Origin of the sequence: Corynebacterium hansenii, from assembly GCF_030408795.1 — a bacterium.
Lineage (GTDB): Bacteria > Actinomycetota > Actinomycetes > Mycobacteriales > Mycobacteriaceae > Corynebacterium > Corynebacterium hansenii.
Genome location: NZ_CP047211.1, coordinates 1,549,214 through 1,606,884, shown reverse-complemented (window position 1 = coordinate 1,606,884; position 57,671 = coordinate 1,549,214). Strand labels below are relative to the sequence as shown.

Sequence of the window (57,671 nt, the reverse complement as noted above, 5' to 3'; positions counted from 1 at the left end):
AAATGGCACGCGTCAGTGCAGGTCGGATCGATAAAGTGATGGGAATAACCAGACCTCATCGTATTCATCGATGGGGGCGATGAGAGTCGCTTCGGTCATGGGTTGCCGCTTCCCCATCGAAAAAACGAACGGGGCCCGGCGCCTCCGAAGTCGGGGCGCCGGGCCCCGTCGGGCCCGATTGCGGGTGTCAGATTCGCGCGATGCGGATGTCGGAGGCGAGGATCGCCTCGGCGCCGAGGCCCGCGAGCTGGTCCATGATGGGGTTCGCGCGGTCGCGCGGGACCATGGCGCGCACGGCGACCCAATCCTCGTGGGCCAGCGGCGACACCGTGGGGCCGGACAGGCCCGGGGTGATGCGGGAGGCCTCGTCGACCTTGTCGGCGGTGATGTTGTAGTCCAGCATCATGTAGTTCTTCGCGTGGAGGATGCCGGTCAGGCGGCGCAGGAAGACGTTCTGCGCCTCGGTGACCTCGTTGTCGCGGCGGCCGACGACGACGGCCTCGGAGTCGCACAGCGAGTCACCGAAGACCGCCAGGCCCTGCTTGCGCAGCGTGCGGCCGGTGGACACGACGTCGGCGATGGCGTCGGCGACGCCCAGGCGGATGGAGATCTCCACTGCGCCGTCGAGGCGGATGACCTCGGCCTCGATGCCGCGGGCCTTGAGGTCCTCGCGCACCAGGTTCGGGTAGGACGTGGCGATGCGCTTGCCCGCCAGGCCCTCCACCGTCCACTCCTCGTCCGCCGGAGCGGCGTAGCGGAAGGTCGACGCGCCGAAGCCGAGGGTGAGCACCTCGGCGACCGGGGCGAGCGAGTCGGCGGCCAGGTCACGGCCCGTGATGCCCAGATCCAGATGGCCGTTGCCCACGTACACCGGGATGTCCTTGGGGCGGAGGAAGTAGAACTCGATCTGGTTGGCCTCGTCGGCCACCGACAGGCTCTTCGATTCCCCGCGGCCCGGGTATCCGGCTTCCCGGAGGATTTCCAGGGCGGCCTCGGAGAGGGAACCCTTGTTGGGCACTGCGACTCGCAGGATGGTCACGATGTTGCTCCTCGTTGTTCGGTGCGGCGGTGGCGCTTACAGGTACTTGTAGACGTCTTCCGGCGTCAGCCCGCGCTGCACCATGACGACCTGGGTCCAGTACATGAGCTGCGAGATCTCCTCGGCGAGCTCGTCGTCGGACTGGTACTCCGCGGCCATCCAGACTTCGGCGGCCTCTTCCACGATCTTCTTGCCCTGGAAATGCACGCCGGCGTCGAGCGCCTTGACGGTGCCCGAACCCTCGGGGCGGGTGGCCGCCTTGTCCTTCAGTTCCGCGAAGAGGTCATCGAAGTTTTTCACGCGCACCATCATTCCACGCGGCTCTTTGCGTTGCGACGGGAGGGTGCGCCACATGGGCGTCGTAAAGCGGGAAGACGGCGCGGATCATGGGCACCCCAGGCGGCGACGGTGACGCGGATGAGGGCCCCGGACAGTGAGTGCGTCGCCGGATGAGGGGCTACCCCGACAGCCGCGCGTGGACGGCGCGGAGGTCGTCGATGGTCCAGCCGTCGAGGTCGCCGTCGAGATGTTCGGCGGGCGGCGCGAACTCGGCGATCGCCTCGGATGGAGGAGCGGCCTGCGGCATCGGCGCCCACAGCACGCGGCAGCCGGCACCGAGGGCGGAGCGCACGCCGGTGACCGAGTCCTCCAGGGCCAGGCACTCGGCCGGGTCGACGCCGGCGATTTCGGCGCCGCGCAGGTACGGGTCCGGGGCGGGTTTGCCGGCGGGGACCTCGTCGCCGCAGACGGTGTCGGTGAAGGCGTCGCGGCCCATCGCGTCGATGCAGTAGTCGGCGACGCGGCGGCGGGTGTTGGTCACCAGCACCACCGGGATATCGGCGTCGTGGGCCTGCTCGATCAGGGAGCGCACGCCGGGGCGCCACTCGATGCCGCGCTCGGCGATGAGCTGCGCCACTCGCGACTCCATGAACGCCGACTCGCGGGCGATGACCTCATCGGTGACCTCCACCCCGGCGTGGTTCGCGCAGATGGTGATGGTGTCCGGCAGCGTGTTGCCGATGCACTTCGCCCGCAGCTCCGGCGTCAGGCGCCTGCCCAGCCGCTCGGAGCAGTCGTAGGTAGCCACCTCCCACAGGGGCTCGGTGTCGATGAGGCTGCCGTCCATGTCCCAGAGAATCGCTCGCACCCCCGCCACGGTAGTTGCCCTGGGCGGAAAGCGCCGGGAAGATGGTTTGCCATGGGGAACCGAAGGGCGGCGGCAACCGGCGTGTCCAGGGCGTGGAACTGGCTGGCCACGCGTTATCGCCGCCAACCGTATGAATTCTGGATGGCCGTCGGCATCGTGCTGGTCAGCATCCCCATCGGGTGGGGCGTGCTGCACGTCGACGACCAACTTGCGTTCGTCATGCTCATCCTGCAGATGCTGATGGGGACGCTGAGCTTCCGGCTCGCGATGCCCGCCGAACCGGGGGCCGCGCTGCGGTTGCCGGTGTTCTTGTTTCTGGCCGTGCCGGTGACCGTGTTGGTCGGCTTTTGGTGGATCGGCCCCGGCCTGGCCGACGAAGAGTCCGGGCCGATCGAATCGCTGTTCCTGTGGGCGCTCATTTCCTACGCCAGCCTGCTCGTGTCTTTCCTGTTGGCGATTTTCGTCGCGATTCCTCTGGAACTGGTCGGCCGGGGCCTCTGGGATTTCGTCGGCGGCCGCCCCGGTGATGGCATCGGGCTCATTTCCATTGCCGTGTTCATCTTCCAGGTGCCGCTGATCGGCGTCGTGGGGGCCATGGCGGTTGACGTGCACACCGTCGCCCGCCCGGCGCAGTACGCGGTGTTGATGGCCCTGTTTGGTTTTCGGGGCGAGTACACGGTGATCAACCCCTCGATGCTGTCGTTGGCGCGCGTGCTGTTCGGGATCTTCATCGCGTCGCTCTTCGTGATCGTCGGCCTGGCGCAGCAGAAGGACGATGAGGAGAAGGGCGTCGTGGAGAAATCCGACACCAAAAAGGTTGTCGAGGAGAAGGGCGCCGAGAAGACGGCCGGCGGGGAGAAAGCCGACGAGGAGATAGCCGGCGAGGAAAAGAAGGGTTAGGCAAGCGGTGGCCGTCGAAAAGCAAAAACGGGAAAATGCGGGGCCGGGAGCTGCGCTTTCGGTTGCCGCTCCCCCGCAGGTGCCCCCGGGAGTGTGTCGCCGGTCACGTTAAGCGTGATTAACGGTTAGGGTTTCGGCATGGGAACTCAGAACACCGCCACCGCCCGCCCGCCGAAGGCCAAGGCCCTCGGCGACCCCACCAAGGCCGACCGCATCACGCAGATGGGCCTCGACCCCGCCACGGAGATCGACGCCTACTTCGAGCACCTCGGCCAGGCCGACCCGGAGGAAATGGGGCTGCCCGCCGGCGAGGTCATCGAACGCTACCGCCCGACCCTGCACACCTGGGGCCCGTGGGGCGCGTTCCAGCACGGCGCTCCCCCGGCGGCGATCCTGACCCACGCCCTCCAGCACTGCCCCGGCCTGCCCGACGGCATGCGCACCACCCGCGTCGCCGTCGACCTGCTCGGCGCCGTGCCCTACACCGAAGTGCGCACCCGCGCGCGGATCTCCCGGCCGGGCAAGCAGATCCTCAAGGTGGAGGCCGAACTGCTCGCCGAGGACCGCAACGGCAACTGGCGCCCCGTCGCCTCCGCCTCCGCATGGCGCATGGCCGTGCTGGAGACCAACGAAGTGGAGAAGTCCTTCGCCCGCGCCATCCCCGGCCCCGACGCGGCCGACGATGGCGGGCCGCTGTACGAGGACTGGGACTGCGGCTACATCGACTCCATCGACATCGTCAGCATGGCCGACCCCGACGAACCCGAGGGCCACCACCGCATCCACTGGGTGCGCACCGACAAGCCCATCGTCGACGGCGTGGACACCGACGGCGTCGAGTACCTGATGAGCATGGCGGACGTCGCCAACGGCGTGGGCGCCTCCCTCGACCCGCGCGACTGGATGTTCATGAACACCGACCTCGTCGTCCACCTGCACCGCGAGCCCGAGGGCGAATGGATCGGCATCTCCGCCAAGGCGTCCATCGGCCCCGACGGCATCGGCATGACCGCCGCCTACCTCTACGACCAGCGCGGCCCCGTCGGCCGTTCCATGCAGACCCTGCTGGTCAGGCCGCAGACGAAGTAGCGGGGCGGTACCCTCATCCCCATGGCCCTCTCCGACGTCGCGCGCAAGATGGAACGAATGATCAACCGGGTGGGGAGGCAGCGCAAGACCGCCAAGGGATGGAAGCCCGCCATCAAGGGCTTCTCCGGTTACGGCTCGGCGGATCGCGTGCATGTCCTCGGCCGCGTGCTCATGGAGGACCCGTATTCGGAGCCGGAGACGCAGATCCAGCGCGGGTGGCGGCAGTTCATCACCACGCAGGTCGGCGGTCACCCGGTGACCGTGCGCGTCGGCGACAAGGTGGTCCACTCGCGGACCGACGACAACGGCTACATCGACGTCCTCGTCCTCGACCACGGTCTGCGCCCGGGGTGGAACGACGTCGTCATCGAGGCCCGCGACGCCCGCCCCATCACGGCACGGGTCCTCATCGTGGAGCCATCCGCGCGCATTGGGCTGGTCTCCGACATCGACGACACCGTCATGGTCACGTGGCTGCCCCGCGCCGCGCTGGCCGCCTGGAATTCGTGGGTGCGCCACACCAACACCCGCAAACCCGTGCCCGGCATGGCCGAGTTCTACCGCGAGCTGCTGGCCGAGCATCCCGGCGCCCCGGTCATCTACCTGTCCACGGGTGCCTGGAACACCTTCGAGACGCTGCAGACGTTCCTCGACGTCAACGGGCTTCCCGACGGGCCGATGTTGCTCACCGATTGGGGGCCAACTCCGACCGGCCTGTTCCGGTCCGGGCAGGAGCACAAGAAGGTCCAGTTGAGGAACCTCTTCATCGACTTCCCCGACATCAACTGGATCCTCGTCGGCGACGACGGCCAGCATGATCCGCTGATCTACGGCGAGGCGGTGTTCGAGCATCCCGACCGCGTCGCCGGCGTCGCCATCCGGCAGCTGTCCGCCAGCGAGCACGTGCTGTCGCACGGCACGGCGAACCCGCTGGAGAAGATCGCCACCGACGACGGCCACGGTGCGCCGGTGATCCAGGGCGCCGACGGCCACGAGCTGCTGCGCGAGTTCCGCGCCAAGCCGTTCCCGCAGGTGTCGGGCCGGGCCGGCCAGGGAGAGGCCGAGGGATAGCCCGGCGATAGCGGGGGCTGCCGGAAAGCTCTTTGCGTCTTGGTCGTCGCTCCGCGTTCCGCCGGCTTGGTGCTCTCCCGGAAAGTGAGTGTGCCCCTCCGGTTGCCCCGACTCAAAGTCGGAAATCGAGGCTAGAGCTCGGCGCCGTTACTCAACTGCGGAGCTTGATGCTGCGATTCACCGCGAGAATTCAACACCGGCGATTTCGCGCGCCGAATTGCCACGCGAAAGCTGCCTAGTTGAACTTTTCGGGCCCCGATCCTTCAACTTCGGCGGTCTGGTGACCGCTGCCGACCGCGCGAAAACGCCGGTATTGAATAGATGGGCGCTTATCCGCGAATCCAAGCCGGCCCCTCGCCAAAGAACAGCGACGGCCACGCCCTGACCTGGGGAAACGGGACTCCTCGCTATAAGTCCCTGAGAGTGCTTGAGCGGCTGCCGCGCCCGGTGCAGGTGCCGCGGGCCCTTTTACGGCCCTACGGCCGATGCAGTTTTCGCCGGCGTTCCGGGCTCCGCGTGCAGGTGCCCATCACGCGCCACCGGCCGGTGCAGGTGCCGCGGGCGATTAAGCGGCCCTACTTCCGGTCGAAGTCGCTCAATCCCCCGCGCACCATCGCCACGCGCGCGGCATTGGCGATGGCCACGATGTCGATGATCTCCTGCGCCACCGCTCCCATGATCGGCGTGAGCAGGCCGAACACCGCCAGGATCATGCCCAGGATCGACAGGCCCATGCCGCCGATCACCGACTGCAGCGCGATCCGCCGCATCCGCGCGCCGATGTGGAGCAGATCATCGAGCCGCTCGAGCGAAGAGTCCAGCACCACCGCATCCGCGGCCTCGGCGGTGACGTCCGACGTCGCGCCGAACGCCACGCCGGCCGACGCCGCAGTCATCGCCGGCGCGTCATTGATGCCGTCGCCGAGGAACAGCGTCGGCCCCAACTTGGTGCGCTCACGCACGATCTCCAGCTTGCCTTCGGGGCTCACGCCGCCGTGGACTTCCTCGATGCCGACCTGTTCCGCCAGGCGGCGGACCTCGGCCTCTCGGTCGCCGGAGATGATCATCATCTTCCGCACCCCGTGGTGGCGCGGCAGGTGCGCCACGAATTCCGACGCGGACCCCCTCGGCTCATCCCGGAAGGTGACGGTTGCGGCGTAGGCGTCGTCAAGCAGGACGATCGTCTCCATGCCCAGGGCGCGCTCGGGCAGCAGCGGCACCGAACCGGGGTCGATGTCCGCGAGGCCCTTGCGGTTGGTCAGGCGCAGCTCGCGGCCGCCGACGACGCCTACCAGGCCCTGACCGGGTTTTTCCGACACCGACTCCACCGGCGGCAGCTCCAAGCCGCGCGCGTCGGCATCGTCGACGATTGCGGTGGCCAGCGGGTGCTTCGAGTACTTTTCGACGGCCGCCGCGGCCGCCATCACGTCGTCCCGGTCGAGTCCGGGCGCCGTCGACACCTCCGTCACCACCGGCCGGCCGTAGGTCAGCGTGCCGGTCTTGTCGAACATGACGGTCTGCACGCGGCCGACGTCCTCGAGCATCGCGGGGTTCTTGATGATGATGCCCCGCTTCGCGGACAACGAAATCGCGCCGATGATGGCCACCGGCACGCCGATGAGCAGCGGGCACGGCGTTGCGATGACCACGACGGCCAGGAAACGCGTCGGATCGCCCGAAATGATCCAGCCGATGGCGCCGAGCACCAGGGCCACCAGCGTGTACCAGCCGCCCAGGCGATCGGCCATGCGGCGCATCGGCGGCCGGTTCTGTTCCGCCTCGCGCAGCACGCCGACGATTTTCGCGTATCGGGAATCGCCGGCGACCTTATCGGCCCGCACGGTCAGCGCGGTTTCGCCGTTGACCGCGCCGGAAATGACCGCCGAACCCTTCGACTTCTTCACCACGTAGGGCTCGCCCGTCAGGTACGACTCGTCCATGGAGCCGTCGCCGTCGACGACCTCGCCGTCGACCGGGCACAGCTCATGCGGCAGGACCATGAGCAGGTCGCCGACCTCGGCGTCATCGGCGTGGATGTCCTCGACTCCGTCGGCGATGGTCGCGCCGCGCAACCTGTGCGCCACCGAGGGGCTGCGCTTGGCCAGCGCGTCGAGGGTGGCCGAGGCGCGCTTGGACGCCGCCTCCTCCAGCGCCTCGCCGCCGGAGAGCATGAGCACGATGATCGCCGCGACCAGCCACTCCCCCAGCAACACCGCGGAAATGATGGAGACCGCGGCGAGCATGTCCGCGCCGCCGCGGGCCTCGATGGCCCCCTTGATCACGTCGATGGTCAACGGGATGCCGCCGATGACCACCATCACCACCAACGGCCAGTCCGCCGCCCAGCTCTCCAGCCCGACGGCGAACTTCAGCACCAGGTGAATGGCGATGGCCGCCAGCGTGCCCAGCGCCAGCGCCCCGTCCCGCGAGGAAGCGAAACCGCGCAACGCCTGCCCCGCCGTCGGTGATCCGGCCGGGGCGCCGTCGACCGGCGCCAATGTCCCCGATTTTGTGCCCATGTCCCCCATTGTGGACGAAAGAACCGGCCGTGACCAGGAAGTACGGGCTGCCCACCGAGCCGCAACCGTGGCTTACCTCATGGTTCGGCGGGCCGTCGCAAAGCAGGTGCGCGGGCTGCACGGGCCGGAGGGCCGTCGCAAAGCGGGTGCGCGAAGCAGGCGCACGCCCCGGGTGCGCGAAGCACCCGCGCGCAGCCCGCGGGCACGGCACCTACACGTTGAAGTACTTCGCCTCCGGGTGGTAGAGCACGAACGCGTCGGTGGACTGCTCGGGGTGCAGCTGCAGCTCCTCCGACAGCTCCACGCCGATGCGCTCCGGCTGCAGCAGCTCGACCAGGCCGCGGCGCGACTCCAGGTCCGGGCACGAGCCGTAACCGAACGAGTAGCGGGCGCCGCGGTACTTCAGGTCGAAGAAGTCGCGGGTGTCGTCCGAGTCGTCGCTGGCGGCGGTGGTGCCGTCCGAGAACGCCAGCTCCGAACGGATGCGCTGGTGCCAGAACTCCGCCAGCGCCTCGGTCAGCTGCACGCCGATGCCGTGGACCTCCAGGTAATCGCGGTACTCGTTGGCCGCGTAGATCTCGTTGGCGAAGTCCGCGATCGGCTGGCCCATGGTCACCAGCTGGAACGGCATGACGTCGACCTGCCCGGCCTCGATCGCCCGCTCCCGCGAGCGGATGAAGTCCGGGATCGACAGGAAGCGGCCGCGCTGCTGGCGCGGGAACTCGAACGTCACCACCGGCTCGGCGGTCGGGTCCGGCTCCTCGCCGTCGGCCGGCAGGGGCAGGATGTGCACCTTCTCCCCCTCCGACACCGCCGGGAAGTAGCCGTAGACCACGGCCGCGTGCTGGAGGATGTGGTCGGCGCGCAGGCGCTGCAGCCACGCGCGCAGGCGCGGCCGGCCCTCGGACTCGACCAGGTCCTCGTACGACGGGCCGTCCTCGCCGCGGGTGCCGCGCAGGCCCCACTGCCCCATGAACAGGGCGCGCTCGTCGAGCGTGGTCAGGTAATCGTCGAGCGCCACGCCCTTGACGATGCGCGTGCCCCAGAACGGCGGCGTCGCCACCGGCACGTCCTCCGCGACGTCGGAACGCTCCGGCACCTCGATGGCCTCGGCCGCGGCCTTCGCGGCGCGCTCGGCGGCGATGCGCTTCGACCGCTCGTGGCGCTCCTTGCGCTTCGCCTTGGCCTCCGCCGCGGCGATGGCCTCCGGGGAATCGGGCGCCGGGCCGGTGCCGCGCTTGATGGCCATGATCTCGTCCATCAGACGCAGGCCCTCGAACGCGTCGCGGGCGTAGTGGACGTCGCCCTGGTAGATCTCGTCCAGGTCGTTTTCGACGTACGTGCGGGTCAGCGCCGCGCCGCCGAGCAGCACCGGGAAGCGCTCCGCGACGCCGGAGGCGTTGAGCTCCTCCAGGTTGTCCTTCATAACGACGGTCGACTTCACCAGCAGGCCGGACATGCCGATGACGTCGGCTTCCGACTCCTGGGCGGCGGACAGGAAGTTCGCGATCGGCTGCTTGATGCCGATGTTCACCACGTTGTAGCCATTGTTGGACAGGATGATTTCGACCAGGTTCTTGCCGATGTCGTGGACGTCGCCCTTGACCGTGCCGATGACCATCGTGCCCTTCGACCCGGTGGAATCCTCGGCGTCCATGAATCCCTCGAGGTACGCCACGGCGGCCTTCATCGTCTCCGCGGACTGGAGCACGAAGGGCAGCTGCATCTGTCCGGAGCCGAACAGCTCGCCGACGGTCTGCATGCCGCGCAGCAGGTCCTCGTTGACGATCGCCAGCGGGTCCTTCTCCTTCATGCCCTCGTCGAGATCGGTCTCGATCCCGGTGCGCTCGCCGTCGATGATGCGCTGCGCCAGGCGGTCGAACAGCGGCATGGCGGCGAGCTTCTCGGCGCGCGCGTCCTTCGCGTCGGCGGCGGAGACGCCCTCGAACAGCTCCATGAACGTCTGCAGCGGGTCGTAGGAGCCGTCCGGGTGGTCGTCGCCGCGGCGGCGGTCGTAGACCATGTCCAGGGCGACCTCGCGCTGGCGCTCGTCGATGCGGTTCATGGGCAGGATCTTCGAGCTGTGCGCGATCGCCGAGTCCAGGCCGGCCTCGATGCACTCGTTGAGGAACACCGAGTTGAGCACCTGGCGGGCGGCCGGGTTGAGGCCGAAGGAGATGTTCGACAGGCCCAGCGTCGTGTGGACCCGCGGGTGGCGCTTCTTCAGCTCGCGGATCGCCTCGATGGTCTCGATGCCGTCGCGGCGGGTCTCTTCCTGGCCGGTCGAGATGGGGAAGGTCAGGCAGTCGACGATGATGTCCTGTTCGCGCAGCCCCCACGTGCCGGTGATGTCGGCGATGAGGCGCTCGGCGATCTCGACCTTCTTCTCCTTGGTGCGTGCCTGCCCCTCCTCGTCGATGGCCAGGGCGACGACCGTGGCGCCGTGCTCGACGGCGAGCTCCATGATGCGGTGGTAGCGCGACCCGGGGCCGTCGCCGTCCTCGAAGTTCACCGAGTTCAGGGCGCTGCGGCCACCGAGGTGCTCCAAGCCGACGCGCAGCACGTCGGGCTCGGTGGAGTCGAGCATGACCGGCAGGGTCACGGAGGTGGCCACCTGCGACGCCAGGGTGGCCATGTCCTCCCGGCCGTCGCGGCCGACGTAGTCGACGCACAGGTCGATCATGTGGGCGCCGTCGGTGACCTGGCCGCGGGCGATGTTCAGGCACTTCTCCCAGTCGGCGGCGAGCATCGCCTCGCGGAAGGCCTTGGAGCCGTTCGCGTTGGTGCGTTCGCCGACCATGGTGATGCCTGTGTCCTGCGTCAGCGGCATGGTGGAGTACAGCGATGCGACGTCGTCGCCGGGGTTGGGGTCGCGGTCGGCGCGCACGGCGGCGCCGCGGTCGGCCCAGTCGCCGGCGCCGATGACGGCGTCGCGGACCTCGGAGATGTGCTCGGGGGTGGTGCCGCAGCAGCCGCCGACCATGGACAGGCCGTAGTCCTCGACGAATCCGCGCAGCGCGGTGGCCAGCTCGGGGGCGGTCAGCGGGTAGGTCGCGCCGTTCTTGCCCAGCACGGGCAGGCCGGCGTTGGGCATGACGGACACGGGGATCGACGAGTTCTTGGACAGGTAGCGCAGGTGCTCGCTCATCTCGTCCGGGCCGGTGGCGCAGTTCAGGCCGATCATGTCGATGCCCAGCGGCTCGAGCGCGGTCAGCGCCGCGCCGATTTCGGAGCCCATCAGCATGGTGCCGGTGGTTTCGACGGTGACGTGGACGATGATCGGGATGCGCTTGCCCAGCTGCCGCATGGCTTCCTTGACGCCGTTGACGGCGGCGCGGGTCTGCAGCAGGTCCTGGCAGGTCTCGATGAGGAAGACGTCGGCGCCGCCGTCGAGCATGCCCAGGCCGCATTCGACGTAGGCGTCGCGCAGCGTGGCGTAGGGCGCGTGGCCGAGCGACGGCAGTTTGGTGCCGGGGCCGATCGAGCCGGCGACGAAGCGGGGCATGCCGTCGCGGCCGGGGCCCATTTCATCGGCGACGCGGCGGGCGATGGCGGTGCCCTTCTCGGCGAGTTCGCGGATGCGGTCCTCGATGTCGTAGTCCGCCAGGTTCGGCAGGTTGCAGCCGAAGGTGTTGGTTTCGACGAGGTCGGCGCCGGCTTCGAAGTAGCGGCGGTGGATCGTCTCGAGGATGTCCGGGCGGGTGTCGTTGAGGATCTCGTTGCACCCCTCGAGGCCGAGGAAGTCCTCGTCGACGTCGAGATCGAAGGACTGCAGCTGGGTGCCCATCGCGCCGTCGCCGATGAGGACGCGCTCGCGCAGCGCGGTGAGGAACGGGGAATCCACGTGATCGACCATGAGTAGACACCTTAGTCTGTTGTGCCCGTCAACCAGGTCTCGGGTGGTGCCCATGCTTGACGACGGCTCGCCTCACCGCGGTCCGTCGTCGGGCAAAGAAGGTGCCGCGGGCTAGAACTCGCGGTTCGGGAGGTCGTAGTGCTCCTCGTCGAGACCGGCCGCGTGCGCCGCGTTCATGAGCAGCGGGACGAGGGACTCTCGCTCCTCGGTTTCCAGCACCGCGTAGTCGTGCCGTTCGTTGATGGCGTTGAGGTCGGCGGTGACCCGCTCGGTGGCTTCCAGCAGCGCCTCCTGCGACGCCGGCTCGCTCTGGGAGGACAGCGCGTCGAGGGCGTCGAAGTAGCGCTCGGCGGCGTCGCGGACCTCGGTGACCGCGGAAGCGTCGTAGGGCTCGATCCAGTCCGCGCGTTCCCCGTCCGTGAGGTAGGAACCGGTGGCGTAGGACTCGAGGTCGCCGATGATCTCGTCGAGCTGCGGCTGGAAGGTGTCGCGAATCATGCGCCAATCATGCCCGCGCGCCGACGGTTCCGCTCGCCGCGCGATGCGGCGGGGGCACTCGCGCCGGTGCGATCAGAGCTTCACGCCGAGCAGGGCGTCGAGGGCCGCGGCCACATCGGCGCCCGCGCCGGAGAACCGGGTGGCGGTGCCTGAGTCGCCGCTCTCGCCCTCGCGCCCGTCCGAGTCATCGCGGCCCTCGAGCACGCCATCGGCCCACTCGTCGACCGCGGCCAGCGCGCGCGGGGTGTCGAGGTCGTCGGACAGCGCCTCGCGGATCGCGGCGATGACCTGCACGGTCGCATCCTGCGCGGCGCCGGCCCCGGAATCGGCCGACGCCGCAAAAGCCGCCCGGCGCCAGCGCGCCAGCCGCTCGTTCGCCTCGGCGAGCACCTCGTCCGACCAATCCCGGTCGGAGCGGTAGTGGCCCGCGAAGACGCCCAGGCGGATCGCCGAAGGATCGGTGCCGGCGGCGACGAGCTTGGACACGAAGACGAGGTTGCCCAGGGACTTGGACATCTTCACGCCGTCCAGCGCGATCATCCCGGAGTGGACGTAATGGCCGGCCATGCGGGCGCAGCCGGTCGCGGCCTCCGCGTGGGCGGCCGAGAACTCATGGTGCGGGAACGCCAGGTCGCTGCCGCCGCCCTGGATGTCGAAGCCGGTGCCCAGGCGGTTGACGGCGATGGCCGAGCACTCGATGTGCCAGCCCGGGCGGCCCCGGCCGAACGGCGCGTCCCACGCCGGCTCGCCCTCCCGCTCGGCGCGCCACAGCAGCGCGTCCATGGGGTCGCGCTTGCCCGGGCGATCGGGGTCCCCGCCTCGCTCGGCGAAGAGCTCGGCCATGGTCGCCTCGTCGTAGTTGGACTCGTACCCGAACGTCGCCGTGGCGGTGCGGTCGAAGTAGATGTCGGGGTATTCGTCGTCAAGCTGGTACGCCGCGCCGGCCTCCAGCAGGCGGCCGACCATCTCGACCACCTCGCCGACGCTCTCGATCGCGCCGACGTAGTCGCGCGGCGGGATCACCGACAGGTTCTCCATGTCGGAGCGGAACAGGTCGATCTGCGACTGCCCCAGCTCGCGCCAATCCACGCCGTCGCGCTCGGCGCGCTCGAACAGCGGGTCGTCGACGTCGGTGATGTTCTGGACATAGTGGACCTCGTGGCCGTTGTCCAGCAGCACCCGGTGGATCAGGTCGAACGTCAGATACGTCGCCGCGTGCCCCAGGTGCGTGGCGTCGTACGGCGTGATGCCGCAGACGTACATCGTGGCGACCCGCCCCGGGGTCACCGGCTTCGGCTCGCCATCCGCGGTGTCGTGCAACGCCAACGGAACGGCGTCGCCGGGGACGGTCGGAACGGACGGGATGGGCCACGAGTGCATGCCGGAAACCTTACATCGGCTGCATGACGCCGACGCCCAGGAGGATCATCACCAGGATGCCCACCGGGATGCGGTACGCCGCGAACCAGGCGAAGGAGTGGTTGGCCACGAACTTCAGCAGCCACGCGATGGCGGCGTAGCCGATGACGAACGCGATCGCCGTGCCCACCAGCAGCTGGGCGCCGGACGCGGCCTGCCCGGAGGAGGGGGCGAAGGCGTCGGGAAGCGAGAACAGGCCCGACGCCAGCACCGCCGGGATGGCCAGCAGGAAGCTGAAGCGGGTGGCGACCTCGCGGTCGAGGTTCAGGAACAGGCCCGCGGAAATCGTGCCGCCGGAGCGGGAGACGCCGGGGATCAGCGCCAGGCACTGGGCGAAACCCATGATGATCGCGTCGCGCATGGTCAGCTCGTCGTAGGAGCGGTCGCGCCGCGAGAAGCGCTCCGCCGCGATGAACACGAAGGAGAACAGCACCAGCACGGCGGCGGTGATCCACAGGTTGCGCAGGCCCTCGCGGATGAGGTCCTTGCCCAGGTAGCCGATGATCGCGATCGGCAGCGTGCCGACGATGACCATCCAGCCCATGCGGTAGTCGAACCCGCGGGCCTCCTTGTCGAACAGCCCGCGGAACCAGCCGGTGAGGATGGTCCAGATGTCCTTGGCGAAGAACACCAGCACCGCCGCCTCGGTGCCCAGCTGGATCACGGCGGTGAAGGACGCGCCGGCGTCGGCTCCCCAGAACAGCTGCGAGACGATGCGCAGGTGGCCGGAGGAGCTCACGGGCAGGAACTCGGTGAGCCCCTGGACGATCGCCAGGACGATGGTCTGGGCCCACGTCATGTCGGACGTGCCGGCGGCGTCGGCGGCCGCGAGGAAGAGGGGGGAAGAAGTCACGGCGGACAGGCTACTCCCCCGCCGGGCCGATCGGGCAAGCATGCTTTGCGACGCCCGCGCCCGCCCCGTTCGGGGTGCGGGATCGGGTGCGGCCGCCACGTAGACTGGTGGCGTGCGACGACGACTTTTGGGAGCGAGTGGGCTGAGGGTGTCGACCCTCGGGCTGGGCACCGCCACGTGGGGTGCGGGGACGGGCCGGGATGAGGCGGCGAAGATCCTCGGCGACTTCGTCGACGCCGGGGGCACGCTGGTCGACGCCACGCCAGTGACCGGTTCGGGGTCGCCGGAGGACATGCTCGGTTCCGTGCTGCGGCGGCGGGGATTGCGCGGCGAGGTCGTGCTGTCGGCGGCGTCGGGCGTGGACCCCGGCCGGCCCGTGGGGCGCCGCGTGGACTGCTCGCGGCGGGCGCTGCAAGCGGATCTGGATGCGCTGCTGGAACGCCTCGGCGTCGACCACGTGGACATCTGGTCGGCCGGGTACTGGGACGCGTCGACGCCGCCGGAGGAAGTCGCCGACGCGATGGAGTTCGCCGTGCGCTCCGGCCGCGTCCGCTACGCCGGGGTGCGCGGATACACCGGCTGGCAGTTGGCGGTGACGCATGCGGCCGCCGGGCGCATCCGGCCCGTCGTCGCCCAGCACGAGTTCAGCCTCCTGCAGCGCGGACCGGAGCACGAACTGCTGCCCGCCGCCGAGCACCTGGGCGTCGGCTTCATCGCCGGGGCGCCGCTGGCGCAGGGCGTGCTCACCGGCAAGTACCGCGACTCGATCCCGGAGGATTCCCGCGGCGCCTCCGAGCACGCCGACGCCGAGGTGCAGGACTACCTCGACCCCCACGGCGTCACCGTCGTCGGCGCGCTGTGCACCGCGGCCGAGGGCCTGGGCGTGTCTCCCCCGGCGGCGGCCCTGGCCTGGACCCGCGACCGGCCGGGGGTGACGTCGGTGCTCATGGGCGCGCGCACGAGGGCCCAGCTGCGCGAGCTGCTCGCCGCGGACGAGCTGGTGTTGCCTGGCGCCATCTGCGACGCGCTCGACGACGTGTCGTTGTAGCCGAAACCCCGGGTGGTACCGTCGGCAAGCGTGAGCAGCAACTCCCGCATCCGCATGTCCGTTGCCATCGCCGGCATCGCCGCCCTCGCCATCCCGCTGGCGGCGTGCGGTTCCGACACCGAGGGCGAGGTGGTCGAGGGCATGGGCAACGCGACGCCGGCGCCCGCGGCCGGAGCTCCCGCCGCGGATCCGGCCGGCACTGTGGCGAAGCTGGACAAGAACGTCACCGGTGCGCTGGTCCTCGGCGACCGCATCCTGCTGCGCGCCGGGTCGGAGATCCTGTCCGGCACCCCCGACAAGCCCGCCATGAAGGTCAGCGAAGTCGACGCGGCCTGCGGCGACCTCGCCCCCGCCGGCAACGTCGCGGTGCTGCCCTGCCCGGACGGCATCCACGTGCTGGCCGCGGACGGGTCGGCCACCGCGGTCATCGGCCGCGGCACCGCGTATTCCGCGGCGGTCGGGCTTTCCGACGGGCGCATCGTCGGTCACAGGAGCGACTCCGACCGGGTCGACGTCTTCGGCGCCGACGGCGAGCACGCCGACGACTTCCCGGTCTCGCGCCACGGTTCCCAGCTGCTGTCCGTGCCGTCGACCCGCGAATCGGCGGTGCTCCTCGAGGTCAACCGCCCGGAGACCTCGGTCCACGAGATCATCCTCGACGAATCCCGCCGCGGCTCCGGCCTGCGCGCGGGCATCGGCGTCGGCCCCGCCGCGGTGGGCGAGGACGGCACCATCGCGGCCGTCGACGTCAAGGGCGGCCAGCTGCTGATCTACACCGCCGGCGACGTCGTCCGCCTGCACAACTCCACCCCGGTGCCGAAGGGCCCGTGGGCCGTGGCCGTCGATTCCGCGCGGAAGCTCGTGTGGGTGACCTCCACCGTCGACGGCGTGCTGACTGCCTACGACATCTCCTCGGGCACGGCCCTCAAGGCGGCGCAACTGCCGCTCATCGCCGACGCCCAAGCGCTCGCCATCACCCGGGACGGCGGTCTCGTGGCGTATTCGGCGACCGGCGCGGGCGCCCAGCATCTCACGGCCGGCGACGTCGGCAAGGCCCTCGAAGAGGGCAAGGCGGACCTGGATGCCGAGCGCAAGCTGATGAAGCCGCGCGAGCCGGAGAACCGCTTGCCCGCGGGTGCCGGCGACGGCGAGTAATCTCCCGTTTGTCGCCAGTAGATCGAGGGCCCGAGGAGCACCCGTGTCTCATCCCATCCGCACCGCCGCGTACCAGGCTTCCCTGAAGGCGATGTTCCAGCTCCCGCCGGAGCGCATCCACGTGATGATGAACGACTGGCTGGCACGGCTCCAGCGCGCCCCGAAGGTGCGCCGGGCGATCGCGCGGCTGCTCGTCGTCGATGACCCCGTGCTGCGGCAGACCGTGTTCGGCGTCGACTTCCCCCGCCCCTTGGGGCTCGCGGCCGGTTTCGACAAGGCCGCCACCGCCGCCGATTGCTGGGCGGACCTGGGCTTCGGCTACGCCGAGCTGGGCACCGTGACCGCGCAGCCGCAGCCGGGCAACCCGGAGCCGCGGCTGTTCCGGCTGAAGGAGGATCGGGCGATCCTCAACCGGATGGGCTTCAACAACCCCGGCGCCGACATGGTCGCCGCGAATCTGCGCGATCGCCGGGGCGACGGCGTCATCGGCGTGAACCTGGGCAAGACCAAGGTCGTCCCGCTGGACGGCGCCGTCGACGATTACCGCGATTCCGCTCGCAAGCTCGGCGATTTGGCCGACTACGTGGTGGTCAACGTGTCCTCGCCCAACACCCCGGGCCTGCGCGACCTGCAGGCGGTGGAGACCCTGCGGCCGATCCTCGCCGCCGTGCAGGCGGAGACCACGTCTCCGGTGCTGGTCAAGATCGCGCCGGATCTTTCCGACGACGACGTCCTCGCCGTCGCCGACCTCGCCGTCGAGCTGGGGCTGGCGGGCATCGTGGCCACGAACACGACCATCTCGCGCGAGGGATTGAAGACGCCGGCGTCGATCGTGAAGAAGATGGGCGCCGGCGGGGTGTCCGGCGCGCCCGTCGCCGCCCGCGCGCTGGAGGTGCTGCGCCTGCTGCACGGGCACGTCGGAGGGAAGCTGACGCTGATCAGCGTCGGCGGCATCGAGACGCCGGAGCAGGCGTGGGAGCGCATCACCGCCGGCGCCACCCTCCTGCAGGGCTACACCCCGCTGATTTACGGCGGCCCCGATTGGATCCGGGACATCCACCTGGGGCTGGCGACGCAGATCCGGCGCCATGGGCTTGATTCGATCGCGGATGCCATCGGCTCGGGACTGCCCTGGCGAGAAGTGTCCGGCGCCTGAACCACGTGCCGCCCCTGTAGGCGTTTGGCGTCTCCCCCGCCCCGCTCGGCACCAACGCCCCACGCCGACGGGCACCGACGATTCGCCTACGCCTCACTCACGCCTCACTCACGCCTCAAAGCCCTGCCCTCAAACGCAGATGCGCCCGTTGCAGGCATATACACCCGTTGCAACGGGCGCATCTGCATGTAACGGGCGCATCTGTGAGGGATGGGCGTCGCAGCGTCCGCAGCAGACGCACGCACCAGCCGGGAGCCGGCGCATCTGCCTGTAACTGGCGCATCTGTGAGGGGTGGGCGCCGCAGCGGCCGCAGCAGACCGGGCCGGCGGCCTACTCCCCCTTGTTCTCCCACCACGGGGTGATGATCGCCCGCGCAATCGAGTGGAAGTACAGGTTGAAGCCCAGCACGGTCGGCGTGGCGCCTTCGGGCACGTCGAGCTTCTCCACGTCAACCGCGTGCACGGCGTACATGTAGCGGTGCGGCGCGTGGTTGGCCGGCGGGGCGGCGCCGAAGTGGGCGCGCTGGCCAGCGTCGTTGTTCAGCTGGATGGTGCCCTCGGGCAGGTCGGAGCCGTCCTCGGTGCTCGCGCCCTGCTTCAGTCCGGTCACGTCGGCGGGGATGTTGAACGCCGCCCAGTGCCAGAAGCCCGCGGCGGTCGGGGCGTCCGGGTCGTAGCAGGTCACGGCGATGGACTTGGTGCCCTCCGGCAGCCCGGACCAGTTCAGCTCGGGCGAAACGCTCTGCGGGGCGCGGAACTTCTCGTCGAGTGCCTCACCGTCGGCGATGTCCGGCGACGTCAGCTCGAACGTCGGCAGATCCTTCAGCGGGGCGTACGGGTCGGGACCGGGGAAATTCGTCGGTGTGCTCATGGCGTCCAGTGTGCCCAATGGCGTGGGCGCGTGCCATGACGGTGGGCGTCGCAAAGCTTCTTACAACCGTGGGATTTGCCGCCTACCTGCGGATTTGGCGGCCCCCGGGCCGTGGGGTAAATTATCGGGAGTCAGCGCGGGACACCGCGTGAACACCACCTTGTCCGGGTGGCGGAATGGCAGACGCGCTAGCTTGAGGTGCTAGTGTCCTATTAACGGACGTGGGGGTTCAAGTCCCCCTCCGGACACCAGAGCAATACGCGAGGCGGGCCCCGACCGAAATGGTCGGGGCCCGCTTTCGTGTCGGGTCCGCTCCGCGTTTGCTTTGCGACGGTCCATCGTCCCGGCAAGTGACCCCGTCATTCCCGGAACGGCTCGTTTACCGCTGCTTCGGCGGCGGGGACTCGTGGCGGCTGGGCCGCTCCATGTACGTCGGGCCATGGGCGACGAAACCGAAGCGGGCGTAGAGCCCGTGGGCATCCGCCGTATGGAGCATCCACCGGAAATCTGCGGCGTCGGGATTGTTCACCGCGTGGGCGATGAGACCACCGCCCACGCCCCGGCCCCGGTGCTCGGGGAAAACGAAGACGTCGGCGATGTACCCGTAGCTGATGCCGTCCGACGAAATCCTGCCCGCCCCGAGCAACTCCCCGGTATTCGCGTCGTGTGCCGCCAACACCTTCCACGCGGATTCGAACTGCGCCCGGATCTGATCCCGCGAACGCCACCTGCCCCAGTAGACGTCGCGCCGCAGCACATCGAGAACCGAGTCCAGTTCGGCCCCGGACAGCTCGCCGTCGAATCGGATGTCCATCGCTCCCTTTCCGCGCCGTCCTGCGCCGGCACCTACACCAGCGCCGACGTCAGGCGGAACACGCTGTCCAGGTACCGCTGGCCCCACGGCCGCTTCTCCCACTGCTCAGGGGTGAGCACCGACGACACGGCGCGGTACTCGTCGGCGATCTCCACCAGGCGCGGCACGATCGACCCGTTGGTGGCGATCATGGAGATCTCGTAGTTGAGGCCGAACGACCGCATGTCCATGTTGGACGACCCGAACACGGCGATGTCGTCGTCGACGACCATGAACTTCGAATGCAGGATCTTCGGCGCCGGGTAGCGGTAGATGATCACGCCGGCGTCGAGAAGCGCCTGATAATAGGACTGCTGGGCGTGCCCGACCATGAACTGGTCGGACTTCTCGTTGACGTAGAGCTCCACGCGCACCCCCGAGTACGCGGCGGAGGTGATGGCCACGAGCATCGACTCGTCGGGCACGAAGTACGGGCTGACCACGATCAGCCGCTCGGTGGCGGCGTAGATCATGTCGTTGAACACGCGCAGGTTCGGCATGGTGGTGTAACCGGGCCCGGACGGGAGGATCTGCACCAGGTTGCCGCGCTCCGACGAACTGTACGGCGCGCGCTCCAGAACCGGCTGCTCGTCCGGCGGGTCGTATTCCTCGCTGGTCCAGTCGATGGCGAAGACGGCGTCGAGGTGCCGCGCGACGTCGCCGGACACCTCGATCATGGTGTCCACCCACTGCCGGCCGATGCGGTGGTGCTTCTTGCGCTGGTATTCGGGCTCGATCATGTTCAGCGAGCCCATGAACGCGACCTGGCCGTCGATGGTCACGATCTTGCGGTGGTTGCGCAGGTCCAGGCGGCGGAAGGTCAGCTTCACCAGGCTGACGGGCAGCATCGGGTGCCAGGGGATGCCGTTGCGGGCGAGGCGCTTCTTCAGTTTCCGGTAGCCGCGGTACTTGTACGAGCCGATGGGGTCGATGAGCACCTTCACGGCCACTCCCCGCTCGTGGGCGCGCTCGAGCGCCCGCACGAACCGCTCGGTGACCGAGTCGAGGGCGAAGATGTACATCTGCACGTGGACGGTGTTGCGGGCCTGGTCGATGACCTCGATCATCCGGTCGATGGTGGCCTGGTAGTCGGTGTGGATGCCGTGGTCGACGGCGGTGACCGACGGGATGCCGGTGAGCCTGCGCGACAGCCGGATGGTCGTGGCGGAATACCCGTCGAGCCGGACGCCGGCGGGCACGTCGGGCAGGTCCTTGGTTCTTTCGACGATGAGTTCGTTGGCCATCGCCTGGATGCGGTTGCGCCGCCCGGTGATCGTCTGCGAGCCGAGCAGCAGGAACAGCGGCAGACCGATGACGGGCAGCAGCATGATCACCAGGAGCCAGGCGGTCGAAGACGACGGGCTGCGGTTCTCGGGGATGACGCCGATGGCGATGAACTTGATCACGTAATCGACGATGAGGATTGACGCCTGCCACCACGAGATGTCGGTGAAGAAGTTCGTGAGCCAATCCATGCGGGAAAGTCTACGTGTCCGGCGGGATCCCGCTTTTCCGAACTCGCTTGCCGACGGCTACGATGCCCCGGTTGGGGCAACACTTCGGAGAGGCGTGGAATGGATCAGGGTGCGCAGGATCGCGGGACCGCGGAGGCGGCGGGCGCCGGGGATCGGATCTCCCCGGAGGATCTGGCGACGTGCCTGCGGGTGCTCGACGCCGGCGGGCGGCTCTATCCGGAGCATCCGGATTCGGTGACGCTGCAGCGCGCCGTGGGCCGGCTGTTCAAGGAGGTCAAGCGCAATCGGCGGCGCGCGGCCCGCGATAAGCGGCTGGCCGCCGATCGGGCGGTCATCGAGGCCACGGCCACCGGCAGCGCCGACCGCATCGACGACGAGACCCTGGGGCTGGACCTCAAGCCCGCGCGGGAGCTGCCCGCCGGTTCGCTGCCGGAGACGGTCGACGGCCGCCCGGTGGATCCTTCCCGTTTCGCGGGCCGGCTGATCAAGTCGCAGAACTGCTACATCTGCAAGAAGCCGTTCACCCTGGTCGATCGTTTCCACCATCAGCTGTGCCCGGAGTGCGCCGACGAGAACCGCCGGTGGCGCGATGCCCGCTGCGACCTCACGGGCCGCCGGGCGCTGTTGACCGGCGGTCGGGCGAAGATCGGCATGCACATCGCTCTGCGGCTGCTTCGCGACGGCGCCCACCTGACCGTCACCACCCGCTTCCCCAAGGACGCCGTGCGCCGTTTCGCCGCGCAGGAGGACTCGGCGGAGTGGCTCCACCGCCTGCGGGTCATCGGCATCGACTTGCGCGATCCGGCGCAGGTCGTGCGTCTCGCGGATGAAGTGGCGGCCGCCGGTCCGCTGGACATCCTCATCAACAACGCAGCCCAGACGGTGCGGCGCTCGGCGGGCGCGTGCTCGGGGCTCGTCGACGGGGAGGCCGCGCCGTTGGACGCGCAGCTGAGCGAGTCCGTCGATTGGGTCAGCCTCGGCTCGACCACCGCCATCCACCCCGGCCAGCTCACCGGGGCCGCCGGCGCCGCGATCTCCGGCGGGCTGCCCGGGGCCGTCTCCCCCGGTTCCACCGGTTCGCCCGATGCCGTGGCCGGCGCGCCGTCCCCCGATCAGTCGGCCGGCGCCCTCTCCCCCGACGATGCCGCGCATTCCATCCGCACCGACTCCGCCGCCGCAGACGCGCTCGTGTCCGCCGCGCTGACCGGCGGTTCGGCGTCGCTGGAGCGGGTCGCCGAAGGGACCGCCGTCGACGCCGGCGGCCTCATCCCCGACCTCGTCGCCCACAATTCGTGGGTGGCCACCGTCGGCCAGGTCGACCCCGTAGAGCTGCTCGAGGTGCAGCTGTGCAACTCCGTCGCGCCGTTCATCCTGGTCAACAGGCTCCGCCCGGCCATGGAGGCGTCGACGTTCCCGCGCAAGTACGTGGTCAACGTCTCCGCCATGGAAGGCGTCTTCGGCCGCGGCTACAAGGGCCCCGGACATCCGCACACCAACATGGCGAAGGCCGCTCTGAACATGTTGACCAGGACGTCGTCAAGCGAACTGCGCGAACACGGGATCCTCATGACCGCCGTGGACACCGGCTGGATCACCGACGAGCGCCCCCACGTGACCAAGGAGCGGCTGGCCAAGGAAGGGTTCCACGCTCCGTTGGACCTCATCGACGGAGCCGCGCGGGTCTACCACCCCATCGTCGCCGGCGAGACCGGCGGCCCGGAGTACTCGGGCGTCTTCCTCAAGGATTACGAACCGTCGAACTGGTAGGCCGCGTCCGCGATCAGCCGGCGCGCGAGCCCGCCGGCCGCGTGGGCGTGGGGTTGTCCCGCCCTCGGCTGCCCCCGCCGTCGACCCCGTGGAAGCCGTTGCCCCACGTGAACACCGCGCCGTCGACGGTCAGGCAGGCCGTGTAGCCGTCGCCGCCGCCCGCATCCGCGACGCGCGCGCCGCCGGGCATGACCACGGGCCGGGGCACCGACGTGAAGCTGCGGTTGGCGCCCGGGAACCCGAGCTGTCCGTGGTTGTTCGAGCCCCAGACGAACAGCGCACCGTCGGCAAGCACCGCGCCCGCGTGACCGTGGCCGGCGAAGATGCGCACGGCCGGCCCCGGCAGCCCGACCCGTCCCGCGCCCGACCGCGTCGCCGGACCGCCGAGGCCCAACTGCCCGCGGTCGTTGCGGCCCCAGGACCACACCCCGCCGTCGGCGTCGAGGGCCAGCGTGATGTCCTTGCCGGCGACGATGCCCGTGAACGCCACCGCAGTGGGCAGCCGCATCGGGTGAAGCGAACCGAGGCCCGGCGTGCCGCTGATCTGCCCGCGGTTGTCGTTGCCCCACCCCCACAGATCGCCGTTTTCGTCGAGGGCCAGGGAGTGGTTGCGCCCGGCCGCCACCCCGACGATGTCGCAGACGGTGTGCGTCACCGGTTGGGGCACCTGCGGGGCGAGGTCCAGTGCGTCCATGTAGCCGAGCCGCCCGCCCATGGGCGCGCCCCACGCCAGCACGTGCCCGTCTTCGGTGACGGCCAGCGAGTGGGACGTCCCGCAGCTGACGGCGGTGACCGGCGCGGGAATGATCGGCCGCACCGGTGCGTCCTTCGGGATCGGGGACCTCTCCACGCCGATCTGGTTCATGTCGCAGGAGCCCCACGCGATCATCCGCCCCCGGGCGTCGACGATGACGGTGAACGACGCGCCCGACGCCCCCGATTGCACGGGGCCGACGACGCCGTGGACCGGTTGCGGGGCGCGTGGCTTGCCCCCGAAATACAGGCGCGGCAGGTCGCCCCACTGCCACATCGTGCCGTCGGCGGCCTCCGCGGCGATGTGCGTCGTGCCCGGCCAGATCTTCGAGAATCGAGCGGGCATCTCGATGGCCCCATACGGCGACGCGGCCCCCGTGCCCCGCACCGGCGGGCGATGGCCCACCGCACCCGCGAAGGGCGAAGCGGGGCGCGGCCGGTCGACTGCGGCGCCCCGGAACACCGGTGCGGCGGGCGGGGCCGTCATCCCGGGCGCCTGCGGCGCCTCCTGCGTCATGGGATGCGCCGGCGGCGGCGTGTCCCGCGGCTCAACGGGCGTGGCCTCGGGCTTTGCGACGGGCCGCCGCGGAACCTCGTCCATCGCCGCGATCTCGGCGAGGACCGCGTCATCTGCGAGGAGCGCTCCATCGGCCGCCGCCGTGAGCGGTTCGTGGGCCAGGGTCAGGCGGCCGACCGGTGCGAGCGCGGCGGGCAGCGTCGGCAGCGATGCACCGCCGCCGATGATGAAGCATCCGATCGACCCATCGGCGGGCAACCCCGCGGCCGTCAGCGTCGCCGACGCCAGGGCGCGGGCCCGTGCCGACCAGTCCGCGAGGATGCGAGTGAGGTCGCCGCGGGTGATGCGCACCGTTCCGTGGCCGGTGAGCGTGGTCACCGCGATGTCGGTTTCCGGGAACCGCGACAGCTCCTCCTTGGCCCGGCGCACCTCCTGGTGCAGCGCCGCGAGCAGCGTGCGGTTGGTTTCCGCGCGCAGGGCCGACGCCAAACCGGGATTCTCCCGCTCCAGGGCCGCGCCCAGCCACGCCATGATCCGCGCGTCGACGTCATCGCCGCCGAGCGAGCGGTCGGAGCGGTCGGCCACGATCTCCGGCGCGCCGGATTCCGTGCCCCGCAGGACGGTGACCTCCATCGAACTGCCGCCCGCGTCGATGACGACGCCCGTGCTCCCCGGCGGCAGCCCCTGCCCGCCCGTGGCGTGCAGCACCGCGGCCACCGGCTCCGGGATCAGAAACGGCTCGGGCAGCCCCAGCGACGTCGCCGCCATGGTCATCGGTTTCCGCAGACGCCCGGACGCGCCCAGCGGCACCACGCACGCGATCTGTTCCGGCGGTTCCGGGTCGATGTCCTGCGCGTGCCCCAAAACCAGCGACAGCACCGGCATGATCAGCTCCGCCGGATCCCGGTCGACTCCCCCGTAGCGCAGCCGGCCGTCCAGCACCGCCGTCAGCGGCGAACCGGCGAAGGAGGTCGGATCCCCCGCCCCCGCCGCCACCGCCGCCCGGCCGGCGCAGGCGCCCTTCCCCTCGAAGCACACCGCCGCGGGAACCGACGGCGAGCCGTCGAAAAGCACCGTCGACCTGCCGCCGTGCGCATTGCGGTGGCGCGCGGTCACCGTCGTCGCGCCGATGTCCAGCGCCAGCCGCCGGGTCATGGCGCGCCTACTTCCCCGCGTCGACGTCGCGCGACGTGCCGGGGCGGCCGCCGTCGAAGGCCTCGATGATCCGCTCCGCGCCCAGCGTCGGGGTGATCTGCCCGTCGCGCAGCTGCGATTCGACCAGGTCCTGCGCCTCGCGCACCGCCTCATCGTCGGCGAGGCGCTGCAGCAGCGTCTCGTGGACCATCGACCACATCCACTTGACCTGCTGGTCGGAGCGGTTGCGCGAGAACAGGCCGGCCTCGATCATCGTCTCGCGGTGCTTCTCGATCGCCGCCCAGAACTTCTCGATGCCGTCGTTCTCCAGCGCCGACATGGTCAGCACCGGCGGGGTCCAGATGGCGTCCTTGGCGCGGACCATCTTCATCGCGGTGGACAGGTCCCGGGCGGCGCGCTTGGCCGGCTTCAGATTCGCCCCGTCGGCCTTGTTGATGGAGATGACGTCCGCCATCTCCAGCACGCCCTTCTTGATGCCCTGCAGCTGATCGCCCGCGCCGGCCAGCGCCAGGAACGCGAAACAGTCGACCATCTGGGCCACCGCGACCTCGGACTGGCCCACGCCGACGGTTTCGACGATGACGACGTCGAAGCCCGCGGCCTCCAGCACCACCATCGACTCGCGGGTCGCCTTGGCCACGCCGCCGAGGGTGCCCGCCGACGGCGATGGCCGGATGAACGCCTCGTCGGCCGCCGACAGCTTGGCCATGCGGGTCTTGTCGCCCAGGATCGACCCGCCCGTCTTCGTCGACGACGGGTCGATGGCCAGCACCGCGACCTTGTGCCCCTTTTCGATGAGGTGCATGCCCAGCGTCTCGATCGTCGTGGACTTGCCCACGCCCGGCACGCCGGTCAGGCCCACGCGCATCGCGTCGCCGGAGAACGGCAGGAGCTTGACCAGCAGTTCCTGCGCCAGCACCCGGTGGGCGGGCGCGGTGGATTCGAGCAGGGTGATGGCCCGCGCGAGGGTGGTCCGGTTTCCGGCGCGCACGCCGTCGAAAAGCTCGTCGACGTCGATGCGGCGCCGCGCCCTGCGCACCTTTTCCGGCGCCACCGCGGTGCGGCCCTCCACCACCGTGCCGGCAGTGGTGTTGAGCGTGCCAAGGTTGTCCTCGAGAAAGCCCGTCATGTCCCCTTCTTAGACCGAAATCGATGCGAAGCTCCGGGCCCTGCCGGGCTCGGGTCATCCACCTGCGACAACGGCCACCGGGTCCCCTCCCACGGGTCGAGGGAGGGTCACCGGTGGCCGGCGTCGCACGCGGACGCGGTGCGCGGGACGGGCCGGGGGCCGCGGGTGCCGTGGCGGCACCCCGGGCCCGGCTCGCGCACGCGCTTTGGCCGCGCGCGGGCGGCGGTCGCTTTCCGACGGCCACCGCCCGGGCGAGCGCCGTCTACTCCTCGGCGTCCTCGACGCCGCCGTAGGCGCCCTCGGCATCGCCGGCGTCGACGTCCTCGGCGGAGCCGGACTTCAGCTCCAGGCCGAGATCGGCGGCCAGCTTGCCGATCATGTCGATTGCCGCGTCGGCGATGACGGTGCCCGGCGGGTAGATCGCCGCGGCGCCGGCGTCGTAGAGCTCCTGGAAGTCGCCCGGCGGGATGACGCCGCCGACGACGACCATGATGTCTTCGCGGCCCAGCTTGGCCAGCTCGGCGCGCAGCTCCGGCACCAGGGTCAGGTGGCCGGCGGCCAGCGAGGACACGCCCACGACGTGGACGTCGGCGTCGACCGCGGACTTGGCGGCCTCCTCCGGCGTCTGGAACAGCGGTCCCACGTCGACGTCCATGCCCAGGTCGGCGTACGCGGAGGCGACGACCTTCTGGCCGCGGTCGTGGCCGTCCTGGCCCATCTTCGCCAGGAAGATGCGCGGGCGGCGGCCTTCCTCGGCCTCGAACTCGTCGGCCATGGCGATGGCCTTCGCGACGTTGGACACGGTGCCCTCCTTGCCCACCTCGTCCTTGTACACGCCGGACAGCGTGCGGATCTCGGCCTGGTGGCGGCCGAAGACCTCCTCCATGGCGTCGGAGATCTCGCCGATGGAGGCCATGGCGCGGGCGCAGTCCACGGCCAGCTTCAGCAGGTTCTTGTCCAGGTCGCCCGGCTCGCCGGGGTTGCGGCACGCCTCGGTGAGGGCGCGCAGCGCGGCCTGGGTCTTCTCCTCGTCGCGCTCGGCGCGCAGGCGCTGGAGCTTCTCGTTCTGCTCCTGGCGGACGCGGGAGTTCTCGACCTTGAGGACCTCGATCTCCTCGTCCTCTTCGACCTGGTACTTGTTGACGCCGATGAGCGCCTGGCGGCCGGAGTCGATGCGGGCCTGGGTGCGGGCCGCGGACTCCTCGATGCGCAGCTTCGGGATGCCCTCGACGGTGGCCTCGGCCATGCCGCCGGCCTCCTCGACCTCCTCGATGTGCTGGCGCGCGCGCTTGACCAGCTCGTTGGTCAGCCACTCGATGTAGTACGAGCCGGCCCACGGGTCGACCGGGCGGACCGTGTTCGACTCCTGCTGCAGCAGCAGCTGGGTGTTTCGGGCGATGCGGGCCGAGAAGTCGGTCGGCAGGGCCAGGGCCTCGTCCAGCGCGTTGGTGTGCAGCGACTGGGTGTGGCCCTGGGTCGCCGCCATCGCCTCGATCGCGGTGCGCGCCACGTTGTTGTAGACGTCCTGGGCGGTCAGCGACCAGCCGGAGGTCTGCGAGTGGGTGCGCAGCGACCGGGACTTCGGGCTCTTCGGGTCGAACTTGTTCACCAGTTCGGCCCACAGGATGCGGCCGGCGCGCAGCTTGGCGATCTCCGTGAAGGTGTTCATGGAGATGCCCCAGAAGAACGACAGGCGCGGGGCGAACTTGTCGATGTCCAGGCCGGCGTCCAGGCCGGCGCGGATGTACTCGACGCCGTCGGCCAGCGTGTACGCCAGCTCCAGGTCGGCCGTCGCGCCGGCTTCCTGGATGTGGTAGCCGGAGATGGAGATCGAGTTGAACTTCGGCATCTTCAGCGAGGTGTACTCGAAGATGGAAGAGATGATCCGCATCGACGGCTTCGGCGGGTAGATGTACGTGTTGCGGACCATGAACTCCTTGAGGATGTCGTTCTGCACGGTGCCGCGCAGCTCCTCCGGGGGCACGCCCTGCTCCTCGGCGGCGACGATGTACATCGCCATCACCGGCAGGATCGCGCCGTTCATGGTCATGGACACGGACACGCCGCCGAGGTCGATGCTGTCGAACAGCTGGCGCATGTCGTAGATCGAGTCGATGGCCACGCCGGCCATGCCGACGTCGCCGGTGACGCGCGGGTTGTCCGAGTCGTAGCCGCGGTGCGTGGCCAGGTCGAACGCGACCGACAGGCCCTTCTGGCCGGCCGCGAGGTTGCGGCGGTAGAACGCGTTGGACTCGGCGGCGGTGGAGAAGCCCGCGTACTGGCGGATCGTCCACGGCTGGTTGGTGTACATGGTCGGGTACGGCCCGCGCATGAACGGGGCCAGGCCCGGGAACGAGTCCACGGGGTGGCCCTCGGCGGCCGCGGCCTCGCGATCGGCGCGGTCGTAGACGCGCTTGACGTCGATGCCCTCGGGGATGGTCCAGGTCTCGGTTGCGGCGCCGGGCTGCCCGTCGGCGGCCGGGGCGGCGTCCTCGCCGGTCCGCGGCACGTCCGCGAAACTGGGGATGGTGGTCATTGGTCCGTTCACGCTCCCAGGGAGTCCAGCAGCCGCGAGAGCTCCGCGACGGCGTCGATGTTCATGGTCAGGTAGCCGTCCGGGCGGGCATCGCCCTCGGCGTCGGCGAAGATCTTCTCCGGACCGGCGACGAGCACCTCGGAGGCGCCGGCCGCGCGGGCGGCCTTCACGGCGTCAGCGCCGGAGGCGGCGTATTCGCCGTCGGCGCCGCACAGCACGACGATCGGGGCGGACTTGGCGGCCTCGTCGAAGGACGCCTCGCCCGGCACGACCTGGCCCGGGTTGAGGGCCTCGATGCCGCCGGAGGCGAGCAGGTTGGCGGTGAAGCCGGTGCGGATGTTGTGCTTGGCCAGTGGGCCCAGCGGCAGCATCGCGATCTGCGGGCGGCGGCCCTGCTCGGCGAGGAAGTCGTCGGAGCGGTTGCGCAGCGCCTCGAAGTCGGCGGCCCAGCGGCGGACGCGCTCGTTGACCGGGCGGGCCTCCGCGGGCAGCGGGGCCTCGGCCAGGTTCGGGAACTCGTTGATCGCGGTGATCTTGGTGCGGCGGTGGGCGATGTCGGCGCGGCGCTGCTCGTACGCGGCGTCGATGTTCTCGCGGACGTGGTCGTAGGCGGTTTCGATGCCGCCGTAGGACTCGACGTCGGTGAAGATCTTCCACGCGCGGTCGGCGATCTCGTCGGTCAGCTCCTCCACGAAGTAGGAGCCGCCGGCGGGGTCGGCGACGAAGCCGAGGTGCGACTCCTCCAGGAGCAGCAGGTTGGTGTTGCGCGCGATGCGGGCGGCGAAGGTGCGGGAGACGCCCGGCTGGCCGCCGTGGATGGCGTTGTCGAAGGGCAGCACCTCGACGGTGGTCGCACCGCCGACGCCGGCGGCGAACGCCGCGACGGTGACGCGGAGCATGTTCACCCACGGGTCGCGCTGCGAGAACATCACCGGCGCGGTGACGGCGTGGTTCGGCGCGGAACCGTGGCCGGGGGCGCCGGCGACCTCCGCGACGCGGGCCCACAGGGTGCGGGCGGCGCGGAACTTCGCGATGGTGTTGAACTGGTCGTCGGTGGCCGAGTACCGGAAGGAGATCTGGTCCAGGGCCTCCTCGGTGCTCAGGCCCGCGCCGGTGAGGGCGCGCAGGTACGCGACGCCGACGGCCAGCGCGTAGCCGATCTCCTGGGCGTCGGTGGCACCCATGTTGGCGAAGGCGACGCCGTCGACCAGCAGGGTGCGGACGCTGCCGGAACGCTTGGCGTTGGCGACGGCCATCTCCACGGCCTTCTCCAGCGAAACCTCGGCGGCGCCGGTGTACTGGCTGGTCAGCGGGGCGGCGGACAGCTCGATGTCGACCGCTTCCGGGTCCTTCAGGTCCGCGGCGTCGACGAGCGCGAGCAGCGCCTCGGCGGCCTCTGCGACGTCGTCCCCGGCCTCGACCGCGATCGGTGCGAGATCCAGGTACACGCCCTTCAGCAGCGCGGGCAGGTCCGCGGCGGACAGCCCGTTGCGCAGATCCAGGCGAACGGCGGACGTGCCGTTGGTCAGGGCGTCGAGAAGCGCCTTGCTGACCTCGGCGGCGGAACCGCTGCCGGTGCGCCCGAAGGTCTCGCGCACACCCCAGCCCGCGTCGTCGGCGCCGCGCAGGCGCGCGCCGCGGGTGAACGGGAACTGGCCGGGGGCCGGGGCCTCCGCCAGATCATCCGCCCGGGTGTACAGCGGGCGGACTTCCACTCCGTCGTACGTGGTGGTGTTGAGCTTCTTCCAGACGTCCAACGGAACGTCGGCGACGTCTTGCTTCCGCACCCGGGCGAATACCCCGGCGACTGCCTTGTGCCACGAGGCTTGCTGTTCCTCGAAGTCGGGCGGAAGCGGGGTCCCTGAGGCATTGGGGGCCGTTCGGTCAGTCACGGCGGACCTTCTCCCTTGCTTGTCATGCGCCCCAAACCCGGCCCCGGCCTCCCCCGGGGCGGCCTCGGAAAAGCCGTGCGGAGTGGTCGGTCGGTCCGGGAATGGACGGCGTTTGCGTGTTCACGTAAACCGGCCGGGACGGATTCCCGGTGCTCTGCAGCACCGTTCACCCGCTCGGAACCGGTCACCGTGTCAATAGTAATTAGGCTCCTGCAACAGCTTCGACCGGGTCTCGGCTCCCACCCCCGGAATGCCGGAAGCCGTGCGGCTTTTCTGCCCGGACCCGACACGAACGGGCTTTGCGACGTCCGTTTCGCCCCGTGTCCGGTGTGCCGGGGTGGGGTGCGCCGCGAACGGGGGTAACCTCATCCGGGTGTCAGGAACCGCTCCCCGCCCCCGCGCGGACCGCCCGCGAACGGCCCGGCCGCTGGTGCTGTTGGCGCTCGCCGCGGCCGCCGTGGCGGTGCTCTTCGTCGTCGACGTGCCGACCATCGACGCCATCCGCGGATGGGCCGACGCGACGGGCGCGTGGTTCCCCGCCGTCTTCTTCCTGGCGTACGTGGGGTTCACGCAGCTTCCGATCCCGCGCACCGTCTTCACGCTGTCGTCGGGCATTCTGTTCGGCGCGCTGCCGGGGATCGCGATGGCGCTGGTCGCGACGGGGACGTCGGCGATCGTGTCGCTGGTCGTCGTCAGGCATTTCGCCCGCGACTGGGCGCGCGGCTTCCTGGTGCGGCACCGCCGGCTCATGGACGTCGACCGCCGCCTGGAGCGGCGGGGCTGGCTGGCCGTCGCCTCGCTGCGCATGATCGCCGCGGTGCCGTTCGCGCCGCTGAACTACGCGTGCGCGCTGTCGTCGATCCGGCCGCTGCCGTTCTTCCTGGCGACCATCATCGGCTCCGCCCCCGGCACCATCGCGACGGTCCTGTTCGGCGACGCGTTGACCGGCGGAATGGACTACCGCATCCTCGGAGTGACCGCGCTGCTGCTCTGCGTGGGTCTGGCCGGATTGGTCCTCGACGCGCGGACGCCGGTCGTCGATTCCGTCAAGTCACGGGGATAGACTCGGGGCATGTTCTCCGTACACGCCCGTTACCGGGGCCGCTCCACCCGCCGTGCCGAGCACGTGCGGGCCTCGGGGGCCGCGCTGTCGCGGCTCGATGGCGTGGGCAAGGTGGTCCCGTCGGGCGTCGAGGAGCTCACGGCCCGGCCGCGCGACGCGGTCGCCACGACGACGCTGACGCTCGCGCTGCTCGCCGCCGGCGACTGGTCGGTCGGCATCGGCGTGTCCCCGGCCGGCGACGCCGATGCCGCGGACGTCGCCGCTGCGGGCGTTCTGGGCAAGGGCGGGCGCGCCGGCACGGTGCGCGTCCGCATCCGCACCGGCGATCCCGGCGGCAAGGAGCTTTCCGACGACATCGCCGCCGCCTTCACCCTGCTCCACCACGTCATCTCCCGCAGATCCCCCGAGGGCCGCGAGGCGACGAACCTCGTGCGCGCGGGGTGGACGCAGGTGGAGGCCGCCGCCGAGCTCGGCGTGAGCAAGCAGGCCATCAACCAGCGGCTGCAGGCCGCCGGCTGGCATGCCGAGGAAGCCGGTTGGTCGCTGGCCGTCCACCTCCTGGAACGTGCCGCGCGGGACTGATCGCGGGCACGGGAGTTTGCGGCGGCGGGCCGTCGTCAAGCAGTTTTGCGCAAGCAGTCGTGCGCAAGCAGTCGTCCGGGACCTACTTCAGGGGCCGGAGCGGGTCCGGGGCCGTCCCGTCGCCGAACGGGCGGCCGCCGAGTTCCTCGCGGCCGTGCGGGGTCAGCCAGACGTCCTCCGACGGGCCCTTCGGGATGATCTGCGTCGGATTGATGTCCTCGTGCACCACGTAATAGTGGGCCTTGATCTGGTCGAAGTCGATGGTCTCGCCGAAGCCCGGCGTCTGGTAGAGGTCGCGGGCGTAGGCCCACAGCACCGGCATCTCCGAGAGCTTTTGCCGATTGCACTTGAAGTGGCCGTGGTAGACGGCGTCGAAACGCGCCAGCGTGGTGAACAGGCGGACGTCGGCCTCGGTGATCGTGTCGCCCATCAGGTAGCGGCGGTCGGCGAGGCGCTCCTCCAGCCAGTCCATGGCGGTCCACAGCCGGTCGTAGGCGGCGTCGTAGGACTCCTGCGAGCCCGCGAAACCGCAGCGGTAGACGCCGTTGTTGATCTCGGTGAAGATCCGCTGCATGACCTCCTCCATCTCGTCGCGGTGCTCCGCCGGCCACAGGTCCGGCGCGCCCTCGCGGTGGAACTGCTTCCACTGCGACGCGAAATCCCGGGTGATCTGGTCGAAGTCGTTGGTGACCACCGCGCCGTCGCGCTCGTCGACCATCGCCGGGACCGTGATGCCGCGCGGGTAGCCCGGCTCGCGCGTGAAGTAGGCCTCCTGCAGGCGCTCGATGCCCAGCACGGGATCGACGCCGTCGGGGTCGAGGTCGAAAGTCCACGACCGCGGATCGTGCACCGGGCCCGCCAGCCCCATCGAGATGACGTCCTCCAGGCCGAGGAGGCGGCGGACGATGATCGCCCGGTTCGCCCACGGGCAGGCCTGTGCCGCGATGAGTCGGTAGCGGTTCGGCTCGACCGGGTAGCCGTCCTCCCCGTCGACCGTGATGCGCGTGGTGATGTAGCGCATGTCGCGCTTGAAGCTCTTGCCCTTGTCCACGTAGACGCCCGGGGTGTCGTGGGGGTTCGTGGTGTTTCCGGTGTCGTTCGAGTCCTTGCCGTCCTTGCCGTCGCCGTTCGCCTGTGCGCTCATGCCGTACACCCTAGATGACATGTCAACAAGCGGCAAGGGTTGAGCGGAATTCCGATCGCGGTGATATGGGCCGCCGCAACGGAAAAGGCGGCGACCGATCCGAAGATCGATCGCCGCCCTCACCCATCTCCGGTCCCGGTGCGGAACCGGAGCGCCGGCGTGAAGTCAACGGTCCCGGCGCGGGAATGGTGCGCCAGAGCGATCAGGGGCGCCAGGTTTGCCCGCCCATGCCGGTCGGATCGGAATCATCCGGCCCACCCGGCTGTCCGGGGCGTCCGAGGTCACGGCGACCACTCGGCTTCCCGTAGCCGCCCGCAGGACCCGCCTGGCCCGGGCCCTGCTGACCGGCATGTCCGGGGTGACCGGGCTCCGAACGGTAATCGGTCGGATGTGCGGCGGGCTGGCCCGGCTGCGCCCCGGCCTGCGTTCCCGGGTACTGGCCGAAGCCGGCATCGGCGCCCGCACCGCGCGGGTCTCCGGCGGGCAGACCCCGCTCGGCGGACCCGCCACGGCCCGCATGGGCGCCATTTCCGCCATTCTCACGGGTGATCGGCGACTCCTGGGCCGCCTCTTCCACCGACTTGCGCTTCGACTGCGCCGCCAGCGCGGGATCCTCCACCGGACGGTTGGCGACCTCGTTGGCCGCCGCGACGGCACGGGCGATCTCCGGGTTCGAGGACATGTCGAACCAGTCCTCGTCCTTGTCCCGGTCGGCTTCCTCGCGGGCCTCGGGGGTGACGGCCGGCGGCTCGTAGCGGAACACGCCGTTCTCGTCGGCCTTGCCGAAGGCGCGGGCGAAGCTCTCCAGCGAGTCGCCGAACTGCGACGGCACCATCCAGACGGTGTTGCCCTCGTTGTTGGCCAGCTCCGGCAGCTTCTCCAGGTACTGCCACGCAAGCAGCTCCGGCGTCAGCTGCGACGCCTTCACGGCCGCGTTGACCTTCTGGATGGCGCGCGCCTCGCCCTGGGCCTCCAGGTAACGGGCGGCGCGGTCGCCTTCGGCGCGCAGGATCGTCGCCTGCCGCTCGCCTTCCGCGGCGAGGATGGCGGCGTGCTTGTTGCCCTCCGCGGCGAGGATCTGCGCCTGCTTGCGGCCCTCGGCGGTCTTGATGTCCGCCTCGCGGGTGCCTTCCGCGGTGAGGATCATCGCGCGCTTCTCGCGGTCCGCCTTCATCTGCTTCTCCATCGACTGCTGGATGGACGGCGGCGGCTCGATGGCCTTCAGCTCGACGCGGGCGATGCGCAGGCCCCACTTGGCGGTGGCCTCGTCCAGCTCGCCGCGCAGGCGGCGGTTGATGTAGTCGCGGGACGTCAGCGTCTCTTCCAGCGTCAGGCCGCCGACGACGTCGCGCAGCGTGGCGGTGGTGATCTGCTCGATGCCGAAGATGTAGTCGGCGACGCCGTAGATGGCGCGGGCGGGGTCGTTGACCTGGAAGGTCACCACGGTGTCGATGGCGACGGTCAGGTTGTCCTCGGTGATCACCGCCTGCGGCGGGAACGTCACCATCCGCTCGCGGGTGTCCACCTTTTCGCGCACTCGATCGATGAACGGGATGACGAACGCCAGCCCGCCGGACAGGGTCCGGGTGTACCGCCCGAGCCGCTCGATGACGGCCGCCTCGCCCTGCGGCACGAGGATTATCGCCTTGCTCACGAACACCAGCACGAGCAAGACGAGTACGACCGAGAAAATGATTGCCGCCATGGGCTTACACCTCCTTATCCACGACGGCCGTGTTGCCGTCGATGCTGACCACCGTGACGCGGTCCCCGGGTGAGAATCTCACGCCGGGCACCAATGCGCGCGCCGACCACAGTTCGCCGGCGACCCTGATCATTCCGGCGTGGTCGTCGACCGCTTCCTCGACGGACCCGGTGCGCCCGGTGAGTTGCCGGGGGTTGGACTCCACCGCGTCCGGATCCGCGCCGGCGAACATTTTCCGGCGCAGCACTGGCCGCACCAGGCCGATGAGGCCGACGCTGGTCACGGCGAAAACGGTGATGTCCACCCACAACGGGGTGTCCGCCAGCGATACCCCGGCGGCGGCCAGCGCGCCTCCCGCGACCATCAGCATCGACAGGTCGCCGACGAGAAGTTCGAGGAAGACGAGCAAGATGCTCAGTCCAAACCAAATGATCGAAGCCACGTGGCCAGCCTACAGAAGACGGCGGACCGGGGAGTCGAAAAAAATTTCGCTTGACGACGCCCGCGCGGGCGTCGTCAAGCGAAAGTCCCGGGGCACCGCGGATGTGGGCCGAAAATCAGCTGAGGTGGGGTTCCGTGACGAAGTCGACGAGCCGTTCGACGGCGCCGATGAGCGCCGGCTCGAGGTCGCGGAATGAGTTCACGGCACCGTAGACGCGGCGCCAGCCGTCCCGCGGGTCACCCCAGCCGAGGCGGTCGCAGACGCCGGTCTTCCAATCCTCGCCGTAGGGCACCTCGGGCCAGGCAGGGATGCCGACCGCGGAGGGCTTCACCGCCTGCCAGACGTCGATGTACGGATGGCCGGTGACCAGGACGTGCGGGCCGACCCGCTGCGTCATCCGGGACTCCTTCGATCCTTCGACGAGGTGGTCGGCCAGCACGCCGACGCGGCGGCCGGGCCCGGGCCCGAACTCGGCGAGCCGCGCCCCGAGGTTGTCCAGGCCCTCGAGATGCTCGACGACGAAGCCCTCGACGCGCAGGTCATGGCCCCACACGCGCTCGACGATGGCGGCGTCGTGGATGCCCTCCACCCAGATCCGGCTCGGCAGGGCGACCTTCGCCTCCACGCCGGCCACGCGCCGCGAACCCGACGCCGACCTGTCCAGCCGCGGATCGGCCTTCTTCGGCGCGGGCCGCGTCAGGGTGACCCGCCGCCCGTCGACGAGGAACGCGCTGGGCGACATGCGGAACAGCCGCACCTTCCCGCGCCGGTCCTCCAGCTTCACGCAATCGGCATCCTGCAGCTTCTCGAACCCGACCACCGCGCCAACGTACCCGTCGACCGCCGACTCCACCACGAGCCCCTCCTCGGCCGGCACCTCCGGCGCCACCATCGCCCGGCGGCGGGCATGGCCGCGGGCACCGCCGAAAACGTCCTGCGAAGCGTAGGGATCGTGGAAGCTCATGGCGATCCAGGGTAGCCGACCGCGCCGCCGATTCCGGGCAGGCGGCGGCGTCGGCTACGGTGTCGTGCCATGGAACGACCTCCGGTGGACCGCGTGCGCGTGGATCAGGTGTGGACCCCCGTCCAGCACACCGCCCTGTGGCTGGGCGCGTGGGTGACGGGGCACGTCTCCTATGATCACCTGCTCGACGCGCTCGACGCCGTCGGTGGCCCGCATACCGCGGAGCTGATCGATGCGACGGTGCCCGACGTCGTCGACGCGGACGGCCCGATCGACCGCGCCGCTCTGCTGCGCCTGGTCCGCGCGGTGACCGAGGGAGGCGCGTGGGCCCGCGACGCCGAGCCCCCGGTACGGCTGGTGCTGTCGGGGCCCGGCGAGGCGCCGATGCTGCCGGCGGGCACCGAGCTTTACGATGCCGCCTCCCGCGCCGGCGCCGCCATCGTCCTGGCGGACGCCACCCCGGGTTGGCGCCACGTCCTCGTGCCCGACCGGCTGCCCGGCGGCGGTGGCGTGCGCTGGATGTGGTGGACGGTGGAGGGCCACCTGCCGGAGCCCGCGCACCTGTCCCCCGGCGAAGCCGATCTGATGCTGGCCGACGCGACCCGGCGGGCGGCGGCGAACATCGCCGCATCGGGCCCGGCGGCGCGCCTCGGCGTCGACGCCCCCGATCCGCGCCTGATGGTGGGCACGCTGACGGACCACTTCGACCTCGCCGAGTTGCCGGCCGAATTGCCGCGGCGCGCCGGCGGCCTGTTGGCGCGGGCGGACCGGCTGGCGGCGATCCTCACCGTCGGCCGCTCCGACGTACCCGGCGCCGGCGCGGCGCATGACCCGCACCTGATCCCCCTGTGGCGCGACATCCGCGCGGCCCGCGTCGCCGCCGTCGACCACGCGGTGCGGGAGTGGGCCGCCGATTACGCGGGGGCGTGAGACGGCCGCTTGGCCGGGCTGCAGCAGTCGACGGCGCAGGGCTTGCCGTCGCAGGCCGAGCCGAGCAGCGGTTCGCGGCCCAGGCGGCGCGGTTCGGCGCCTTCGGTGCGCTCCCGGATCAGCTCGACGATCATCTCGGAGAACGCCTCCGTCGGCCCCGGCGTGGCGGCCCGCTCGATGATGATGTCGTGGGCGTCCATCTCGTCCTGGAGCTCCGAATCCAGGTCCCAGACGACCTCGATGTGGTCGGAGATGAACCCGACGGGGCACACGATCGCCGCGTCGACGCCGTCGTCCCAGATCGCCTCGATGTGGTCGACGACGTCGGGTTCGAGCCACGGGACCTGCGGCGGGCCGGAGCGCGACTGCCAGACGACGTCGTATTCGCCGGCGCCGACCTGCTCTGCGATCAGGCCGGCGGCTTCGTTGACCTGGCGCGAGTAGAGGTTCCCGCCCAGCGACGCCGGCCCCGAGGCGTCGTCGGCGGAGTTCGGGATGGAGTGGGCGGTGAACACCAGGCGGGCACCGTCGCGGCGCTCGGCGGGCAGTTTGGCCCGCGCCTCCTCCACCGCGCGGGCGAACTCGCCGATCATCAGCGGGTGGTCGTGGAAGCCGCGCAGCTTCTCCATCTCGATGGAGCCCAGCTCCGGCTTCGATGCGAGGTGCTCCTGCGCGCGGGCGATGTCCTCGTGGTACTGGCGGCAGCCCGAGTACCCGGCCCACGCCGACGTGGCGAACACCAGCGCGCGCGTGACGCCATCGCGCGCCATCCGCTCGACGGTGTCCTCCACCATCGGGTGCCAGTTGCGGTTGCCGAAGTAGACGGGCAGGTCGATGCCGTGCTCGGCGAGCTTCTTTTCCAGGTTCGCGATGATCTCGCGGTTGAGGTCGTTGAGCGGCGACCGGCCGCCGAAGTGGTAATAGTGCTCGCCGACCTCGTCGAGCCGCTCCGGGGGGATGCCCCTGCCGCGGGTGACGTTCTCCAGGAAGGGTCGGACGTCCTCCTTCTTCTCCGGTCCGCCGAAGGACAGGACCAGAATCGCGTCGAAGGGGCGGTCAAGCGGGGCATCACTCATGGGGGCCAGCTTAATCGGATGGGTGCACCCGTCGAGCGAGGGGACCCTAAGACGCGCGGCGCCGCTTTGCGACGACCCGCGTCACCGCGGCCGGCCGGGAATCGGGGCGATCGCCGGACGATTCAGGGGATGCGGCGGCCCAGGAACAGGGAGGCTGCGGCGGATGCGAGGAGCAGGGCGAACGCCCCGATCATCCACGGCCGCGGGTTCTCGGACCGGCGCAGCTCGTAGCCGATTTCGTCGGTGAGTTCGCCGTAGACGCCCCGCAATTCGTCCAGGCTCGACGCCGCGTGGAACTCTCCGCCGGTGCGCCTGGCGATCTCCATGAGGGATTCGTCGTCGTTGGGCACCAACACCGTCTGGCCGCCGGAGGTGATGGCCCCATCGCGGGTGCCGAAGGAAATCGTGTGGATGGGCAGCCCGATCTTCGCGGCCTCGTCGGCGGCGGTGTAGGCGCCGCGCGGATCGTCCAGTTCCGCGGGGATGGTCTGCTTGCCGTCGGAAAGCAGGACGACCGCGGCCGGGGGCGGACCTTCGGGGCCCCGGACCTGCTCGCCGAATTGGACGATGGCCGATTGCGCCGCGGCGATGGCGTCGCCGGTGGCCGTCGCGCTGTCCAGGCGGGCGCCCTCGAGGGCGCGGGCGACGGTGTCGTGGTCGGTCGTGGGCATGACCGGCGTCTGCGCGCGGCCGGCGAAGGTGACCAGGCCGACGTTGAGGTCGTCGGGCAGCGAATCGAGGAATTCCTTGCCGGCCTTCTTCGCCGTCGTCAAGCGGTCCGGCTGGACATCCGTCGCGGACATCGAGAAGGACACGTCGACGACGAGCATGATCGTCGCCCGGTTCCGCGCCACCTTCGTTTCGGCCAACGGCCCCGCCAGCGCGATGGCGAGCACCGCCACCGCGGTGAGCAGCGCCACGACCGGCGCATGTCGCAGCCACGGGCGCCCCGGCCCGGAGACGTCGGCGACGACGCTGAAGTTGCCGAATGCGATCGACCGCCGGCGCTTCCGCTTTTCAATGATGACGTACGCCGCCGCCGCGGCCGCGGGCACCAGCAGGCCAAGCAACCACCAGGGATGCGCGAATGCCCCGATCATCGGCCGCCCCCGATCCCGCCTCGCCCCATGGCGACCGTGCGCGGCGGACCCGACGCCGGGGACAACCGGCCGGGAGCCATCTGGCGGGCGAAATCGAGCACCCAATCGCGGTCCGTGCGCAGTTCGACGATCCGCGCCCGGGACGATCGCAGTGCCGCGGTGACCTTCCGGGAATGCTCGCGGGCCGCGGCCTCGTATCGCCTCCTGATGTCGTCGTCGATGTCGACTTCGAGCATCTCGCCGGAGACCGGATCGGACAGGCGCACGGGACCGTCGCCCGGCAGCGCCTCGTCGGCCGGGTCGATCAGCCGGATCGCCAGCACGTCGGTGCGAGTGCCCGCCACCCGCAGGGCGTCGGCCCAATCGACGGGGCCGAGGAAGTCGGAGATGACCGTGACCAGACCGGCCTGCGGCGCCCGCGAGGGCAGCGTGCCCAGGTCCGCGGCCAGGCCGGAACCGCCGACGTGGCGCGCCGCATGGGAGATCAGGCGCATGGCGTGCGCCCGACCCTGCCCCGGCGGGATCAACGTCCCGTCGGCGATCAAACCCGTGCGATCGCCCGGGTTGTCCGCCAAAAGGGCGACCGCGGCGGTGGCGGCGGTGAGCAGGTGGCGTTTCGTCGTGGGCCCGAAGCCCGTCGTCAGGCGCGGGGACGCCTCGGCGGCGATCCACGACTCCAACTCGCGCTCGGCCTCCGGGTCGCGCACGTGGGCGACTCCGGTGCGCGCGGTGACGGACCAGTCCATGAACCGGACGTCATCGCCGACCACGTATTCGCGCGCCGAATCGGGATCGGTGCCGGGACCGGTCGAGGCGGATGCGAAGGCGCCGCGCAGCAGCCCGTCGAGCCGCCGCGTGACCGTCAGCTCCAGGTGCCGCAGCACCCGGCCGAGGTCGCGGTCGATGCCCGTCTCCCCCGTGGCGGGGTCCCCGCCGCTCATGCCCCGGCGCCCACCTCGGGCAGGTGCACCCGCGCCAGGACCCGGTCGATGATCGCCTCGGGGGTCACCTCGTCGGCGAGCCCCTCGTAGGACAGGACGAGACGGTGCCGCAGCACGTCCGGGAGCACCTCGACGACGTCGGCGGGGGTCACGTAGTCGCGGCCCTTGAGCAGAGCCGTCGCCCTCGCGGCGGTGACGGTGCCGAGCGTCGCGCGGGGCGAGGCCCCGTAGGCCAGCCACCGCCCCACGTCGTCCAGGTTCGCCCGTGCGGGATTGCGGGTCAGCTCGATGACGGCGACCACGTAATCGATGAGCGAATGGTGGACGAACACCTCGCGGGTCCGCCTCTGCAGGCCGCGCACGGTCTCGGGGTCGAGGATGCGCCTCGCCGTCGGCGGCGTCGAACCCATGCGGTAGACGATCTCGCGCTCCTCGGAGGGAGTCGGGTAGTCGACGACGACCTTGAACAGGAAACGGTCGCGCTGCGCCTCCGGCAGCGGGTAGACGCCCTGGTTCTCGATGGGGTTCTGCGTCGCCAGCACCAGGAAGGGCTCGGGCACGGGGCGGGAAACGCCGGCGATGGACACCTGGTGCTCCGCCATGACCTCCAGCAGCGCCGACTGGACTTTCGCGGGAGCGCGGTTGATCTCGTCGGCAAGCACGACGTTGGCCATGACCGGCCCGGGCTCGGTGATGAATTCGCCGGTGTCCTGGCGGAACACCCGCGTGCCCACGATGTCGGAGGGCACCAGGTCAGGGGTGAACTGGATGCGCGAGAAGCTGCCGCCGATGACGGTGGCGAACGTGGACACGGCCAGGGTCTTCGCCACGCCGGGCACGCCTTCCAACAGCACGTGGCCCCCGGAGAGCATGGCCACGACCAGCTGCCGGCAGAGGTGGCCTTGGCCAACGACGACCTGGCTCATCTCGGAGAGGACCCTGCGCAGATCCGGGGCGTGGGTCTCCGGGGTGTCGGTCACGTCGTCTTCTCCTGGGGTCGGGTGCGGTCCTCCCCGCAGATTAGACGAGGCGCACGACGTTGGGGGTCATCCCGTTGTACCGCACGGCGGTGACGCGGACGTTCGAACCGGACTGCGGGGCCTCGATCATCTGGCCGTTGCCCAGGTAGATGGCCACGTGGCCGTGCCCGTTGGGCCCGTAGAAGATCAGGTCGCCGCGCTGCATGTCCGAGGCGGGGTGGTGGGTGCCGCGCTGGTACTGGTAGCCGGTATAGTGCGGCAGGCTGATGCCGATGCCGGCGTAGGCGTACAGCGTCAGGCCGGAGCAGTCGAAGCCGACCTTGTCGTAGTCGCCGTGCGCGTCGGCGTTGCCGCCGTCGCGAATTCCCTTGGTCGGGCCGTTGGCGTCGCCGCCGCCCCAGGCGTAGGGCACGCCGACCTGCGCCATCGCGCGGGAGATGACCGTTTCGATCTTCGCGGAGCGGTCACCGGCGCTCGGCGTCGGCGATTCCGGATTGGCGGGCGGCGCGGTCTGGACCGTCGTGGCGTTGCCGCCGGTCCCCTCGGTCGCGTCGCCGTCGCCGGTGGCGCCGGGATTGCTTTGCGACGACCCGCCGTCCCCGAACCAGGAGCCGCCCGTCCGGGCATCGGGCCGCGCCGACCGCGTGGTCGTCGGGTCGGACGGAGTCGATTGCGCGGACGGCGATTCGGAGGAGTCCTCCGACGGTGCGTCCTGCGTGGTCGTGGCCGAAGGAGCGTTCGTCCGGTTCCCGCCGCGCGTCTGCGGCGTGCCCGTGGCGGCGGCCCCAGCGTCGCCGGACCCGTTCGATTCCGCAGCATCGGCGGCATCGGAGGCGGCATCGTTTCCGCCGCCCTCGATCACGCCGTCGCGGGCGCCGTCGGCGGCCTCGCGGACCACCTGATCCTCGGTCCGCCCACCGTTGGAATCACCCGATCGGGCGTAGGCGTCGAGTGCGCGGCGGGCGGCATCGAGGGCCGCGCGGGCGGCGTCGCGCTGGATGACGGCGGCGGCGTATGCGACGCGTTCGTCGCCGAGCAGGCGCTCGGCCTCCTTGTACACGCGGTCGGCTTCGCCGTGCAGGCGTTCGGCCTCCACCGCGGACTTCTCGGCCTTCGTCCGGGCCTGCCGCAGGGAGGACTCCGCGTTGGCGGCCTTGGTGCGCGCGCGATCCAGGTCATTGACGACCGCGCCCTGCTTGTCCGCCTCGCGGCGCAGGGTGGAGGAACGGTCGAGCACCTCGGCGGCGTCGCCGGCCCCGTTGAGCGCGGAGGGCAGCGAGTGGCCCTGGCGCATGGCGGCGCGGGCGACCTCGTCGAAGGTGCCCTGCGCCCCGCGGAGATCGTCGCGGGTGTCCCCGAACGTCTTCTTCGCCTTCTCCGCCTCGCCGCCGAGCCGCTTGGCTTCATCCCGCGCGATCTGGAGATCGGCGAAAGCGCGGTTGGCGTCCTCGCGGAGACCGCCCATCTTCGTCTCGAGGTCGGAGACGCGGCGCTCGCGATCCGCGACCTCGCGGACGAGCTTCTGCAGAAGGGCGTCCGTGCCCGACTCGGCATGCGTGCCACCGCCGGCCGGCTGCGCCGAAACGGCGGGCGCGAACACGACCATGAGGCCGACGATCAAGGCTCCGGCAATGGGGCGGATCCACCCGAGGCGGTTCCGGGATGTCCGGCTGACTGCCACCTTCGACTCCTTGCTATGCGAAATGGGCCGGGGCGGGGATTCGGAGGCAACTTCCCCATTGCCCGAATCGGATGCCGGCCGGAACCGACGCCACTCCCGGCGGTGCGCGTCCCGGGAGGCCACAGAGACAACCCAGGTAACAATTTGCACGCTACGACACATCGCTCCCCGAGGACACATGAGTCACAGGTGAAACGCGGAGACCTTGGCTCGTGACCGTTTCGTTACGGGTGATGTGCAGCCAATTCCGCCATGTGTTCGAAGTGTGTGATATTGGTCACAAACAGCGAAAATGGCGTGTGTCGGGTCGCGGCAGCGTCGAAAAGCAAGTATTCAGGCTTGCCTGGTGTCAAGGTAGAGGGCTTGATTTCCGCGTTTGCGCAGGCAAAGGTATATCGCATTAACTATGCGGTCAGGGGTTTACGCGACCGTTATCCCGTGGCGGTCGCGGGCGGCGAACCGCCGGTGCTCAGCCGCGCTTCGGCCGATGGGAGCGGATCCACCAGAAGATGATGAGGACCGCGAAAACGAGGACGATCCCGCCGCCCACGGCGAGGCTCAGGTTGAAGAACGGCACGGTGAACGAACCCGCGGTGTCGACGAAGGCCTCGAAGCCCTCCGGGTACTTCTTCGGGTACTCCATCATCTCGTGGCCGGCGAGCTCCAGGGCCGCGCGCGGGATCTGGTCCGACGATGCCGCAACGGAGAACGGGGCGCGCACGATGACGGTGCCGCCGTCCGCGGCGACGATCTCGTTGGCGAAGTTGCGCAGGTCCGTCGTCCCCATCGGGTCGCGGTCGACGACGACGATCTTCAGGTCCTCCACTCCCCTGGCCGCCGCCGAATCGACGATGGGGCGCAGCACGGCCTCCAGATCCTCGTTGGCCGTGACGATCGAATCCTCCCGCAGAGCCTGGACGACCGTCTCCGGATCGAGGTTCTCCACGTACATCGGTGTGCCTTCGTTCATGGCCTCGGCGTTTCCTCCCGGTCGTCTGGTCCCCCGCGTACCCCACCATCATGCCGTCCCGAGGGGGTGAATTCGGGCAAGGGCCCCGGCGCGCCGTGTCCGGGTGGGTGCAACAGAACGCCCGTACTGTTATTCTTGGGGGAGGTCGAGCCGGACCGCGGCGCACCGCATGATCCACATGCGCAAACGGTGCCCCACGCGACGCGTTCGCGCCAAGTGCCACCAGGGCCCACTCGTGTGCAGGGTCCGAGGCGCGCACCCCACGAGCAAAGAATTGGAGCAGACTGTGACTGAAAGCAAGAACTCCTTCAACGCCAAGAGCACCCTCGAGGTCGGCGGGAAGTCCTACGACTACTTCCGCCTCGACGCCGTGCCCGGCATGGAGAAGCTTCCTTACGCCCTCAAGGTTCTCGGCGAGAACCTGCTGCGCAACGAGGACGGCGCGAACATCACCGAGGAGCACATCAACGCGGTCGCGAACTGGGATGCGTCGGCTGAGCCGTCCATCGAGATCCAGTTCACCCCGGCCCGCGTGATCATGCAGGACTTCACCGGCGTCGCCTGCGTCGTCGACCTCGCCACCATGCGCGAGGCCGTGAAGACCCTCGGCGGCGACCCGGACAAGGTCAACCCGCTGAACCCGGCCGAGATGGTCATCGACCACTCCGTCATCATCGAGGCCTTCGGCAACGAGGACGCCCTCGAGAAGAACGTCGAGATCGAGTACCAGCGCAACGACGAGCGCTACCGCTTCCTGCGCTGGGGCACCGGCGCCTTCTCGAACTTCCGCGTCGTTCCCCCGGGAACCGGCATCGTCCACCAGGTCAACATCGAGTACCTGGCCCGCACCGTCTTCGACAACGACGGCGTCGCCTACCCGGACACCTGCGTCGGCACCGACTCGCACACCACCATGCAGAACGGCCTGGGCATCCTGGGCTGGGGCGTCGGCGGCATCGAGGCCGAGGCCGCCATGCTGGGCCAGCCGATCTCCATGCTGATCCCGCGCGTCGTCGGCTTCAAGCTGACCGGCGACACCCCGGCCGGCGTCACCGCGACCGACGTCGTCCTGACCATCACGGACATGCTCCGCCAGCACGGCGTCGTCGGCAAGTTCGTCGAATTCTACGGCGCCGGCGTCTCCAAGCTGCCCCTGGCCAACCGCGCCACCATCGGCAACATGTCGCCGGAGTTCGGCTCCACCGCCGCGATCTTCCCGATCGACGACGAGACCACCAAGTACCTGCGCCTGACCGGCCGCTCCGAGGAGTCCGTCGCGCTGGTCGAGGCCTACGCCAAGGCCCAGGGCATGTGGCTGGACGAGAACACCCCGGAGGCCGAGTACTCCGAGTACCTCGAGCTGGACCTGTCGACGGTCGTCCCGTCGATCGCCGGCCCGAAGCGCCCGCAGGACCGCATCGAGCTGTCCTCCTCGAAGGAGCAGTTCCGCAAGGACCTGCACAACTACACCAACGGCTCCGGCGACGGCGACGTCCAGGACTACGTGGCCGAGGGCGGCAACGCCGGCAAGGGCGGCGCCGAGCTGTCCTTCACCGACGACGCCAGCGTCCCCAACCTGGCCCTGGGTTCGGCGGGCCGCCCGTCCAACCCGATCAAGGTCAACTACAACGGCAAGGACATGGTCCTCGATCACGGCATGGTCTCCATCGCCTCGATCACGTCCTGCACCAACACCTCGAACCCGTCCGTCATGGTCGGCGCCGCCCTCCTGGCGCGCAACGCCGCGGACAAGGGCCTGAAGTCGGCCCCGTGGGTCAAGACCTCGATGGCCCCGGGCTCGCAGGTCGTCACCGGCTACTACGAGAAGGCGGGCCTGTGGCCGGCCCTGGAGGCCATGGGCTTCTACCTCGTCGGCTACGGCTGCACCACCTGCATCGGCAACTCCGGCCCGCTGCCGCAGGAGATCTCCGAGGCGATCAACGAGGCCGACCTCGCCGCCACCGCGGTGCTCTCGGGCAACCGCAACTTCGAGGGCCGCATCAACCCGGACGTCAAGATGAACTACCTGGCGTCCCCGATCCTGGTCATCGCCTACGCGATCGCCGGCACCATGGACTTCGACTTCGAGACCGAGTCCCTGGGCAAGGACCAGGACGGCAACGACGTCTTCCTCAAGGACATCTGGCCCTCCACCGAGGAGATCGAGTCCGTCATCGAGGAGTGCATCACCTCCGAGCTGTACGACGAGGACTACGCCGACGTCTTCGCGGGCGACGAGCGCTGGCAGAACCTGCCGACCCCCGAGGGCAAGACCTTCGCGTGGGACGACAAGTCCTCCTACATCCGCAAGGCGCCGTACTTCGACGAGATGGAGATGGAGCCGCAGCCGGTTTCCGACGTCAAGGGCGCCCGCGTCCTGGCGGCGCTGGGCGACTCGGTCACCACCGACCACATCTCCCCCGCCTCCTCCATCAAGCCGGGCACCCCGGCCGCGCAGTACCTCGACTCCATGGGCGTCGAGCGCAAGGACTACAACTCGCTGGGCGCCCGCCGCGGCAACCACGAGGTCATGGTCCGCGGCACGTTCGCCAACATCCGCCTGCAGAACCAGCTTCTGGACGGCGTGACCGGCGGCTACACCCGCGACTTCACCCAGGAGGGTGGCCCCCAGTCGTTCATCTACGACGCCGCGCAGAACTACAAGGCCGCCCGCACCCCGCTGGTGGTCATGGGCGGCAAGGAGTACGGCACCGGTTCGTCCCGCGACTGGGCCGCCAAGGGCACCCTGCTGCTGGGCGTCAAGGCCGTCATCGCCGAGTCCTTCGAGCGCATCCACCGCTCGAACCTGATCGGCATGGGCGTCATCCCGCTGCAGTTCCCGGAGGGCGAGTCCTGGAAGTCCCTGGGCCTGGATGGCACGGAGACCTTCGACATCACCGGCATCGAGGAGCTCAACGAGGGCACCACGCCGAAGACGGTCAAGGTCGTCGCCACCAAGGACGGCGGCGAGGCCGTCGAGTTCGACGCGGTCGTCCGCATCGACACCCCCGGTGAGGCCGAGTACTACCGCCACGGCGGCATCCTGCAGTACGTGCTCCGCAACATGATCAACGGCTAGTCGCTTCCCCTCCCTCCGGAGGGGGTGACCCGCCTTTGATCGGGCACCGGGGCCGGGCCGGTCGGTGTTTCCGCCGTCCGTCCCGGCCCCGCGTGCTTGATCGGAGAGGAATGCAGGTGGCCCCAGATGCCGAGAGTCAGTGACGAGGCCCGCGCTTCCCGCAGGAGCGAGATCCTGGTGGGCGCGCGCCGTTGTTTCGCGGAGTTCGGCTATGACGGGGCGACCGTTTCCCGGTTGGAGGCCGCCACGGGCAAGTCCCGGGGCGCGATCTTCCACCATTTCGGTTCCAAGGAAGGCCTTTTCCTCGCTTTGGCCGAGGAGGATGCCGACCGGATGGCCGAGGTGACCGCCACGTCGGGGCTGGTCGAGGTGATGCGCGACGTCGTCGCCCATCCGGACCAGCACGAGTGGTTGGGCACCCGGTTGGAGATCGTCGGGCGCCTGCGCACCGATGCCGAGTTCCGGCGTCGGTGGCTGGAGCATCAGGAGCACCTCGACGGTGCGGTGCAGTCGCGTTTGCGCGACAGCGCGAAGTCGGGTTCGCTCCGCGACGATTACTCCCCCGAGGCCCTGCGGCTGCTGTTGGAGCTCATGCTCGACGGCATCATCACGCGGGTGGCCACGGGCCGGTCGACCGAGGGTATGGACGAGGTCCTCGATCTGATCGAGGAATCCGTCCGCCGGCAGCGGTAGCCCCGGCGTAGGGCGCTTCGCTCTTCGGTTCCACGCACGCAGCCCGTCCCCGCATCGCGCGGGGGCGGGCTCCGTCGTTTCCGGGAACGGGTCGGGCCCGCTTTGCTTTGCGACGACGCCGGTCCCCGGGTTCGGCCGCGGGCTCCCGATTAACCACCGGAAACACCACTGGACTAAGCTGTCTATTCATGAACGGTGGACGAGAGGGCGGGCGTTTCCTGCTGGTGGCGCTGCGCGACGGCGACGACGTCGCGGTGGCGGAGTACGAGGACTTCCTGCGGGGCACCCGACTGCCGCAGGACCGCCTGGTGCACCACCCGATCACGTCCACCTCCGACGTGCTGCCGGATCTGGCCGGCTACGACGGCGTCTTCGTCGGCGGCAGCCCCTTCAACGTCACCGATCTGGTGCACACGGAGCTGCAGAAGCACGTTCACGATCAGCTCTACGAGTTGCTGGTCTCCCCCATCCCCACGTTGATGCTGTGCTACGGCAACAGCTTCGCGGCCTTCGCCGGCGGCGGCCGCGTGGACCGCTCCCACCCCGAGCGGGTGGGGGTCAGCGAGGTGAACCTGACCGACGCCGCGGCGGACGACCCGATCGTCGGCACGCTCCGAAAGTCATTCAAGGGGTTGACCGGGCACAAGGAGTCCGTCGCGGAGCTGCCGGACGGCGCCGTGCTGTTGGCCACCGGCCCGACCTGCCCGGTGCAGGCGTACCGCGCGAACCGGTCGACGTGGGTGACGCAGTTCCACCCTGAGATGGACGCCGAGGGCATCATCCGGCGCATGGGCTTCTACATGGACGCGGGCTACTTCAAGCCCGAGGAGGTCGAGGAGATTTCGGGCATCGTCCGGGCCACGGATCTGGGCCCCGCGGAGCAGATCCTGCACTCGTTCATGGATTACTGTTCGTCGAGGTCAGGGCGATAACCTGTGCTCATGACCCCCTCTCCCGCCGGAGTTGCCCCGGCGGCCCAGCACCCTCCCGCCGCCGCGAAGCCCTTTCTGCTGCTGTCGACGCGCGCGGAGGACGCCGCTGCGCACGCCGAGCAGCTGTCCTTCGCCCGCGCGGCGGGTCTCGCGCCGGCGATGCTGCACCAGGTGCGCCTTGAACGGCGGCGTCCGCGGGACCTGGATCTGTCGCGCTACGGCGGCGTGATCGTGGGCGGCGGTCCGTACAACGCGTCGGACGAAATGAAGTCGGCGGTGCAGCTCGAAGTCGAGGCGTGGTTCCGCGATCATCTGGCCGAGGTGCTGGAGACGGGCTTCCCCTTCTTCGGCGCATGCTACGGCGTTGGCCTGCTGGGCACGGTCGGCCGGGGCCGGGTGTCGCGCAAGCACGGCGAGGAAGCCGCCGTCGTGGAGGTGTCCGTCACCCCCGAAGGGGCGGCCGACCCCGTGCTCGAGGGGCTGCCGGAGCGCTTCCACGCGATGGTCGGCCACAAGGAGGCCATAGAGGAACTGCCGGCGGGCGCGACGCTGCTGGCCACGGGTGCCGCGTGCCCGGTGCAGATGTTCCGGCTCGGCCGCAACGCCTACGCCTCCCAGTTCCATCCGGAGCTCGACGCAGACGCGTTCGAGCAGCGCCTTCGCATCTACGCGGGCCACGGGTACTACCAACCCGGGGGCAACGACCGCGCCGTCGCCGACGCGCGACGGTTCGACGTCGCCCGGTCGGCGCAGGTTCTGCGGAACTTCACGCGGCTGCACTCCGGGCACCGGGGCTGACCGGAGCTTCACGGGGTCGACCGGGGCGGCCGGCCGGCTGACGGGGATCTGACCGGCCCCCGTCAGACGCGCCGCCGCAGATCCCCGAGCAGCGGGAGGATGCGGTGCGGGATGCGCCGCCGCAGCACGATTTCCGAGCGCATCCGCTCCACCCCGTCAATGGCGATGATCGCCGAGAAGATCTCCTCCAGGTGCGCGTGATCGCGGGCGGCCAGGCGGCAGGCCAGGTCCTCGGTGCCGGCGACCGAGTCCGCGCGGAGGATGAACGGGATCTCCGCGATGCGGGCCACGACGGTGTCCAGGTCCGCCTGCCGCAGCGTCAGATGCACGTCGGCGTTGAGGGGATACCCCATGGCCGCCGGATCGAGGGCGGGAGCGAAGTCCGGGATGACGCCCGCGTCGACGAGCTTGTCCAGCCGCGATTGCGCCGTGCCTCTGGCGATGCCCAATCTGCGGGCGTATTCGCGCACTCCCGCCCTCGGCTCCGCGACGACGAGCCGGAGCAGGTCCACGTCGAGTTTGTCCAGCGGTTTCGCGGGCGTCTTCCGGGCGGCGCCCGGCGAACCGCCACCTGCGGGTGAATCTGCCATCGGTCGGATCCTTTCGTCGTCAAGCCCTTATGACCGCATATCTGGTGGATCGCGCGGAAAATGGGCCAGTTGCTCAGGTGCGAGCGGGAGAACATGCGCCGACTGCCCACCTGGTACCGATTTCGTTGAGCACCCGTGACTATGTTCTGCGTCACACTCTAGCGTGATGGACACCACATACCCAGTGGCACTTCCCGCGGCCCACAAGGTCGGCGGGCACGACGACGACCCCGCGCAACCCCGCGGGCGAAGGACGACAGGTGATCCCCATGACCACGATGCTCCCTCCCACGTCCCGATCCGACGACCCGAATCGGGACCGCGCTGCCGGCGGCACCACCACGACCGCTCCGGCCCGCCCCGCAGACGACACCGCGCGGCCCGGAGCCGCCCGACGCGACATCGTCGCCGAGCGGCTCACCGCGGACAAGGGAACCGTCCACCTGACCGGCATCCAGGCCCTGGTGCGCACCGTGCGCGACCGGGCGCTCGCGGACCGCGCCCGCGGCCTGAAGACCGCGTCCTTCATTTCCGGCTACGAGGGCTCGCCCCTGGGCGGTTACGACCTCGAGCTCGCGCGCCGCAAGGACCTGCTCGACGCCCTGGACGTCGTGCACCTGCCGGCCGTCAACGAGGAGCTGGGCGCCACCTCCGTCTCCGGTTCCCAGCTCGCCGCCGGCGGGGGCACGCTGCGCGAGGGCGTCGACGGCGTGGTCGGCTACTGGTACGGCAAGGCCCCGGGCCTCGATCGTTCGGTCGACGCGCTGCGCCACGCCAACCTGTCGGGCACCTCGCCCACGGGCGGCGCGGTCGCCATCGTGGGCGACGATCCCTTCGCCAAGTCCTCGACGGTCCCGTCGTCGTCCGAGCGGCTGCTCGCCGACATCGGCATGCCGGTGCTGGTCCCCGCCGACGCCGCCGAGGTGGTCAAGCTGGGCATCCACGCCGCGTGGATGTCCCGCGAGTCCGGCCTGTGGACGGCCCTGCGCGTCACCGCCGCGGTGGCCGACGGCTCCGCGACCGTGACCCTCGACGGCCCGCCGGTCGCCCCCGCCCCGCCCGCCGACGGTCATTCTCCCTCGGCGCGCACCCTCGGTCCCACCCTCCACGAACTGGAGGCGTCGCGCGTCGGAGTCCGCCTGGACCGCGCCCGCGCCTACGCCCGCGACCGCGGCCTCAACCGATTCCTGCACGTGGGCGAAAATGATCGCCTCGGCATCGTCTGCGCCGGCGCCCCCGCGCTGGCCGTCGAGGAGGCGCTGCGCACCCTCGGCTCCCCCGAGGGCGTCCGCGTGCTGCGCCTGGGCATGACCTGGCCGCTGGATCCCGAGCAGATCGAGGACTTCGCCACCGGCCTGGACTCGATCATCGTGGTCGAGGACAAGGGCACCTTCCTGCTGGAGTCCGTCCAGGCGGCGCTGTACGAAACCGACCGCCGCCCGCGCCTGGAGCCGGCGCGCGACCCCGCCGCGGCGCTGCCGCCGGTGCTCGACCGCCTGGGCATCTCCTACGACGCCCCCGTCGCCGAGCCGATCCGCCGCCGGTCGCTGCCGCTGTCCGTGCCCGCCCGCACGCCGCACTTCTGCTCGGGTTGCCCGCACAACGCCTCGACGCGCGTCACCGGCGACAGCCTGGTCGGCGCCGGCATCGGCTGCCACGCGATGGTCCTGCTGATGGATGAAAACCGCGTCGGCGACGTCACCGGCACCACCCAGATGGGCGGCGAGGGCGCGCACTGGATCGGCATGAGCCCGTTCGTCCGCGAGCGCCACCTGGTGCAGAACCTCGGCGACGGCACCTTCTTCCACTCCGGTTCGCTGGCCGTGCGCGCGCTGGTGGCCTCGGGCGTCGACGTGACGCTGAAGCTGCTGCACAACGGCACCGTGGCGATGACCGGCGGCCAGGACCCGGTCGGCCAGATGCCGCTGGCGGGGATCCTGGAGCTGCTGCGCGCCGAGGGCGTCGGCCGCATCGTGGTGACCACCGACGACGTCGCCCGAACCCGCAAGGAGCTCGGCGGCACCCTGCGCACCCGCGTCGGGGCGCGCGCCGTGGAGATCCGCGACCGCGCCGACCTCGCCGACGTCCAGCGCGAGCTCGCCGCGGAATCCGGCGTCACGGTGCTGGTGCACGACCAGTCCTGCGCGACCGAGCTGCGCCGCGCCCGCAAGCGCGGCAAGGCGCCCATGCCGACGAAGCGCATCGTCATCAACGAGCGCATCTGCGAGGGCTGCGGCGACTGCGGCGAGAAGTCCGGCTGCCTGTCCGTCCAGCCGGTCGACACCGAGTTCGGCCGCAAGACGCGCATCGACCAGACCACCTGCAACCTCGATTACTCGTGCATCCAGGGCGATTGCCCGGCCTTCACCGAGGTCACCGTCGACCCGGACGCGAAGAAGACCTCGGGCCCGGCGGGTGCCGGGGCCCGGGTGGCCCCGCTTGACGACGCCGACCTGCCCGCGCCCCCGCCCGCCCACATCGGTCCCGGCCGCAGCTGGAACGTCCGAGTCACCGGCGTCGGCGGCACCGGCGTGGTCATGCTGGCCGCCGTCATCGCCGCCGCGGCCCGCGAGGACGGCCGCCACGTGCGCGGCGTCGACATGACCGGCCTGGCCCAGAAGGGCGGCGCCGTGGTCTCCGACGTGCGCATCACCGACGGCGCCCTGGAACAGTCGGGGCTCGTCCCCGCCGGCGCAGCCGACCTGCTGCTCGCCTGTGACGGGCTGACCTCGGCCGACCCGGCCAACCTGGGCGTGATCAATCCCCGCCGCACCACCGCCGTGGTGTCGTCGACGTCGTCGCCGACGGGCGTCATGTGCACCGACGTCAAGGCCGAGCGTCCCGATGGCGTGGCGTTGGCCGGGGCCATCGGGCGCTCCGCCGCCCGCGCCGTTACCACCGACGCCGCCGCCGTCGCCCTGGGCATCTTCGGCGACGCCACCGTCCAGACCACCCTGCTGCTCGGCGCCGCCGTGCAGTCCGGGTCGCTGCCCGTCTCCCCGGAGGCCGTCGAGCGCGCGCTGCGCAGCAACGGCATCGCCGTGGACGCCAACATCCAGGCGTTCCGCCGCGGCCGCCAGCTCGTCGCCGCGCCGGAGGCCATCGCCGCCCTGCTGAAGAAGGGCTCCGCGGCGGTGTCCGGCCGCGCCGAAGCCTCGGGCGCCGCAGCGGCCCCCGCCTGGGCGAAGCGCCTGGTGGACGAGAAGCTGGGCACCGGCATCGAGGGCGGCCTGCCCGTCGAGCTGCCCGCCGACCTGCGCGATTCGATCGCGCTGCGCGTGGCCGAGCTGAAGGAGTGGGGCGACGAGTCCGACGCCCTCGGCTACGTCGACGACCTCGCCGTGCTGGCCGGCGCCGAGCGCTCGGTGGCCCCGCGCAGCACCGCCCTGCTGCGCGCGGCGTCCTTTGGCCTGCACAAGCTCACCGCCTACAAGGACGAGTACGAGGTCGCCCGACTGGCCCTGGACACCGGATTCCTGGAGGACGTCGCCGGGGAATACGGCGCGGATGCGGACGTCAAGATCCTCCTGCACCCGCCGGTGCTGCGTGCCCTGGGTTGGGACAGCAAGATCCGCATGGGCAAGGCCGCCCGTCCGGCACTGCGTGCCCTGACCAAGGCCAAGCACCTGCGCGGCACCGCGCTCGACCCCTTCGGGCGGATGCGCAGCCGACGCTTCGAGCGTGAGCTGCGCGACGCCTACCGCACCCGCCTGCTCGGCTACGCGGCGGAGATGAACGGCGGGGCGGATGACGTCGCAAAGCAGAAGCTGCTGTCCGACGCCACCGCCCTCGCGGCGCTGGCCGACGTGGTGCGCGGGTACGAAGACGTCAAGGAGCGCTCGGCCCGGCCGCTGATCGAGGCGCTGGGCATGACCGTCCCGAAGTGACCCCGGTGATGCCGCGCTGACCCCGCTCGCGAGGTTCCGACGCCGAACCGTTCCGCGGCGATCCCGGGTCCGCCCCACCGCCCCCGCAATTGGGGGCGGTGGGGTGTTTTCACGTGGTCTAACCTCGGAAGCATGAGGTCGCGCAGATCCGACTCCACCCTCGAGACGGGGATGCTCAGGGCGGCGACGCTGGCGATGGCGTGCGCCTGGCCGCTGTGGCAACTGGAGCGGGTCCTGTTCAACTACCCGGGCACGGAGTGGCTGCGCCACTGGTTCCCCACCGTCACCGTGCTGGTCTTCGCGGTCCCGAACCTGCTGATGTTCGTCGCGTGGCTGATCGGCCGGCGCGACACGATGATCCTGGCCAACCGCATCGCCGGCCTGTCGGTGCCCATGGCCATGCTCCTGGTCATGATCGGCATCGCACAGGGCGACGCCGGTTCGCAGTCGGCGATATGGTTCACCGGTTTCGTCGGGGTGCCCGCCGTCGCCTTCGCCCTGACCGTGCCGCTGCAGGTGGGCATCCCGTGGTTCGTCTTCACCGTCGGCGGCGTCACGCTTGCCAACGCCGTGCTCCAGGGGCGTTCGCAGTGGGATGAGCTGGCGGGAGACGTCGGATTCGCGCTGATCAACACGTTCGCGTTCATCGTGTTCGCCGCGGCGGCGATGCGCGTATCCCGAGTCACCGACGCGTTCGAGGCCAGGGCCAGCGGGGACCATGCACGTGCTGCCCGGATGCGGGCCCGGAACAAGGAAATGACCCGGTTCACCGCCCACGTGCACGACCACGTCCTCTCCGAGTTGGCCGCGATCGCCGCGGGCATGAAGCCGTCGGGGACGGCCGACCTGCGGTTCGGGAGCGGCCTGAAGGGCAACGGCGCCATCGACGTCGACGAGTTCATCGCGATGATCGCGGAGTGCGTCCACCGGGAGACCCCGGACTGCGAGGTGATCGTGGAAAAGCGCGGCCCGACCGGCGCCGTCGACTACCCGGAGCAACTCATCGCGAACCTCCTGCCGTCCCTGGCGGAGGTGGCCCGGAATTCCGGCGAACACGCGGGCCCCGATGCGCTGCGCAGGTGCGAGCTGGAGGTCGGCGGGTCGGAACTGCGGGTGACCTATTCCGACGATGGCCCGGGGTTTTGCCTCGACGACGTCGACGACACCCGCGCCGGGCTGCGCATTTCGGTGTTGGGCCGGATGGCGTCGGTGGAAGGCGGATCGGCGGTGGTCCGCTCGGCGCCGGGCGAAGGCACCGAGGTGACCCTGCATTGGGCCGGCGACAACCCGTCCGCACCCCAGGCGCCGCTGCCCGCGGGTGCCGACGACGAACCCATCACGTCCATTCTCGGGATGGACATCGTCTACTCGTGGCAATTCGGCTCCGGCATCGTCGCGGTGATGGCGCTGATAAATTTCTCCGGCGGGAATTTCCTGGGTTGGGCGGAGCTGTCGTCCCTGGCTCTGGTGGCGGTGGGCGTGGCGCTCCTCATGCCCGGCAAAGGGCCGCGCTTGCCCCGCGCCCGGACGGCGGGGTTGGTCGTGGTCGCGGCCATCCTGGCGGGAGTCGGCCAATGGCAGGAGGTCGTCCAAACGGTGTGGAACTGGGACCGCTTCATCTTCCTCGACATGGTCGCGCTGCTGGCGTCCCTGGTCGCCATCCGGGGCAGGCCCGGTGGGGCGGGATTGATGATCCTGTCGGCCGCCACCGTCGTGGAGGTGCTCCGCCGGACCGGTGCGTCACCGGCGCCCGACCTGACGTTCCTCACGGTTTTCCTCTTTTCCATCCTCGTGGCGGCCGCCGCGTTGGTGAACATCGGCGTGCGCTACTTCCTCCGACGGCTGCCGGAGGCGCGGGCCGACCAGATGGACGCCGCCGCCGCGGCCGCCGCGGCCCGGGAGCAAAAGGAACGCAGGCGCGAGAATCTGGCCTGGCTGGAGCACGAGATACGGCCGGTCATCGACGCCGCCCGCGTCCTCGATCCCGCCACGGACCGGCTGCGCCTGCGGGCGCGCCTGACCGAGCTGGGTCTGCGTGACGTCCTGCGCTCCCCGCTTCTCGACGTCCCGGCCCTGCGCGCGGCCATCTGGGACGCCCGTTCACGGGGCGTGGAAGTCCGCCTGCTCGACGACCGGACCAGCTCGCGCGTCAACGGCGAAGACGGCGCCGTCTCCTTCGGGGAGGCCACGTCGCCCGAAGACTCCGCGTCCGCGGAAGATGCCGCATCCCCGGAGAGCGCGGACGACGTCGACGCCCCGCGGGCCGTGGTGGCGAACCTGGGCCAAATGATCGGCGCACTGGATCGGTCGGAGGCCGGAGAATCCGTGACCATCCGGCTGTCCCCGCCGCACCGGGACGTCTTCGCCACCATCTCGGACGCTTCGGGCGTCGTGCGGCTCGCCGCCGACGGCACCCGTCTCTGATCCCGCGCATCCCCGAACGTCGTCGCCGGCTCCGCTTTCGTGGTCGTGCGTCACTTTCGTGGTCGTGCGCCACTTTCGTGGTCACCCATCGGGGCTGGTCTTGTGGCCGAACACCGTTTCCGGGGGTAGTCCTGGAGTCATGGGCCGCATAACCCGGAGAATCGCCGCGATCGACGACCACGAGCTGTCGTTGCGCGGCCTGGCGGCGATCGTGAACGGCGCCGACGACATCGAATTGGTGGGCATCTACCCCACCGTGCCGCAGCTGCTCGAATCGACCGCCGGTTCCGAGCGCCTCGATCTGGTCGTGCTCGATCTGCGCCTGGGCGATGACTCGCGGCCGGAGGACAACGTCCGCGCCCTCGACGCCGTCACGGACAACGTGATCATCCTCTCGTCGCTGGAAAGCCCGTACCTGGTGCGGCGCGCCCTCAAAGCTGGGGTGCTGGGCATGGTGCAGAAGTCCGAGTCCCCCGCGACCATCCTCGACGCGATCCGCGAAGCCGCCTCGGGCCGCGGAGTACCCACCACCGAATGGGCGGCGGTCATCGATTCGGACCCCCATCTCGATGCCGTGGAACTGTCCGATCGCCAGCGTGAGGTGCTGGAGCTCTACGCTTCCGGCGAACCGGCGAAGCGGGTGGCGCGCCTGACGGGCTTGGCCCAGGACACGGTCAACGACTATCTGGGCCGCATCCGGCTCAAGTACGCGGCCGCGGGCCGGCCGGCCCCGACGAAGACGGACCTGTTCCGGCGGGCCCAGGAAGACGGTCTGCTGCCGGGCCCGAGCGATCCCGCATAGGCACCGGGCCCGGGACCCGACGCAAAGGCATGCGCCCCATAAATGGTGTCTCGCGCATGCGCCGTTGACGCAGTGCAATGGAGTGGTACCCCTCCATCCTGATTTCAGCCCGATCCAGGAGCGATGCGCAATGACGACCGTCCTCGACGCCGATGACCCGGTGATTCGCCGCCTGCCTTCCCTCACCGCG

Annotated in this window: 44 protein-coding genes and 1 tRNA gene (1 of these 45 cut by a window edge); 19 read left to right on the top strand and 26 right to left on the bottom strand. The window is 70.3% G+C overall.

What is annotated here, in order from left to right:
- Positions 1-187: 187 nt before the first annotated feature.
- The 3 genes from hisG to CHAN_RS07080 form a co-directional block, all read right to left on the bottom strand.
- Positions 188-1,033 carry an ATP phosphoribosyltransferase gene (gene hisG / locus CHAN_RS07090; protein ID WP_048743906.1) on the bottom strand — a complete coding sequence of 282 codons (846 nt, stop codon included), beginning with the start codon at positions 1,031-1,033 and terminating at the stop codon, positions 188-190.
- 42 nt (positions 1,034-1,075) lie between these two features.
- Positions 1,076-1,339 carry a phosphoribosyl-ATP diphosphatase gene (locus CHAN_RS07085; RefSeq protein ID WP_048743909.1) on the bottom strand — a complete coding sequence of 88 codons (264 nt, stop codon included), beginning with the start codon at positions 1,337-1,339 and terminating at the stop codon, positions 1,076-1,078.
- A gap of 157 nt (positions 1,340-1,496) precedes the next feature.
- A complete protein-coding gene (locus tag CHAN_RS07080; RefSeq protein WP_290287955.1) occupies positions 1,497-2,186 on the bottom strand; it encodes an HAD family hydrolase in 690 nt (229 codons plus the stop codon).
- A gap of 141 nt (positions 2,187-2,327) precedes the next feature.
- On the opposite strand from CHAN_RS07080, the gene CHAN_RS07075 reads away from it, so the two are divergent.
- The 3 genes from CHAN_RS07075 (at position 2,328) to CHAN_RS07065 (ending at position 5,246) form a co-directional block, all read left to right on the top strand.
- Positions 2,328-3,086, top strand: coding sequence for a hypothetical protein (locus CHAN_RS07075; RefSeq protein WP_290287954.1), 759 nt, complete (start codon positions 2,328-2,330; stop codon positions 3,084-3,086).
- Positions 3,087-3,224: 138 nt separating this feature from the next.
- Positions 3,225-4,175, top strand: a complete 951-nt coding sequence (locus CHAN_RS07070; protein WP_241485464.1) for a thioesterase family protein — start codon at positions 3,225-3,227, stop codon at positions 4,173-4,175.
- 21 nt (positions 4,176-4,196) lie between these two features.
- Positions 4,197-5,246 (top strand): App1 family protein phosphatidate phosphatase, encoded by a 1,050-nt coding sequence (locus tag CHAN_RS07065; RefSeq protein WP_290287946.1) that lies wholly within the window; start codon positions 4,197-4,199, stop codon positions 5,244-5,246.
- Positions 5,247-5,821: 575 nt separating this feature from the next.
- Here CHAN_RS07065 and CHAN_RS07060 read toward each other — a convergent pair.
- The 5 genes from CHAN_RS07060 to CHAN_RS07040 all read right to left on the bottom strand — a co-directional run bounded on the left by CHAN_RS07060 (position 5,822) and on the right by CHAN_RS07040 (position 14,337).
- Positions 5,822-7,765: a heavy metal translocating P-type ATPase gene (locus CHAN_RS07060; protein WP_290287943.1), complete on the bottom strand. Its 1,944-nt coding sequence runs from the start codon at positions 7,763-7,765 to the stop codon at positions 5,822-5,824.
- Positions 7,766-7,976: 211 nt separating this feature from the next.
- Positions 7,977-11,621: a methionine synthase gene (metH, locus tag CHAN_RS07055; protein WP_290287941.1), complete on the bottom strand. Its 3,645-nt coding sequence runs from the start codon at positions 11,619-11,621 to the stop codon at positions 7,977-7,979.
- A gap of 111 nt (positions 11,622-11,732) precedes the next feature.
- Positions 11,733-12,119, bottom strand: coding sequence for a hypothetical protein (locus CHAN_RS07050; protein WP_048743598.1), 387 nt, complete (start codon positions 12,117-12,119; stop codon positions 11,733-11,735).
- A gap of 72 nt (positions 12,120-12,191) precedes the next feature.
- Positions 12,192-13,499, bottom strand: a complete 1,308-nt coding sequence (gene mshC / locus CHAN_RS07045) for a cysteine--1-D-myo-inosityl 2-amino-2-deoxy-alpha-D-glucopyranoside ligase (RefSeq protein WP_290287939.1) — start codon at positions 13,497-13,499, stop codon at positions 12,192-12,194.
- Positions 13,500-13,509: 10 nt separating this feature from the next.
- A complete protein-coding gene (locus CHAN_RS07040; protein WP_290293398.1) occupies positions 13,510-14,337 on the bottom strand; it encodes an undecaprenyl-diphosphate phosphatase in 828 nt (275 codons plus the stop codon).
- A gap of 166 nt (positions 14,338-14,503) precedes the next feature.
- On the opposite strand from CHAN_RS07040, the gene CHAN_RS07035 reads away from it, so the two are divergent.
- Genes CHAN_RS07035 through CHAN_RS07025 form a run of 3 tightly spaced genes read left to right on the top strand, consistent with a single transcriptional unit; the run spans position 14,504 to position 17,750 of the window.
- Entirely contained in the window at positions 14,504-15,439 is a 936-nt protein-coding gene (locus CHAN_RS07035; protein WP_048743603.1) for an aldo/keto reductase, read from the top strand.
- 30 nt (positions 15,440-15,469) lie between these two features.
- Positions 15,470-16,594 carry a YncE family protein gene (locus CHAN_RS07030; RefSeq protein ID WP_290287936.1) on the top strand — a complete coding sequence of 375 codons (1,125 nt, stop codon included), beginning with the start codon at positions 15,470-15,472 and terminating at the stop codon, positions 16,592-16,594.
- 43 nt (positions 16,595-16,637) lie between these two features.
- Entirely contained in the window at positions 16,638-17,750 is a 1,113-nt protein-coding gene (locus tag CHAN_RS07025; protein ID WP_290287935.1) for a quinone-dependent dihydroorotate dehydrogenase, read from the top strand.
- Between the two features lie 331 nt (positions 17,751-18,081).
- Here the strand turns inward: CHAN_RS07025 and CHAN_RS07020 are convergent, their stop codons facing one another.
- Positions 18,082-18,621, bottom strand: a complete 540-nt coding sequence (locus CHAN_RS07020; protein WP_082144556.1) for a YbhB/YbcL family Raf kinase inhibitor-like protein — start codon at positions 18,619-18,621, stop codon at positions 18,082-18,084.
- A 162-nt stretch (positions 18,622-18,783) separates the two neighbouring features.
- On the opposite strand from CHAN_RS07020, the gene CHAN_RS07015 reads away from it, so the two are divergent.
- Positions 18,784-18,872, top strand: a tRNA-Leu gene (locus tag CHAN_RS07015).
- A 128-nt stretch (positions 18,873-19,000) separates the two neighbouring features.
- On the opposite strand, the gene CHAN_RS07010 is transcribed toward CHAN_RS07015, so the two are convergent.
- On the bottom strand, positions 19,001-19,435 hold the full coding sequence (locus CHAN_RS07010; RefSeq protein ID WP_290287929.1) for a GNAT family N-acetyltransferase: 435 nt from the start codon (positions 19,433-19,435) through the stop codon (positions 19,001-19,003).
- Between the two features lie 32 nt (positions 19,436-19,467).
- Entirely contained in the window at positions 19,468-20,949 is a 1,482-nt protein-coding gene (gene cls / locus CHAN_RS07005) for a cardiolipin synthase (RefSeq protein ID WP_048743606.1), read from the bottom strand.
- Positions 20,950-21,048: 99 nt separating this feature from the next.
- Between cls and CHAN_RS07000 the strand changes: the two genes are divergently transcribed.
- Positions 21,049-22,716, top strand: a complete 1,668-nt coding sequence (locus CHAN_RS07000) for an SDR family NAD(P)-dependent oxidoreductase (RefSeq protein WP_290287924.1) — start codon at positions 21,049-21,051, stop codon at positions 22,714-22,716.
- A 13-nt stretch (positions 22,717-22,729) separates the two neighbouring features.
- On the opposite strand, the gene CHAN_RS06995 is transcribed toward CHAN_RS07000, so the two are convergent.
- The 4 genes from CHAN_RS06995 to CHAN_RS06980 all read right to left on the bottom strand — a co-directional run bounded on the left by CHAN_RS06995 (position 22,730) and on the right by CHAN_RS06980 (position 30,698).
- The gene (locus tag CHAN_RS06995) at positions 22,730-25,141 is read right to left on the bottom strand and encodes an RCC1 domain-containing protein (protein WP_290287922.1); all 2,412 of its coding nucleotides are present in this window, start codon (positions 25,139-25,141) and stop codon (positions 22,730-22,732) included.
- Between the two features lie 7 nt (positions 25,142-25,148).
- Positions 25,149-26,270: a methylmalonyl Co-A mutase-associated GTPase MeaB gene (gene meaB, locus CHAN_RS06990; RefSeq protein ID WP_048743609.1), complete on the bottom strand. Its 1,122-nt coding sequence runs from the start codon at positions 26,268-26,270 to the stop codon at positions 25,149-25,151.
- A gap of 262 nt (positions 26,271-26,532) precedes the next feature.
- Complete coding sequence (gene scpA / locus CHAN_RS06985) at positions 26,533-28,806, bottom strand: methylmalonyl-CoA mutase (RefSeq protein ID WP_290287915.1); 2,274 nt, start codon at positions 28,804-28,806, stop codon at positions 26,533-26,535.
- Positions 28,807-28,814: 8 nt separating this feature from the next.
- A complete protein-coding gene (locus tag CHAN_RS06980) occupies positions 28,815-30,698 on the bottom strand; it encodes a methylmalonyl-CoA mutase family protein (protein ID WP_290287913.1) in 1,884 nt (627 codons plus the stop codon).
- Between the two features lie 373 nt (positions 30,699-31,071).
- Between CHAN_RS06980 and CHAN_RS06975 the strand changes: the two genes are divergently transcribed.
- Together CHAN_RS06975 and CHAN_RS06970 are read left to right on the top strand one after the other, a co-directional pair.
- Complete coding sequence (locus CHAN_RS06975; protein WP_048743612.1) at positions 31,072-31,761, top strand: TVP38/TMEM64 family protein; 690 nt, start codon at positions 31,072-31,074, stop codon at positions 31,759-31,761.
- A gap of 9 nt (positions 31,762-31,770) precedes the next feature.
- Positions 31,771-32,343 (top strand): hypothetical protein, encoded by a 573-nt coding sequence (locus tag CHAN_RS06970; RefSeq protein WP_048743613.1) that lies wholly within the window; start codon positions 31,771-31,773, stop codon positions 32,341-32,343.
- An 82-nt stretch (positions 32,344-32,425) separates the two neighbouring features.
- Here the strand turns inward: CHAN_RS06970 and CHAN_RS06965 are convergent, their stop codons facing one another.
- The 4 genes from CHAN_RS06965 to CHAN_RS06950 all read right to left on the bottom strand — a co-directional run bounded on the left by CHAN_RS06965 (position 32,426) and on the right by CHAN_RS06950 (position 36,598).
- Positions 32,426-33,487, bottom strand: a complete 1,062-nt coding sequence (locus CHAN_RS06965) for a glutathione S-transferase family protein (protein ID WP_377748511.1) — start codon at positions 33,485-33,487, stop codon at positions 32,426-32,428.
- A gap of 202 nt (positions 33,488-33,689) precedes the next feature.
- Positions 33,690-35,192, bottom strand: coding sequence for an SPFH domain-containing protein (locus tag CHAN_RS06960; RefSeq protein WP_290287905.1), 1,503 nt, complete (start codon positions 35,190-35,192; stop codon positions 33,690-33,692).
- Positions 35,193-35,196: 4 nt separating this feature from the next.
- Positions 35,197-35,634, bottom strand: a complete 438-nt coding sequence (locus CHAN_RS06955; RefSeq protein ID WP_048743614.1) for an NfeD family protein — start codon at positions 35,632-35,634, stop codon at positions 35,197-35,199.
- A 115-nt stretch (positions 35,635-35,749) separates the two neighbouring features.
- Positions 35,750-36,598 carry a DUF3097 domain-containing protein gene (locus CHAN_RS06950; RefSeq protein ID WP_290287901.1) on the bottom strand — a complete coding sequence of 283 codons (849 nt, stop codon included), beginning with the start codon at positions 36,596-36,598 and terminating at the stop codon, positions 35,750-35,752.
- A 69-nt stretch (positions 36,599-36,667) separates the two neighbouring features.
- Here CHAN_RS06950 and CHAN_RS06945 point away from each other — a divergent pair, with 69 nt between their 5' ends.
- Positions 36,668-37,528, top strand: a complete 861-nt coding sequence (locus CHAN_RS06945; protein WP_290287898.1) for an Rv1486c family protein — start codon at positions 36,668-36,670, stop codon at positions 37,526-37,528.
- Here the strand turns inward: CHAN_RS06945 and CHAN_RS06940 are convergent.
- The 6 genes from CHAN_RS06940 to CHAN_RS06915 all read right to left on the bottom strand — a co-directional run bounded on the left by CHAN_RS06940 (position 37,513) and on the right by CHAN_RS06915 (position 44,276).
- A complete protein-coding gene (locus CHAN_RS06940; protein WP_048743617.1) occupies positions 37,513-38,604 on the bottom strand; it encodes a ferrochelatase in 1,092 nt (363 codons plus the stop codon). The genes CHAN_RS06945 and CHAN_RS06940 overlap by 16 nt on opposite strands.
- Before the next feature lie 122 nt (positions 38,605-38,726).
- On the bottom strand, positions 38,727-39,704 hold the full coding sequence (locus tag CHAN_RS06935) for a VWA domain-containing protein (RefSeq protein ID WP_290287893.1): 978 nt from the start codon (positions 39,702-39,704) through the stop codon (positions 38,727-38,729).
- Complete coding sequence (locus CHAN_RS06930) at positions 39,701-40,645, bottom strand: DUF58 domain-containing protein (RefSeq protein WP_290287891.1); 945 nt, start codon at positions 40,643-40,645, stop codon at positions 39,701-39,703. The genes CHAN_RS06935 and CHAN_RS06930 overlap by 4 nt, the downstream gene beginning before the upstream one ends.
- Entirely contained in the window at positions 40,642-41,571 is a 930-nt protein-coding gene (locus CHAN_RS06925) for an AAA family ATPase (protein WP_290293393.1), read from the bottom strand. Before CHAN_RS06925 ends, CHAN_RS06930 begins: the two co-directional genes overlap by 4 nt.
- A gap of 94 nt (positions 41,572-41,665) precedes the next feature.
- Positions 41,666-43,306: an NlpC/P60 family protein gene (locus tag CHAN_RS06920; protein ID WP_377748510.1), complete on the bottom strand. Its 1,641-nt coding sequence runs from the start codon at positions 43,304-43,306 to the stop codon at positions 41,666-41,668.
- Positions 43,307-43,775: 469 nt separating this feature from the next.
- Positions 43,776-44,276, bottom strand: coding sequence for an Rv1476 family membrane protein (locus CHAN_RS06915; protein ID WP_048743627.1), 501 nt, complete (start codon positions 44,274-44,276; stop codon positions 43,776-43,778).
- Between the two features lie 286 nt (positions 44,277-44,562).
- Here CHAN_RS06915 and acnA point away from each other — a divergent pair, with 286 nt between their 5' ends.
- The 4 genes from acnA to CHAN_RS06895 all read left to right on the top strand — a co-directional run bounded on the left by acnA (position 44,563) and on the right by CHAN_RS06895 (position 49,778).
- Positions 44,563-47,355, top strand: a complete 2,793-nt coding sequence (acnA, locus tag CHAN_RS06910; protein ID WP_290287882.1) for an aconitate hydratase AcnA — start codon at positions 44,563-44,565, stop codon at positions 47,353-47,355.
- Between the two features lie 126 nt (positions 47,356-47,481).
- Complete coding sequence (locus CHAN_RS06905; RefSeq protein ID WP_048743632.1) at positions 47,482-48,048, top strand: TetR/AcrR family transcriptional regulator; 567 nt, start codon at positions 47,482-47,484, stop codon at positions 48,046-48,048.
- Positions 48,049-48,236: 188 nt separating this feature from the next.
- A complete protein-coding gene (locus tag CHAN_RS06900; RefSeq protein WP_290287878.1) occupies positions 48,237-48,980 on the top strand; it encodes a glutamine amidotransferase in 744 nt (247 codons plus the stop codon).
- A 9-nt stretch (positions 48,981-48,989) separates the two neighbouring features.
- On the top strand, positions 48,990-49,778 hold the full coding sequence (locus CHAN_RS06895) for a glutamine amidotransferase (protein ID WP_082144560.1): 789 nt from the start codon (positions 48,990-48,992) through the stop codon (positions 49,776-49,778).
- A 62-nt stretch (positions 49,779-49,840) separates the two neighbouring features.
- On the opposite strand, the gene CHAN_RS06890 is transcribed toward CHAN_RS06895, so the two are convergent.
- Entirely contained in the window at positions 49,841-50,368 is a 528-nt protein-coding gene (locus CHAN_RS06890) for an Lrp/AsnC family transcriptional regulator (RefSeq protein WP_048743633.1), read from the bottom strand.
- Positions 50,369-50,637: 269 nt separating this feature from the next.
- Here CHAN_RS06890 and CHAN_RS06885 point away from each other — a divergent pair, with 269 nt between their 5' ends.
- The 4 genes from CHAN_RS06885 to CHAN_RS06870 all read left to right on the top strand — a co-directional run.
- On the top strand, positions 50,638-54,255 hold the full coding sequence (locus CHAN_RS06885) for an indolepyruvate ferredoxin oxidoreductase family protein (protein WP_290287869.1): 3,618 nt from the start codon (positions 50,638-50,640) through the stop codon (positions 54,253-54,255).
- Positions 54,256-54,387: 132 nt separating this feature from the next.
- Positions 54,388-56,679 (top strand): ATP-binding protein, encoded by a 2,292-nt coding sequence (locus CHAN_RS06880; protein ID WP_290287865.1) that lies wholly within the window; start codon positions 54,388-54,390, stop codon positions 56,677-56,679.
- 139 nt (positions 56,680-56,818) lie between these two features.
- Positions 56,819-57,481 (top strand): response regulator, encoded by a 663-nt coding sequence (locus CHAN_RS06875; protein ID WP_048743636.1) that lies wholly within the window; start codon positions 56,819-56,821, stop codon positions 57,479-57,481.
- A 130-nt stretch (positions 57,482-57,611) separates the two neighbouring features.
- Positions 57,612-57,671: the beginning of a response regulator transcription factor gene (locus CHAN_RS06870; protein ID WP_290287853.1), read on the top strand. It continues 192 nt past the right edge of the window; only the first 60 of its 252 coding nucleotides appear in the window; its start codon is at positions 57,612-57,614; the stop codon falls past the right edge of the window.

Excerpts from the sequence above, each read along its gene's own strand:
- CHAN_RS07075 (WP_290287954.1), top strand. The coding sequence starts at position 2,328 with ATGGCCGTCGGCATCGTGCTGGTCAGCATCCCCATCGGGTGGGGCGTG.
- CHAN_RS07070 (WP_241485464.1), top strand. The coding sequence starts at position 3,225 with ATGGGAACTCAGAACACCGCCACCGCCCGCCCGCCGAAGGCCAAGGCC.
- CHAN_RS07065 (WP_290287946.1), top strand. The coding sequence starts at position 4,197 with ATGGCCCTCTCCGACGTCGCGCGCAAGATGGAACGAATGATCAACCGG.
- CHAN_RS07060 (WP_290287943.1), bottom strand. The coding sequence starts at position 7,765 with ATGGGCACAAAATCGGGGACATTGGCGCCGGTCGACGGCGCCCCGGCC.
- metH (WP_290287941.1), bottom strand. The coding sequence starts at position 11,621 with ATGGTCGATCACGTGGATTCCCCGTTCCTCACCGCGCTGCGCGAGCGC.
- CHAN_RS07050 (WP_048743598.1), bottom strand. The coding sequence starts at position 12,119 with ATGATTCGCGACACCTTCCAGCCGCAGCTCGACGAGATCATCGGCGAC.
- mshC (WP_290287939.1), bottom strand. The coding sequence starts at position 13,499 with ATGCACTCGTGGCCCATCCCGTCCGTTCCGACCGTCCCCGGCGACGCC.
- CHAN_RS07040 (WP_290293398.1), bottom strand. The coding sequence starts at position 14,337 with ATGACGTGGGCCCAGACCATCGTCCTGGCGATCGTCCAGGGGCTCACC.
- CHAN_RS07020 (WP_082144556.1), bottom strand. The coding sequence starts at position 18,621 with ATGAGCACACCGACGAATTTCCCCGGTCCCGACCCGTACGCCCCGCTG.
- CHAN_RS07010 (WP_290287929.1), bottom strand. The coding sequence starts at position 19,435 with ATGGACATCCGATTCGACGGCGAGCTGTCCGGGGCCGAACTGGACTCG.
- cls (WP_048743606.1), bottom strand. The coding sequence starts at position 20,949 with ATGGATTGGCTCACGAACTTCTTCACCGACATCTCGTGGTGGCAGGCG.
- CHAN_RS07000 (WP_290287924.1), top strand. The coding sequence starts at position 21,049 with ATGGATCAGGGTGCGCAGGATCGCGGGACCGCGGAGGCGGCGGGCGCC.
- CHAN_RS06995 (WP_290287922.1), bottom strand. The coding sequence starts at position 25,141 with ATGACCCGGCGGCTGGCGCTGGACATCGGCGCGACGACGGTGACCGCG.
- meaB (WP_048743609.1), bottom strand. The coding sequence starts at position 26,270 with ATGACGGGCTTTCTCGAGGACAACCTTGGCACGCTCAACACCACTGCC.
- scpA (WP_290287915.1), bottom strand. The coding sequence starts at position 28,806 with ATGACCACCATCCCCAGTTTCGCGGACGTGCCGCGGACCGGCGAGGAC.
- CHAN_RS06970 (WP_048743613.1), top strand. The coding sequence starts at position 31,771 with ATGTTCTCCGTACACGCCCGTTACCGGGGCCGCTCCACCCGCCGTGCC.
- CHAN_RS06965 (WP_377748511.1), bottom strand. The coding sequence starts at position 33,487 with ATGAGCGCACAGGCGAACGGCGACGGCAAGGACGGCAAGGACTCGAAC.
- CHAN_RS06960 (WP_290287905.1), bottom strand. The coding sequence starts at position 35,192 with ATGGCGGCAATCATTTTCTCGGTCGTACTCGTCTTGCTCGTGCTGGTG.
- CHAN_RS06950 (WP_290287901.1), bottom strand. The coding sequence starts at position 36,598 with ATGAGCTTCCACGATCCCTACGCTTCGCAGGACGTTTTCGGCGGTGCC.
- CHAN_RS06945 (WP_290287898.1), top strand. The coding sequence starts at position 36,668 with ATGGAACGACCTCCGGTGGACCGCGTGCGCGTGGATCAGGTGTGGACC.
- CHAN_RS06940 (WP_048743617.1), bottom strand. The coding sequence starts at position 38,604 with ATGAGTGATGCCCCGCTTGACCGCCCCTTCGACGCGATTCTGGTCCTG.
- CHAN_RS06935 (WP_290287893.1), bottom strand. The coding sequence starts at position 39,704 with ATGATCGGGGCATTCGCGCATCCCTGGTGGTTGCTTGGCCTGCTGGTG.
- CHAN_RS06930 (WP_290287891.1), bottom strand. The coding sequence starts at position 40,645 with ATGAGCGGCGGGGACCCCGCCACGGGGGAGACGGGCATCGACCGCGAC.
- CHAN_RS06925 (WP_290293393.1), bottom strand. The coding sequence starts at position 41,571 with ATGAGCCAGGTCGTCGTTGGCCAAGGCCACCTCTGCCGGCAGCTGGTC.
- CHAN_RS06915 (WP_048743627.1), bottom strand. The coding sequence starts at position 44,276 with ATGAACGAAGGCACACCGATGTACGTGGAGAACCTCGATCCGGAGACG.
- CHAN_RS06905 (WP_048743632.1), top strand. The coding sequence starts at position 47,482 with ATGCCGAGAGTCAGTGACGAGGCCCGCGCTTCCCGCAGGAGCGAGATC.
- CHAN_RS06900 (WP_290287878.1), top strand. The coding sequence starts at position 48,237 with ATGAACGGTGGACGAGAGGGCGGGCGTTTCCTGCTGGTGGCGCTGCGC.
- CHAN_RS06895 (WP_082144560.1), top strand. The coding sequence starts at position 48,990 with ATGACCCCCTCTCCCGCCGGAGTTGCCCCGGCGGCCCAGCACCCTCCC.
- CHAN_RS06890 (WP_048743633.1), bottom strand. The coding sequence starts at position 50,368 with ATGGCAGATTCACCCGCAGGTGGCGGTTCGCCGGGCGCCGCCCGGAAG.
- CHAN_RS06885 (WP_290287869.1), top strand. The coding sequence starts at position 50,638 with ATGACCACGATGCTCCCTCCCACGTCCCGATCCGACGACCCGAATCGG.
- CHAN_RS06880 (WP_290287865.1), top strand. The coding sequence starts at position 54,388 with ATGAGGTCGCGCAGATCCGACTCCACCCTCGAGACGGGGATGCTCAGG.
- CHAN_RS06875 (WP_048743636.1), top strand. The coding sequence starts at position 56,819 with ATGGGCCGCATAACCCGGAGAATCGCCGCGATCGACGACCACGAGCTG.